This is a genomic window from Bacillus sp. AFS017336 (genome assembly GCF_002555445.1).
GTDB lineage: Bacteria > Bacillota > Bacilli > Bacillales > Bacillaceae_G > Gottfriedia.
In genome coordinates this window covers 115344-163798 of sequence record NZ_NUCO01000021.1, presented here as the reverse complement: position 1 = coordinate 163798, position 48455 = coordinate 115344, and the positions used below count along the sequence as shown (strand labels likewise).

General features: G+C 31.7%; 50 protein-coding genes and 2 pseudogenes (1 of these 52 only partly in view). 18 read left to right on the top strand and 34 right to left on the bottom strand.

Annotation, left to right across the window (positions count from 1 at the left end):
• Positions 1 to 548 precede the first annotated feature (548 nt).
• Together CN601_RS12565 and CN601_RS12560 are read right to left on the bottom strand one after the other, a co-directional pair.
• A complete protein-coding gene (locus CN601_RS12565; RefSeq protein WP_179865540.1) occupies positions 549 to 998 on the bottom strand; it encodes an RDD family protein in 450 nt (149 codons plus the stop codon).
• Between the two features lie 24 nt (positions 999 to 1022).
• Complete coding sequence (locus tag CN601_RS12560) at positions 1023 to 1913, bottom strand: NAD(P)-dependent oxidoreductase (RefSeq protein WP_098171343.1); 891 nt, start codon at positions 1911 to 1913, stop codon at positions 1023 to 1025.
• Positions 1914 to 2142: 229 nt separating this feature from the next.
• Here CN601_RS12560 and CN601_RS12555 point away from each other — a divergent pair, with 229 nt between their 5' ends.
• Positions 2143 to 2757 (top strand): nitroreductase family protein, encoded by a 615-nt coding sequence (locus CN601_RS12555; protein WP_098120515.1) that lies wholly within the window; start codon positions 2143 to 2145, stop codon positions 2755 to 2757.
• Between the two features lie 63 nt (positions 2758 to 2820).
• On the opposite strand, the gene CN601_RS12550 is transcribed toward CN601_RS12555, so the two are convergent.
• From CN601_RS12550 to glcT, 5 genes are all read right to left on the bottom strand, one after another.
• On the bottom strand, positions 2821 to 3120 hold the full coding sequence (locus CN601_RS12550) for an ArsR/SmtB family transcription factor (RefSeq protein ID WP_098120516.1): 300 nt from the start codon (positions 3118 to 3120) through the stop codon (positions 2821 to 2823).
• A gap of 151 nt (positions 3121 to 3271) precedes the next feature.
• Positions 3272 to 4981, bottom strand: coding sequence for a phosphoenolpyruvate--protein phosphotransferase (gene ptsP, locus CN601_RS12545; RefSeq protein WP_098120517.1), 1710 nt, complete (start codon positions 4979 to 4981; stop codon positions 3272 to 3274).
• The gene (locus CN601_RS12540; protein WP_025568635.1) at positions 4981 to 5244 is read right to left on the bottom strand and encodes a phosphocarrier protein HPr; all 264 of its coding nucleotides are present in this window, start codon (positions 5242 to 5244) and stop codon (positions 4981 to 4983) included. The genes ptsP and CN601_RS12540 overlap by 1 nt, the downstream gene beginning before the upstream one ends.
• Positions 5245 to 5386: 142 nt before the next feature.
• Positions 5387 to 7438: a glucose-specific PTS transporter subunit IIBC gene (gene ptsG / locus CN601_RS12535; RefSeq protein WP_098171246.1), complete on the bottom strand. Its 2052-nt coding sequence runs from the start codon at positions 7436 to 7438 to the stop codon at positions 5387 to 5389.
• A gap of 343 nt (positions 7439 to 7781) precedes the next feature.
• Positions 7782 to 8642 carry a glucose PTS transporter transcription antiterminator GlcT gene (glcT, locus tag CN601_RS12530; protein ID WP_306659824.1) on the bottom strand — a complete coding sequence of 287 codons (861 nt, stop codon included), beginning with the start codon at positions 8640 to 8642 and terminating at the stop codon, positions 7782 to 7784.
• Positions 8643 to 8811: 169 nt separating this feature from the next.
• Here glcT and CN601_RS12525 point away from each other — a divergent pair, with 169 nt between their 5' ends.
• The gene (locus CN601_RS12525) at positions 8812 to 9594 is read left to right on the top strand and encodes a Cof-type HAD-IIB family hydrolase (protein WP_098171245.1); all 783 of its coding nucleotides are present in this window, start codon (positions 8812 to 8814) and stop codon (positions 9592 to 9594) included.
• A gap of 67 nt (positions 9595 to 9661) precedes the next feature.
• Positions 9662 to 9853: a hypothetical protein gene (locus CN601_RS12520; RefSeq protein ID WP_098171244.1), complete on the top strand. Its 192-nt coding sequence runs from the start codon at positions 9662 to 9664 to the stop codon at positions 9851 to 9853.
• A gap of 354 nt (positions 9854 to 10207) precedes the next feature.
• On the opposite strand, the gene CN601_RS12515 is transcribed toward CN601_RS12520, so the two are convergent.
• From CN601_RS12515 to CN601_RS12490, 6 genes are all read right to left on the bottom strand, one after another.
• Entirely contained in the window at positions 10208 to 10945 is a 738-nt protein-coding gene (locus tag CN601_RS12515) for a GntR family transcriptional regulator (RefSeq protein ID WP_142317342.1), read from the bottom strand.
• Positions 10945 to 11655 (bottom strand): glucosamine-6-phosphate deaminase, encoded by a 711-nt coding sequence (gene nagB, locus CN601_RS12510; protein ID WP_142317341.1) that lies wholly within the window; start codon positions 11653 to 11655, stop codon positions 10945 to 10947. The genes CN601_RS12515 and nagB overlap by 1 nt, the downstream gene beginning before the upstream one ends.
• Positions 11652 to 12788, bottom strand: a complete 1137-nt coding sequence (nagA, locus tag CN601_RS12505) for an N-acetylglucosamine-6-phosphate deacetylase (protein ID WP_098171243.1) — start codon at positions 12786 to 12788, stop codon at positions 11652 to 11654. Before nagA ends, nagB begins: the two co-directional genes overlap by 4 nt.
• 412 nt (positions 12789 to 13200) lie before the next feature.
• Entirely contained in the window at positions 13201 to 14088 is an 888-nt protein-coding gene (locus CN601_RS12500) for a ComEC/Rec2 family competence protein (protein WP_098120521.1), read from the bottom strand.
• Between the two features lie 193 nt (positions 14089 to 14281).
• Positions 14282 to 15103: an HAD family hydrolase gene (locus CN601_RS12495; protein ID WP_098171242.1), complete on the bottom strand. Its 822-nt coding sequence runs from the start codon at positions 15101 to 15103 to the stop codon at positions 14282 to 14284.
• 10 nt (positions 15104 to 15113) lie between these two features.
• A complete protein-coding gene (locus CN601_RS12490) occupies positions 15114 to 15842 on the bottom strand; it encodes a hypothetical protein (protein WP_098171241.1) in 729 nt (242 codons plus the stop codon).
• Positions 15843 to 16141: 299 nt separating this feature from the next.
• Here CN601_RS12490 and deoD point away from each other — a divergent pair, with 299 nt between their 5' ends.
• Entirely contained in the window at positions 16142 to 16849 is a 708-nt protein-coding gene (deoD, locus tag CN601_RS12485) for a purine-nucleoside phosphorylase (RefSeq protein WP_098120524.1), read from the top strand.
• Between the two features lie 342 nt (positions 16850 to 17191).
• Positions 17192 to 17605: a disulfide oxidoreductase gene (locus tag CN601_RS12480; RefSeq protein ID WP_098171240.1), complete on the top strand. Its 414-nt coding sequence runs from the start codon at positions 17192 to 17194 to the stop codon at positions 17603 to 17605.
• Here the strand turns inward: CN601_RS12480 and CN601_RS12475 are convergent.
• On the bottom strand, positions 17602 to 18450 hold the full coding sequence (locus CN601_RS12475; RefSeq protein ID WP_098120526.1) for a DUF72 domain-containing protein: 849 nt from the start codon (positions 18448 to 18450) through the stop codon (positions 17602 to 17604). The two genes, CN601_RS12480 and CN601_RS12475, sit on opposite strands and share 4 nt — an antisense overlap.
• Positions 18451 to 18574: 124 nt before the next feature.
• On the opposite strand from CN601_RS12475, the gene CN601_RS12470 reads away from it, so the two are divergent.
• Both CN601_RS12470 and CN601_RS26950 read left to right on the top strand, forming a co-directional pair.
• Positions 18575 to 19807: a two-component system sensor histidine kinase NtrB gene (locus tag CN601_RS12470; protein WP_098171239.1), complete on the top strand. Its 1233-nt coding sequence runs from the start codon at positions 18575 to 18577 to the stop codon at positions 19805 to 19807.
• Positions 19808 to 20093: 286 nt separating this feature from the next.
• On the top strand, positions 20094 to 20270 hold the full coding sequence (locus CN601_RS26950; protein WP_179865538.1) for a hypothetical protein: 177 nt from the start codon (positions 20094 to 20096) through the stop codon (positions 20268 to 20270).
• A 177-nt stretch (positions 20271 to 20447) separates the two neighbouring features.
• Here CN601_RS26950 and CN601_RS12465 read toward each other — a convergent pair whose 3' ends face one another.
• From CN601_RS12465 to CN601_RS12435, 7 genes and pseudogenes are all read right to left on the bottom strand, one after another.
• On the bottom strand, positions 20448 to 21404 hold the full coding sequence (locus CN601_RS12465) for a quinone oxidoreductase family protein (RefSeq protein ID WP_098120529.1): 957 nt from the start codon (positions 21402 to 21404) through the stop codon (positions 20448 to 20450).
• Between the two features lie 19 nt (positions 21405 to 21423).
• Complete coding sequence (gene nrdF / locus CN601_RS12460; RefSeq protein ID WP_098171238.1) at positions 21424 to 22392, bottom strand: class 1b ribonucleoside-diphosphate reductase subunit beta; 969 nt, start codon at positions 22390 to 22392, stop codon at positions 21424 to 21426.
• A 134-nt stretch (positions 22393 to 22526) separates the two neighbouring features.
• Positions 22527 to 23483: pseudogene (locus CN601_RS12455) on the bottom strand (ribonucleotide reductase large subunit); the annotation flags it as partial.
• 462 nt (positions 23484 to 23945) lie between these two features.
• Positions 23946 to 25073: pseudogene (locus tag CN601_RS12450) on the bottom strand (ribonucleotide reductase N-terminal alpha domain-containing protein); the annotation flags it as partial.
• The gene (gene nrdI / locus CN601_RS12445) at positions 25060 to 25419 is read right to left on the bottom strand and encodes a class Ib ribonucleoside-diphosphate reductase assembly flavoprotein NrdI (RefSeq protein WP_098120532.1); all 360 of its coding nucleotides are present in this window, start codon (positions 25417 to 25419) and stop codon (positions 25060 to 25062) included. The gene nrdI and the pseudogene CN601_RS12450, both read right to left, overlap by 14 nt.
• A 368-nt stretch (positions 25420 to 25787) precedes the next feature.
• A complete protein-coding gene (locus CN601_RS12440) occupies positions 25788 to 25982 on the bottom strand; it encodes a hypothetical protein (RefSeq protein WP_098171340.1) in 195 nt (64 codons plus the stop codon).
• Positions 25983 to 26096: 114 nt separating this feature from the next.
• Complete coding sequence (locus CN601_RS12435; protein WP_098120533.1) at positions 26097 to 26405, bottom strand: spore germination protein GerW family protein; 309 nt, start codon at positions 26403 to 26405, stop codon at positions 26097 to 26099.
• 176 nt (positions 26406 to 26581) lie between these two features.
• Here CN601_RS12435 and CN601_RS12430 point away from each other — a divergent pair, with 176 nt between their 5' ends.
• Positions 26582 to 26767 (top strand): YkvS family protein, encoded by a 186-nt coding sequence (locus CN601_RS12430; RefSeq protein ID WP_088067916.1) that lies wholly within the window; start codon positions 26582 to 26584, stop codon positions 26765 to 26767.
• A 212-nt stretch (positions 26768 to 26979) separates the two neighbouring features.
• On the opposite strand, the gene CN601_RS27520 is transcribed toward CN601_RS12430, so the two are convergent.
• The gene (locus CN601_RS27520) at positions 26980 to 27090 is read right to left on the bottom strand and encodes a DUF6254 family protein (RefSeq protein ID WP_257131702.1); all 111 of its coding nucleotides are present in this window, start codon (positions 27088 to 27090) and stop codon (positions 26980 to 26982) included.
• 190 nt (positions 27091 to 27280) lie between these two features.
• Here CN601_RS27520 and CN601_RS12425 point away from each other — a divergent pair, with 190 nt between their 5' ends.
• Complete coding sequence (locus CN601_RS12425; protein ID WP_098171235.1) at positions 27281 to 30358, top strand: efflux RND transporter permease subunit; 3078 nt, start codon at positions 27281 to 27283, stop codon at positions 30356 to 30358.
• A 272-nt stretch (positions 30359 to 30630) separates the two neighbouring features.
• Here the strand turns inward: CN601_RS12425 and CN601_RS12420 are convergent, their stop codons facing one another.
• The 4 genes from CN601_RS12420 to mtnB all read right to left on the bottom strand — a co-directional run bounded on the left by CN601_RS12420 (position 30631) and on the right by mtnB (position 34508).
• Entirely contained in the window at positions 30631 to 32325 is a 1695-nt protein-coding gene (locus CN601_RS12420; protein ID WP_098120535.1) for a M3 family oligoendopeptidase, read from the bottom strand.
• A gap of 518 nt (positions 32326 to 32843) precedes the next feature.
• Positions 32844 to 33293 carry a MarR family winged helix-turn-helix transcriptional regulator gene (locus CN601_RS12415; RefSeq protein ID WP_373604977.1) on the bottom strand — a complete coding sequence of 150 codons (450 nt, stop codon included), beginning with the start codon at positions 33291 to 33293 and terminating at the stop codon, positions 32844 to 32846.
• 69 nt (positions 33294 to 33362) lie between these two features.
• Complete coding sequence (locus tag CN601_RS12410; RefSeq protein ID WP_142317340.1) at positions 33363 to 33551, bottom strand: aspartyl-phosphate phosphatase Spo0E family protein; 189 nt, start codon at positions 33549 to 33551, stop codon at positions 33363 to 33365.
• Positions 33552 to 33872: 321 nt separating this feature from the next.
• Positions 33873 to 34508, bottom strand: a complete 636-nt coding sequence (mtnB, locus tag CN601_RS12405; RefSeq protein WP_098120538.1) for a methylthioribulose 1-phosphate dehydratase — start codon at positions 34506 to 34508, stop codon at positions 33873 to 33875.
• A gap of 529 nt (positions 34509 to 35037) precedes the next feature.
• Here mtnB and CN601_RS12400 point away from each other — a divergent pair.
• Entirely contained in the window at positions 35038 to 36780 is a 1743-nt protein-coding gene (locus CN601_RS12400) for a B12-binding domain-containing radical SAM protein (RefSeq protein ID WP_098171234.1), read from the top strand.
• A gap of 232 nt (positions 36781 to 37012) precedes the next feature.
• Positions 37013 to 37357 carry a DUF3905 domain-containing protein gene (locus CN601_RS12395; RefSeq protein WP_098120540.1) on the top strand — a complete coding sequence of 115 codons (345 nt, stop codon included), beginning with the start codon at positions 37013 to 37015 and terminating at the stop codon, positions 37355 to 37357.
• Between the two features lie 68 nt (positions 37358 to 37425).
• Here the strand turns inward: CN601_RS12395 and CN601_RS12390 are convergent, their stop codons facing one another.
• Positions 37426 to 37884: a DinB family protein gene (locus tag CN601_RS12390; protein WP_098171233.1), complete on the bottom strand. Its 459-nt coding sequence runs from the start codon at positions 37882 to 37884 to the stop codon at positions 37426 to 37428.
• A 149-nt stretch (positions 37885 to 38033) separates the two neighbouring features.
• On the opposite strand from CN601_RS12390, the gene CN601_RS12385 reads away from it, so the two are divergent.
• Positions 38034 to 38516, top strand: a complete 483-nt coding sequence (locus CN601_RS12385; protein WP_098120542.1) for a spore coat protein — start codon at positions 38034 to 38036, stop codon at positions 38514 to 38516.
• Between the two features lie 37 nt (positions 38517 to 38553).
• Here CN601_RS12385 and CN601_RS12380 read toward each other — a convergent pair whose 3' ends face one another.
• From CN601_RS12380 to CN601_RS12355, 6 genes are all read right to left on the bottom strand, one after another.
• Positions 38554 to 39060, bottom strand: coding sequence for a DUF3189 family protein (locus tag CN601_RS12380; protein WP_098120543.1), 507 nt, complete (start codon positions 39058 to 39060; stop codon positions 38554 to 38556).
• A gap of 23 nt (positions 39061 to 39083) precedes the next feature.
• Positions 39084 to 39752: a DUF421 domain-containing protein gene (locus tag CN601_RS12375; protein ID WP_098171232.1), complete on the bottom strand. Its 669-nt coding sequence runs from the start codon at positions 39750 to 39752 to the stop codon at positions 39084 to 39086.
• 80 nt (positions 39753 to 39832) lie between these two features.
• Positions 39833 to 41050: an NAD(P)/FAD-dependent oxidoreductase gene (locus tag CN601_RS12370; protein WP_179865537.1), complete on the bottom strand. Its 1218-nt coding sequence runs from the start codon at positions 41048 to 41050 to the stop codon at positions 39833 to 39835.
• A gap of 107 nt (positions 41051 to 41157) precedes the next feature.
• On the bottom strand, positions 41158 to 42240 hold the full coding sequence (gene phaC, locus CN601_RS12365) for a class III poly(R)-hydroxyalkanoic acid synthase subunit PhaC (RefSeq protein ID WP_098171230.1): 1083 nt from the start codon (positions 42238 to 42240) through the stop codon (positions 41158 to 41160).
• A gap of 41 nt (positions 42241 to 42281) precedes the next feature.
• Positions 42282 to 43022 carry a 3-oxoacyl-ACP reductase gene (locus tag CN601_RS12360; RefSeq protein WP_098120547.1) on the bottom strand — a complete coding sequence of 247 codons (741 nt, stop codon included), beginning with the start codon at positions 43020 to 43022 and terminating at the stop codon, positions 42282 to 42284.
• Between the two features lie 25 nt (positions 43023 to 43047).
• Positions 43048 to 43533: a DUF4349 domain-containing protein gene (locus tag CN601_RS12355; RefSeq protein WP_098171229.1), complete on the bottom strand. Its 486-nt coding sequence runs from the start codon at positions 43531 to 43533 to the stop codon at positions 43048 to 43050.
• Positions 43534 to 43735: 202 nt separating this feature from the next.
• Here CN601_RS12355 and phaQ point away from each other — a divergent pair, with 202 nt between their 5' ends.
• The 5 genes from phaQ (at position 43736) to nagE (ending at position 47048) form a co-directional block, all read left to right on the top strand.
• Positions 43736 to 44155, top strand: coding sequence for a poly-beta-hydroxybutyrate-responsive repressor (phaQ, locus tag CN601_RS12350; RefSeq protein ID WP_098171228.1), 420 nt, complete (start codon positions 43736 to 43738; stop codon positions 44153 to 44155).
• A gap of 47 nt (positions 44156 to 44202) precedes the next feature.
• On the top strand, positions 44203 to 44712 hold the full coding sequence (locus tag CN601_RS12345; RefSeq protein ID WP_098171227.1) for a hypothetical protein: 510 nt from the start codon (positions 44203 to 44205) through the stop codon (positions 44710 to 44712).
• Between the two features lie 58 nt (positions 44713 to 44770).
• Positions 44771 to 45214, top strand: a complete 444-nt coding sequence (locus CN601_RS12340) for a MaoC family dehydratase (RefSeq protein ID WP_098120551.1) — start codon at positions 44771 to 44773, stop codon at positions 45212 to 45214.
• Between the two features lie 90 nt (positions 45215 to 45304).
• Positions 45305 to 45493, top strand: coding sequence for an alpha/beta-type small acid-soluble spore protein (locus tag CN601_RS12335; RefSeq protein WP_098120552.1), 189 nt, complete (start codon positions 45305 to 45307; stop codon positions 45491 to 45493).
• A gap of 187 nt (positions 45494 to 45680) precedes the next feature.
• Complete coding sequence (gene nagE / locus CN601_RS12330; protein ID WP_098171226.1) at positions 45681 to 47048, top strand: N-acetylglucosamine-specific PTS transporter subunit IIBC; 1368 nt, start codon at positions 45681 to 45683, stop codon at positions 47046 to 47048.
• 733 nt (positions 47049 to 47781) lie between these two features.
• Here nagE and CN601_RS12320 read toward each other — a convergent pair.
• The gene (locus CN601_RS12320) at positions 47782 to 48093 is read right to left on the bottom strand and encodes a cyclic-phosphate processing receiver domain-containing protein (protein ID WP_098171224.1); all 312 of its coding nucleotides are present in this window, start codon (positions 48091 to 48093) and stop codon (positions 47782 to 47784) included.
• A 346-nt stretch (positions 48094 to 48439) separates the two neighbouring features.
• Here CN601_RS12320 and CN601_RS27880 point away from each other — a divergent pair, with 346 nt between their 5' ends.
• Positions 48440 to 48455, top strand: the 5' end (the start) of a protein-coding gene (locus tag CN601_RS27880) for a CAP domain-containing protein (RefSeq protein WP_306659823.1). The gene runs 803 nt beyond the window's last position; 16 of the gene's 819 nt are visible here — the first part of the coding sequence; the start codon lies at positions 48440 to 48442; its stop codon lies off the right edge, out of view.

Genomic DNA, 48455 nt, shown 5'->3' with positions numbered 1-48455 from the left:
AAATGATTTCACGTCTTTTTAGAATGGATGAAATATAATACAGTCAATAATTAAAATGTTACTAAGCGATCTATTTGATGATTAATTCCTATTAATGTTGCTAATTATTTTAATAGTTATTATATTTGTGGAATACCAACAAATTTTGGTATTGGTTCTTTTTCAGTATATAAATTATTAAGATGTTAATTGTTTGAAGAATAAATTTAAATTTTAGTTTTAAAGTAGACGATTTATCTAAATTAACAAAGATAATGAATAATTATTTTCAATTATTCTCTAAGTTTTATCGCACTCTTTTTTATTTCAATGAAGTTGATTGGAACGGAAGGGTTCTCGACTCCTATGGGAGATGCGGGAAGGCTGAGACCCCGCAGGCATGCGCCGAGGAGGCTCAAGAATCTCGCCCCATGGAAAGCGAGAATCCTGGAGTGGAAATCACCGTCGTAAAACTTCCTTTATATTGAAAAATATCACTGATAATTGACAAGATATTTTTTCACTAGCGTAAAAAGACGTGATTCCGTAGTAGGAATCACGTCTTTAACTTATCTAGTTTGAATAACACTTGTTTTAAATAGCCAGTCCTGAATTGTTTTGTGATCTTTTCTAAATAACATTAAATAAACATTAATAATTAATGGGACACCTAAAAATAGAACTGACAGAGCGGCTATAATAATAAAACGGATTAAGAATGTGACCATAGTCGTTTCTTCATAATTATCTTTTATCATTTTAATAGCTAGAAATCTCTGACCGAATGTCATTCCTTTGTTAAATTTCGGAACGATTACAAATAAAATGAGCAATATTATTGAAATAACGATTAAATCGAGAGTCGAATTTCCTGATGTAGAATTAAATCGACTTAATAGCTTTTCAGGATTCATCGTAATGATCGCAATAATGATCCCATAAGCTACTGAAACAATAAACGTATCGAATATGAACGCACTTAATCGTTGATAAAACTTTGCAAATTGAAAATTCTGCACTTGTAAACCTCTATTCATTAAATATTATTGAATGTGGTGAGATGGATCATATAAAGTATAAAGTGCTTGTGTTCCTTTTTCATCTAATCCATTTTTAGACAGTTCATCGTAACATTTTTTAGCAAGTAAAAGTCCTGGAAGATTTAATTCCATCTTTTCCGCTTCTTCAATTGCGATTCCCATATCTTTGATAAAATGTTTAATATAGAATCCTGGTTCGAAATCACCTTTTAATACTCGTGGAGCTAAATTAGATAATGACCAACTTCCAGCTGCACCAGTAGAAATACTACTTAATACTTTTTCACCGTCTAAACCTGCTGACTTCGCATATGCAATTGCTTCACAAACGCCCAACATACCTGAAGCGATTGCAATTTGATTACACATTTTTACATGTTGTCCACTACCAGCATTTCCATGATAAACAATATTTTTTCCTAAAACATTAAATAATGTGGACATTTTATGAAATGTTTCTTCTTCCCCACCGACCATGATTGCTAATTTTGCTTCTCTTGCTCCTAAATCTCCACCTGATACTGGAGCATCTAAAGAAGACATACCTACTGATTTTGTTAGTTCATCTATTTTTTTAGCTAATGTTGGAGTTGAAGTTGTAAAATCGATAAATGTTGTTCCTTTAGAAGCGGATTGGATGATGCCATTTTCTCCAAAATAAACTTCTTCTAAGTCACTAGGATATCCGACCATTGTACAAATTACCTGACAATGTGATGCTAATTCTTTAGGTGTATCATACCAAGTAGCACCTAAATCAATTAATTCATTTGCTTTTTCCTTAGTACGGTTATAAACATGTAATTTTGCACCTGCATTGATTAAATGTTTTGCCATACTTTTACCCATAACACCTATTCCAATAAATCCAACTTGAAGATCTTTTAAATTAATTGCTTCCATAATACACACTCCTCTTTTATTATCCATACATAAAACTACCATAAAAAATATTATTAAAAAAGCTAGAGCTATTCTAAAACTAAAATAACCGCACTACACTTTTCTTCTATTTAAATTTAGGTTATTTCGACCCTAATTTGTTGACTCTAATAGTAGAACTATCTATATTAAAAAAGTACATAAAAATGTATCTAATGTAATGTTTTGGAGGTATTTTTAAATGAAAAATGAACAATTTTTTGAAATGATAAAGGAACGAAACTCTACAAGAGTATTTGATTCTTCATCTGAAATTAGCAGCAGTGAAATTACTGAACTTCTAGATGCAGCAATGTCTGCACCTTCTGCTTGGAACTTACAACATTGGAAATTTGTTGTATTCCACGGTGAACATGCGCAAGGTAGATTATTACCTGTTGCATATAACCAAGGACAAATTAAAGATGCTGCATGTGTAATTGCTGTATTAGCAGACACACAGTCAGCAAAGAATGTTGACTTAGTTTTCGGTCCAGCAGTGGAAGCTGGGTATATGACTCAAGAAGCAAAAGATAAATTAAAATCAAACGTTGAAAATGCTTATGCAACAGAACAACGTAATCGCGAACAAGGTATTTTAAATTCTTCTCTTGCCGGTATGCAATTAATCATGGCCGCTTCTGCAAAAGGTTGGAATACTTGTGCAATCGGTGGATTTAACGAACAAGCATTTAAAGAGACTTTCTTAACTGATGATCGCTATATCCCTACAATGCTTATTGCGATTGGTAAAGAAAAAGTACCTGGTCACCAAACATCTCGTTTCTCTGCAAAAGAAATGTCTATTTGGATTTAATAAATCAAAAGTAAAAGGGATTCTGACAAAAGTCGGAGTCCCTTTTATGCCATTTACGTTTAATTAACAATGTTCTTCAACAGTACCAATTAATTTCTTAAGTAATTCTAGTGAAGAATCAATTGCTAATGAATAGTATCGATGAGTACCTTTTTGCTCAATATGTACTAATTGATTATCACGTAATATCTTTAAATGATGTGAAATAGCGGGCCTTGATAATGAAGTTTTTTCAGTAATCTCATTAACAGTTAGCGCTTCACCTTCTGACAACATTAAAATGATATCCTGTCTAAATGGATCGCTTAATGCTTGAAACAAAGGGATACATTCTCTAAATACTTCAATTGCTTCTTTACTCAAATCTTCCACCTACTTTTATTATCCAAAAATAATCTTATTCGTTTAATAATTTAAACATACACTAAATTAAAGAAGCGAATTTGTCAACAGTAGGAACAGTTAGATTTGGTTTATTAATAAAAAAACAACAGGGAAACCTGTTGTTTTTTTATTAGATACTTTTAACTAAGTTAACAACCTCTTCAGCTGTAGACATTGATAATGCTTTTTCAGCTAATGTCTCCATCTCAGCTTTAGAAAGTTTAGCCATTTGGCTACGTGCAGGTAGGATTGAAGTAGCGCTCATTGAGAATTCATGTAAGCCTAATCCAACTAGTAAAGGAATAGCTAGTTCATCTCCAGCCATTTCTCCACACATACCAGCCCATTTACCTTCTTTGTTTGCAGCATCGATTACCATTTTAACTAATCTTAAAATAGATGGGTTATATGGTTGGTATAAATATGCAACTTGTTCATTCATTCGGTCCGCAGCCATTGTATATTGGATTAAATCGTTTGTCCCAATACTAAAGAAATCAACTTCCTTAGCGAATACATCTGCTAATACAGCAGACGCAGGGATTTCTACCATCATACCAATTTCAATATTATCTGAAACTTGAACATTTTCTTTTACTAACTGTTCTTTTTCTTCTAATAATACAGCTTTAGCAGCTCTGAACTCATCTAATGTTGCAATCATCGGGAACATAATTTTTAAATTCCCATAAACACTAGCACGAAGTAATGCACGTAACTGTGTACGGAAAATATCCTTTTGATCTAAACATAAACGAATTGCTCTGTATCCTAAGAATGGATTCATTTCTTTTGGTAAGTGTAAATAAGATAATTCTTTATCTCCACCGATATCTAGTGTTCTTACAACTACCGGTTTATTACCCATACTTTCAAGAACTGATTTATATGACTCAAACTGTTCCTCTTCTGATGGGAAGTTATCGCGTCCCATATATAAGAACTCAGTACGGTAAAGGCCTACACCTTCACCACCATTGTTGATAACACCTTCTACATCATTTGGAGTACCGATGTTTGCTACTAACTCAACATGGTGTCCATCTTTAGTTACAGTTGGTTCATTTTTCAGTTTAGCCCATTCAACTTTTTGAAGCTCAAATTTTTCTTTTTTAGCTTTATACTCAGCTAATTCTTCATTAGAAGGATCAACGATTACTTGACCGTCTAATCCATCTACAATGACCATTACGCCATTTTCGATTTTACTAGTTACTTCTTTTGTTCCAACTACTGCTGGAATTTCAAGAGAACGAGCCATGATCGCTGAGTGAGATGTACGACCTCCGATATCAGTTGTAAAACCTAAGGCAAACTTACGGTTTAATTGAGCTGTATCAGATGGTGTTAAATCTTCTGCGATAATAATTACTTCTTCAGTAATATTAGCAGGATTAGAAATCGTAACGCCTAATAAATGAGCCATTACGCGTTTTGTAACATCACGAATATCTGCAGCACGTTCCTTCATATATTCATTATCCATGCTTTCAAACATTTGAACGAACATTGAAGCAACTTCATTCATTGCAAAATCAGCGTTTACATTTTCAGACTTAATTTTATCTTTAACTGGGTTAACTAGCTCTGGGTCATTTAAAACTAAGATGTGCGCAGAAAAGATTGCAGCTTTATCTTCACCAAGTTCAGCATTCGCATGATCACGAATTTTTTCTAATTCAGTGTTAGAAATTTGAATTGCACTGTCAAGTTTAGCAATTTCAGCATCAACATCTGAAATTTGCTTCTTAACAATATTTAATTCAGGATTTTCTAAGCGAAATGCTTTTGCAATTGCAATTCCACTAGAAGCGGCAATACCTTTAATATGTAAAGACATTATTCGCCTAAACCTTCTTTTTTCATTGTATCATCGATTGCTGCAATCGCTTGCTCTGCATCTTCACCGTTAGCACTAATTTTGATCTCAGTTCCTTGTTGAATTCCTAAAGACATTACACCCATGATTGATTTTAAGTTAACTGTTTTACCATTGTACTCAAGATTGATATCAGAGTTGAATTTACCTGCTACATTTACTAATAATGTTGCTGGACGTGCGTGAATTCCAGAATCAGCTGTTACTTTAAAAGTTTTTTCCATAATCATTTATCTCCTTTGTGATTAAATCTACATTTTTGGTATAGACGTTTGGCCTACTCTAAATATTCTATTAAAAGGGGTGCATAGTGTCAACTATACAGCCCCTTTTAAAATTAAACATTTTACGTCGATTTAATTAGAATTATTTAATCTTTATAATGTTTACTTCACCTTTTGATTGTTTACCTGGCTTTTCAATTACAACTTGTTGTCCTTCAGCTAAGTTTGTAAAGACAACAGGTGTTATTGTAGATGGTGCATTTTCGCGAATGAAATGTAAATCAATTTTTACTAATTGTTGACCTTTTGTTACCTTCTCACCTTGTGATACAAGTACTTCAAAGCCTTCACCATTTAATTTAACAGTATCAATACCGATGTGGATTAAAATTTCTTTTCCACCATTTGATAAAATACCAATGGCATGTTTTGTTGGGAATACATTTACGATTTCGCCATCTACTGGAGATACAACTGTCCCTTCAGAAGGAATAATCGCAAATCCATCACCCATCATTTTTCCAGAAAATACCTGATCCGGCACTTCTGTAATTGGGATGATTTCACCTTCAATTGGATTAATAATAGCTTCCTCAACTGAAGTATCTACTGCTGAAGCCGTTTCTTTATGTGCTTCATTTTTAATAACTGGTGTTTTGCCGGTCATTATATCTTTAATTTGTGATTTTAATGTATCTGATTTTGGTCCGAAAATTGCTTGAATATTGTTTCCAACTTCAAGAACTCCAGCAGCCCCTAATGCTTTTAAACGATCTTTATTTACTTCATCTTTAGAATTTACTTGTACACGTAAACGAGTAATACATGCATCTAATGAAGAAATATTACTTTTTCCACCTAATGCTTGTAAAATTTCATATGGTAGCTCATTAGCTGGAGTATTGCTTATAGTATCTTTAGCGATTGCATCTTCACGACCAGGCGTTTTTAAATCCCATTTTCTAATCGCAAATCGGAACCCGAAGTAGTAAATAACAGCTAAGCCTAAACCGACGATGATTACCCACCACCAGCCAGTTCTATTTGGTAGTACACCGAATAATAAGTAGTCGATTAAACCACCAGAGAATGTCATACCGATTTTTACATTTAATAATTGCATAATCATAAATGATAAACCAGCAAAAATTGCGTGAATTCCGAATAATACTGGTGCAACGAATAAGAATGAGAACTCAATTGGTTCTGTAATACCTGTTAAGAAAGAAGTTAATGCTGCTGATGCTAAAATACCACCAGCGATTTTTTTATTTTCAGGTTTTGCTTCATGATACATAGCTAATGCTGCAGCTGGTAATCCAAACATCATGAATGGGAATTTACCTACCATGAACGTACCAGCAGTTAATTTTACTCCGTCTTTTAATTGAGCGAAGAAGATTTTTTGGTCCCCGTGAACAACCAAACCTGATTTATCAGTATATGAACCAAACTCAAACCAAAATGGTGCATAGAAAATATGATGTAAACCAAATGGTATTAATGAACGCTCAATAACACCAAATACGAATGCGGATAATGTTAAATTCGCATCAATCATATTATGTGAGAATGAGTTTAACCCGTGCTGAATTGGCGGCCAAATGAAGCACATTAAAATACCAAGTACTACTGAAAATGCTGCTGTAGCAATTGGAACAAATCGTTTACCTGCGAAGAAACCTAAGTAAGAAGGTAAATCAATTTCAAAGTATTTGTTATAAGCCCATGCAGCTACTAAACCAACGATAATCCCACCAAATACACCTGTTTGCAGTGTAGGAATACCTAGTACAAATGCGAATGATGGATCATCAAATTTTGCTATATTTAATGCTTTATCTAAAACAACGTATTGTCCAACATCCTTGAACACGCTCATTGTTTTATTCATAATCAGGAATCCAACGATTGCTGCTAATCCAGCAACACCTTCTCCTCCTGCTAAACCAACGGCAACACCTACTGCAAATAATAATGACAGATTTCCGAAAATGATGTCACCAGACTGTTCCATAACTTTAGCTACTAACTGGAACCAGTGAGCATCAAGAAATGGTAAGTACTTTAATGTTTGTGGATTTTGAAATGCATTACCGAATGCAAGTAATAATCCGGCAGCTGGTAAAATCGCAACTGGAAGCATAAGCGCTTTACCAACTTTTTGTAAAACTCCAAAGATTTTCTTAAACATTGTTATCCTCCTTTTATCCAAACAAAAAAGGCATGAGCAGAAAAAATGACAATTACGAATCCTGGATATAGTTTCCCCTACCCAAGAATTATAATTCACACTTTTTCAACTCATGCCTGATCGAATCAGTAACACGTTTAATGTGTAACACTATTCAAATATGATTTGTTATGATTTCGCTTTCATTATATCTATAGATTTTAAAAATATCAAGCCTAAATACCTATTTTTTTTATTATATTTAAAAAAATAATGATTTTTCAGCTTAAAAACCATATTTTATCCCTTTAAAGCCAAAATTTCATTAAGTAGGTCAGCAAATTTAAAGTGAGGTTCCCTCTTCCTACTCCTTAAATTTACTTTGAACAAGTCGTTCTAAATGTAACGTTAAGTATATTACTTCTGCTTCACTAGCTTTCTTATTTAATGAAGTTTCGATTGATTTCAAAATTTTCCACGCTAAATCATAGCATACAGGATATTCTTTTTTTAAGATAATCCCTAAAGCTGGTGATTCTTCAGATGAATTACCATGAAAAATCCGGTCTATTAAAAATCTCAAATGACGTACGAGCCTTGAATAATGAATACTTTCTTTATCAATTTCGATTTTTAAATATTCTTCTATATATAATACTAAATCTTTAATGATCTGAGAAAATTTATTTACATCTGATACAACTTCCATCGATAAATTACTAACGATATGAAGTGTAACAAAGCCTACTTCTTCTATTGGTAAAATTATATCTATTTCTTTATTTATCAAATCAATAACTTCTTGTGCTATTTTAAAATACTCTGGATACATTGCTTTTGTTTCTTGTAAGAACGGATTATCAACATTATAGCCTTCTCTAATTCGTTTGATCGCAAATATTAAGTGGTCAGTTAATCCAATATGAATTTGCTCATTTAAAGTACATCCCGTTCTTTCAGAAATTAAATAAATCGCTTGCTGTAGTGTACCCATTAATTTTTCATCCATAAAGTTAATTAATGATTTATATTGCTTTTGTTTTTGTTCATCTGTTAAAATAAACATTTTTTCTATTACACCTTCGGAAATTAAATCTCCTCTAGTTTTATTAAAACCGATACCTTTTCCTAAAAGTACTACTTCGGTATGATCGGGATTTTTAGCAATTAATACGTTATTATTAAGCACCTTTTTGATTGTATAGCAAACTGACATCTCTGACATTTTTTTTATCACCCCCAAGTAAAAAATCGCTTTTATATCATAACATAATTTTTTAAAAATAGTTTAAACACGAATTATGTTTCATAAATTAATCATATTTTTTTGATTATCTATTATATTAGGATAGAATATAAAAGTATAAATATAAATCAAGTGGGTGTTTAGTATTATGATTAAATTATTTGTAAGTGATCTAGATGGTACGATGTTTCACCGAGGTCAGCTATTTGAGCATGACGTTGAAGCATTAAAAAACCTTATAGATCAAGGAGTTATATTATGTTTTGCGTCAGGTCGTTTAGACTATGAAATTGTGAAAATTATGGAAAGTCTAGGAAATAACTTCCATCGTATTAGTATGAATGGAACTTATATTTATTCAAATGAAGGTGAAGCTTTATTAGATGCTACTTTTCATCCAAGTGTCATAGACAAAGTATATGAGATGATTACACATGATAAATTTTTAATCTATGTAGCCGATAACTCTACTTACTATATTGAAGAGAAAACTGACTTAGTGAAAGAAATCGAAAAAAACTCTAGCATGAATGCAGTTGAACTGAAAACATTAAAATCTGATCTTGGTAAGTCAATTACACCAAAAAAATATGTAGTTTTAGGCGAAGATGAAGATTTACTTGAACTTCAAAAAGAATTACAGGAAGAATTACCGGAATATGTTACTTCTTTTATATCAGCAAAAAATTGCTTAGATATTGTCCCAGTAAATGTAAGTAAAGGATCTGCAATTCAAATATTAATTGAAAAACTAGGCATTAAATCTAACGAAATCGCTTGTATAGGTGATGCTTACAACGATATTTCAATGTTTGAATTAACACCAAATAGCTTTGCTATGGAAAACGCTGATGATGAAGTTAAAAAATATGCTTCTTATACAGTTCCTTCTGTAGCTGAAGCTGTTAAAATTGTTTTACAAATGAAGTAAAAAGTAAGGGTGCTTTTAGAAGCACCCTTTTAGTTTGTAGATTTGTATTGGAATATACGAACACTAAGTGAACTTTGTTGATAAAGTTGTGAACTTCGTTGATATAATGGCTTTCTTCGTTGATATAATGGCTTTCTTCGTTGATATAATGGCTTTCTTCGTTGATATTGTAGCAATCCCCGCTGATATTGTCGCGTGCTTCGTTGTTGTTTCAGCTTTCTCCGATGATATCGTCGCGAAAATTCATACTTTTTTATGATTTAGCTCTATTTTGCTTACTATTGGGTTCTACACACTTAATTTTATTTAATTTCTTTTATTTTTTTGATTCATTTAATCTATTTTTTATTGAATCGTGATTTTAATTGCAGTTGTCATGATTTTAATTGCAGATTTGATTTTTTTATTTGCAGTTTCACTAGTTTTATTTGCACTTTCTGCTTTTTTATTTGCACTTCCCACTCAGTTTTATTTGCACTTTCTGCTTTTTTATTTGCACTACCTCAGTTTTATTTGCACTTTTAGCTTTTTTATTTGCACTTTCCACTCAGTTTTATTTGCACTTCCTATGACGCAGCTCAACAACAAAAAAGGGTGCAAACATGCACCCTTTTTAACGTTCAATATCAATTGTAAATCGATAACGATCAGCTCGATAAATACAGCTTACGTATTCAAGAGGTAAACCATCATTAATAAATGTTATTTGGTGTAATTCTAATGCTGGAGAATCCTCTGCCACTTCTAGAATTAAAGAATCTCTTTCCGACATTAGCGATGCTTTTATCCATTTAGTAGCTTTTTTAATTGTATAACCTAAGGATACTTCAAAGTATTCATATAAAGAATGATTCAATGCTTTTTCATCAATTCGATTTACTAAATTTTTAGGTAAATACGTTGTTTCAATTGCAATTGGATGCTCATTTGCTAAACGACATCTTTCAATTTTAAAAACTTCAGATCCGCTTTCAATTGATAAAACTTCTGCTAAATATTCATCCGCTTCAATTGTTGAAAATCCAAGTAATTTATTAGTAGGTGTTAATCCAATTGATGTAATATCTTCAGAAAAACTCCTTAATGATTTAAGTGATTCCTCAACTTCAATTCCATCTTTTACTGAAACAAACGTACCAATTCCACGCTTCCGACTTATTAAAGATTCTTTTACAAGATTGTTTAAAGCCTGTCTAATTGTCATCCTACTTACATTTAACATCTCACTCAATGTTTGCTCAGAAGGGATTCTGTCACCAGGTTTCCATTCTCCTGAGCTAATTTTCACCTTTAAAATCTCTTGTATTTGAAAATAAATCGGTAAAGGAGAATTCTTATCTAGCCTTAACATTATTTATTACAAAGTGAGTATGCTTCTTCATCAACCACAATTGTTACATTATTATGCTGTTGTAGAGCAGTAGCCGGGCAGTTAATATCTACTTTACCATTTAACATTTCTTTTACTGCTTCTGCTTTTTTGATTCCTGATGCTACTAGTATAATTTCTTTAGCTCTTAAAATTGAACCAATTCCCATAGTTACAGCGTGAGTTGGTACATCTTCTTCGTTCTCAAAATATATTTTATTCGCATTACGTGTTGATTCAGTTAGCTCTACGATATGAGTCGGTGTATCGAAAGGAGTTCCTGGCTCATTAAATGCGATATGTCCATTTTCGCCAATCCCTAGAAGTTGTAAATCTACAGGATGCTTCTGTAATAAGTCCTCATAGTTTTTACATGCTTCTTCTAAGTCTTTTGTATTTCCATTCGGTAAATGGTTTTCTTTAAAGTTCAAATGATTAAATAACTGTTCTGCCATATAAGTATGATAGCTTGTTTGATCATCCTCAGCTAATCCAACATACTCATCAAGATTAACTGTAATTACATTAGACATATCCGGTTTATTGATTCGGAATTGTTCATAAATACCTAGAGGTGAGCCACCAGTAGCTAAACCTAGAGTAAATTCAGCTTTCCCTTCAATTGCTTGTACCATTTTCTCATATGCTACTTTTGAAATTTCTTCTGCATTTTTTACTACGATTACGTTCATAAAGTCACCTCATTAAAATTTTTACCTTGTCTAGTAGTGTTAATTACGAAAAATTCAGGAGTCATTTGGACAAAATCAGCATCTTTTCCAGGTCTTAATGCTCCCTTATGTGTAAGCCCAAATTCTTCAGCTTGGTTTATTGATGTCATTTGTACTGCTTCTTCTGGAGTACAACCTGTAAATTTCATAATATTTCTAAATGCTTCATCCATTTTTAAAATACTACCTGCTAGCGTGCCGTCTTCTAATCGTGCACTTTTGTTTGCTACAAATACAGGTTGTCCACCTAATTCATATTTACCGTCATTAAGACCCTTTGCTCTCATTGCATCGGTAATGACGCTAATTTTTTTAGCTCCTTTTAAACGGTAAGCAAGCTTAACCATATCAGGATGTATGTGAATTCCATCCGGTATCAATTCAACCATTACTCGTTCATCTAAAAGTACATGTCCTACTGTACCTACTTCACGATGATGCATAGGTCTCATTTGGTTGTATAAATGTGTAGCATGAAAAATATTTCTACCTTCAAAATCTGCACTTACAGCATCAGAGTGACCAACAGTTCCAATAACATTTGTTCGTTGTAGCTCTGCTTCTAGCTCTTTTGCACCTTCAACCTCAGGTGCATAAGTAACTAATTTTATTAATCCTCCTGAAGCTTCTTGCCATTTTTTAAATAATTCTACGTCAGGATTTATAATGTATTCTAGAGGCTGCGCTCCAGCTTTATTTTTATTAACAAATGGTCCTTCTAAATGAATATATTCAAAATGCGCACCAAGCTCTTTAGCTTCCTTTAAAGATTTCAATGCATTTTCTATATTTTCTTTAGACTGAGTCATTGTAGTTGGAAAAAAGGTTGTAACCCCTTCTTTCATCATTTTGTTACTCATAGTAACCATCGTGTTAGGATCCGCATCCATTGCGTCAACATCATATGCACCATGTATATGAATATCAATCATTCCTGGGATAATAACTGTACCATTTCCATCAATTATTTCTTCGCCTTCATTTACATAACCGTCCATGTGGCCAATATTACAAATTTTTTCGTCATATCGAATGTAACCCTTTTCAATTACTTCTGTGCCCGTATAAATTTTTACATTAATAATTGATTTCATGTACTCTCCTCTTTCCTAATTCTAAGAAGTATATTAATAACCGCATATAGAAAGTAGTGTTTACTTAATCATCATTCACATTCATTTAGATCTATACTAGGATTTCTACATAACCATTGTATGATATATACTCCTAGTTGTCTATACTACCTATGTTAATTTCATAATATCGACATAAAAAATTATCGTATTTTCATTATAAAATAGGATGTAATTTACTCTTATACCCATCTTTTTATGGGGGCATGAGTTAAAATTTTAGCTTTATGTTCTAATTTCTTAACTCATAGAGGGTTCATGAGTTAAAAATATCGTTTATTCACCTAATTCCTTAACTCATAAAAGGGCTCATGAGTTAAAACCGTCAGTTTAATCCCTCTCCCCTCAAAAAATAAAAGTATTGGATCGATCCTTAAGGATTAACCAATACTTCTTGTTTTTCAATATATAAGTTATGACCATTTGTTGATAATTCGATATCTCCGTATTGATCGGTTGTGTATTGCTTGATTCCTAGATGATTTAGCCGCTTCATTACTGATCTATGTGGATGACCAAATAGATTAAATTTATCATACGAGAGAATTGCTACTGTTGGGTTTACAGCAAATAAAAAAGCTTCTGAAGTTGATGTAGATGAACCGTGATGTGGAATTTTTAATACTTGAGCGTCAATATTTTCACTTTTGATTAGTCTTTGTTCAGCTTTTCTTTCGATATCTCCAGTCAATAGAATCGATATGTCTGCATACTTTACTTTTAAAACGATTGAACTATTATTATTTGTATAGGATTTTTTCCCACTATTTAATACTGTGATATCTACATTTGGATCAAGTACGATTTTCTCATTTAACCTTGCAATGCTAATTGGGATATTCTTTTGAAACGCTTCTTTCTTATATAAGTAATAAGAGTGTGAATTATATTTTTTTCCACTATCTAAGATTTTCGATATTTTGACGCTATTCATGACCTTTAATAATCCGCCTATATGATCAATGTCTGGATGTGTACTTACAAGTAGATCAATTGCATTGACATGAAGTCGTTTAAGTTTTTTTATAACAGCTCCACCATGTTCTACATCTCCTCCATCAATCAACACTGTCTTTCCATTTGGTAAAATCATTACCATGCTATCTCCTTGACCTACGTCAAAAAAATAAACTAATAAAGGATGCGTAATATAGCCATAATTTGTTGTTCTTGCCTCTGTATTTAAGTTATTACTAAAAAAAGCAGTAAAAAAAATAATGATAGAAATTACGAGAGAATAGAGTTTTCGATTTTTGTCCATTCACACTTCCTCCTACTATTATTTTCTCATTGCAAATTCAAAAGTATGTATGAGTTCCGTAAAATAAGTTGGATATAGAGTATACATCATTTAGAATATATAGTTCAAATCGGATCTCAGCATAATATACAATTCAAAAAACTGTAAGCAATTTTGCTCACAGTTTTTTAACGAATCAATATTCATTTTTATGTTACTCAAAAACTTCCTCTAATCTTTTTACAACTAGTAATGATTCGCTAACTTGCATAGAAGTCTGATTTGTAATATATACACCGTGCATGCCTAATTTTAGAGCAGGTGATATTTCATTAATAAAATTGTCTCCAATTGAAACGGCTTCGTGTGGTAAAACATTGAATTTATTCATTATATTTTTAAAATGATTTTCCGTTTCTAGTGGCTTCTTTCCATCTGTAATTTCCAAATGGAACAATCCATTTAAATCAAGTAAATTTAGTAATCGAGTTACATCCTCGCGGTCCGAATTTGTTAACAAGACTATTTTTTTAGTATCTTTTACTTGCTCTAAGGCTTGTTTTAAACCTTTAATATACGGAATACTAAATTCCTTTGTGGCCATGAACTCTTTTGTTTTATCATAGCAATGAAATACGTCTTTTGCTCCATAATGATAGCTTGCCACTAAAGGAATCCACCAACCATCCCCTACCGGTATGTAAGGCAATTCATAATTGATTCGATCAAGATAGTTTTCTTGTAATTCATCTTTTGACAGAAGCTGACCTTCCCAAGTGAAAACCTGAATCGGCTTTAAAGTAATTGGATCTAATGAAATAATTAAATCATTTTCAGAATCGTAAATTTTTCCAATTGTTAAAGCATGGTCATAATCTTTAATTTTTTCATAGTCCTTCAAAAAGGTATCACGTTTGTCTGGACTAACTTCATTTGCTAGTAGTTTAGCATAGTAATCGTAATGTGTTGTTCCGTCATATAAAGTACCATCTAAATCAAAAACTAATACTTTTGAATTCATTAATAAATTATGCATTTGCGACTCCTTAGCTGTCTTTGTCTTTTACATCCAGAATAAAATTAAATGTCTGTTTTTCATCATTTAGATTAAATTCATAAAATATTTTATACATACCCGCTTTAGGTAAATCAAGTTCATAGTTTACTTTAGAATTTTTATCTGGATTATTTACTTGCTTAAAATACGTTCCATCTTCATTAATAATATAAAATTGGTGATTTGTAAAATTCGAACGTTTTTTAAACTTCTCAAAATCAAATGTTATTTGACTTTTTGTTTTTGGTAGGATCGATGTATATAACAACGAGACTGTATATTCATCATTCTTCTTTGTCAAAATTGCTGTAGGAAATAAATCATCGGTTTTATCCTTTTGTTTTTGAAAAACCTTCGTATCAAGTGTCTGATTATTTAAAAATACACTTACAAAATATGGAACATCTTTCTTAAAGGCATACTTAAATGTAAATTGATTATTTCCGTTATAATCTGGGGTAATAATTTTATAAGATTTTAAGTCGTCTGTAGTAATAAATATTTTAATTTTGTCGCGCTGTAGTACACTCATTGATCTAGAAGCCACACTTACTTCTTGCCTACTATTTTTCGTGGTAAGATTCCATTTAACCTTTTGGACTTTAAGTGAGTTAGTCTGACTTCCATTAGATAGTATACTATGGTTAACTAAGCGGTTACTAATTAATAAGATTATAAGTATAGCTATACATAGAGTTGCAATAAATCGAAATTTCATAGATCATTCTCCCTTAAATAGTTAAAATTAACAATTTTTTGTCATTTCGAGAAAGCTCAATTTCATATTGTAAACTCTTTCATTATTCAATTACCTATGCAATAATTAAAATTCGCCATAAATTATCTGTATTGGTTAATTTTGTCTATAATTTTTTCTATATATATTATCTACTCCGTTCGACTTACATTTTCCTTTAAGTAGCTATATAAATTAGAATGTTTTTTATTTAAATGTAGAGACTAAAATACTGATAAAGGATGGCCTATTCAATTAGAGTTTTTAAGGAGGATATTTAAATGAGTATACATATTGGCGCAGAACAAGGCGCGATTGCGGATAAAATTTTATTACCTGGTGACCCTTTAAGAGCAAAATATATCGCTGAAACATTTTTAGAAGATGTTGTCTGCTATAACGAAGTACGTGGCATGCTTGGTTTTACTGGTACATACAAAGGTCAAAGAATTTCCGTTCAAGGTACTGGAATGGGAATTCCATCAATTGGTATTTATGTAAATGAGTTGATTAATAGCTATGGTGTAAAAACATTAATTCGAGTAGGTACTTGTGGCGGGCTTCAAAAAGATGTAAAAATTCGTGATGTTATTATAGCGATGACTACATGTACAGATTCAAATATGAATCGTCAAACATTCCCTGGTTTTGATTATTCTCCATGTGCTAGCTTTGATTTACTTAAGAAAGCATATGATGGCGCAGTTAATAAAGGGTTAAATGTAAAAGTAGGAAATATTTTAACATCAGATATATTCTACCGAGATAGTATGGACATGTATGAAAAATTAGGTGAATACGGTGTTCTTGCAGTAGAAATGGAAACGACTGCTTTATATACAATAGCTGCTAAACATAGTGTAGATGCACTTACTGTTTTAACAGTAAGCGATCACATCTTCACTGGTGAAGAAACATCTGCGCAAGAAAGACAAACAACTTTCAATGATATGATTGTTATTGCTTTAGATGCTGCAATTGCTGAATAGTTGAGAATTATTTATATAAAAAAAGGATGTCTCATTAGTTAAATTACTTATGAGACATCCTTTTTTAATTAGTTAAGCGACAAAAACACGAACACTATGTGAACAATATTGTTAAAGCTGTGAACTCCGTTGATATAGATCTAATTCTCGTTGATAAAAAGCAAGTTCTCGTTGATATATTACTAAAACAGGTTGATATATCGCGTTTTCAGCTTAGACGACAAAGGCCTGTTTTTTTTGTGTAACCAATAAAGTTAAAACTTATATCTCGTTTTAATACCACTTTATGGCCAATCAAAGGTACAATAATATTATCGAATTTCAACATAAGGATGGTAAAGAATGAAGAAACATCAATCAATCTTATTTTTCACTTGGATTGTAAGCATTATTGCAACACTAGGTAGTTTATCTTTTTCCGTTATTAATCATTGGACACCTTGTTCATTATGCTGGTATCAGCGAATATTCATGTATCCAATTGTTTTTATTGTCGGTATTGCTGTTTATAAAAATAAAATAAAAGATGTTATTTATGTTTTACCATTATCATTAATTGGTATGTGCATTTCAATCTATCATATTTTAATTCAAAAAGTTCCTGCTATGAAGGAAACGGCAACTCAATGTGGACCTGTTCCTTGTACTGGTGACTATTTAAATTGGTTTGGTTTCATTACAATTCCGATGTTAGCGTTTGTTGCTTTTCTACTTATTAATATTTGTTGCATTTCTTTATTACGAAAATCAAACTAAAACAATTCGAGCTGCTCGGTAGATGAAGGTCCAAATTCAATACCTAGCAGCTTCATTAATTGTTTAGCATTATCCGCTGCATCTCCACCAGAGTTATTATTAAAAAGAACACATATTTCCTTTGTATTTTTTGCTAATTGTTCAATTCTTGCTACCCATTCAAAAAGCTCTTCTTCGTTATAACGATATAAATACCGTACTTCTCGCCAATTATCTTGTCCGTTATGATTCCATCCATATATGTTTCGTCCATGAAAACGGATTAAAGTTAAATTCGGATTTGTTGGCTGTAGTACAATTGGTATACTTCCATTTCCCGCTTGAGGCTCATCGCAAATTGAATGAATCCATCCTTCATCTTCCATAAATTTTAAAGTTTGATCATAAAATTGAGGATAAAACCATGATTGATTTCGAAATTCTAAAATTGCCGGAAGTCCTTTCAGTTTACTTTTCATAATTCGAAGCAATTCAACATTTTCTTTCTTGCAATTAAACCAAGGTGGAAATTGAAATAAGATTCCTTTTAATTTATTCGCTTCAATTAAAGGTTGAATTGATTCTAAAAATGGAGTTAAAAGTAATATTTGTTCCTCTTTCGAATAATTTTGTCTTGAATGACCGGTTATACCGCCATAAGCTTTAACAATAAATGAAAAATCTGAAGTAGTTTGATTCACCCATTTATGATAGTTTGATTGAGGCATGATACTATAATAAGAAGAATCTATTTCAACAATTGGGAAATGGGTGCAATATTGTCTTAATTTTTTGGATGAGTGGATCCGGTCAGGGTATAAACTGTCATGGTCCCCCCACCCTGTAACTCCTATTTTTATTTCCATAATTCTCTCCAATAGCTCATTAATTATTAATTAATTATTTCTATTTTTCATTAAAATAAACGATATAGTCTGATATAATGACTAAGTATATACTTATTTTAGTAGAAATCGGAGTAAAGTGTAAATGATTAACGAGACAATACAAGAACTAAAAGAGAAAATTGCTGAACTTGAAGAAAAAGTAATATCATATGAATCTATTTTAAATACAATTACTTCTGGGTCTATCTTTTCAAATGAAACTCGTGAATTATCTAGCTCAAATCAGTTAACTAGAAATACAGATATAAGTAATTCCATTAACGAACTTCCATTACATACTAAATACTCGATCTTTTTTGCGAATAGTAAAAGAGCTTTACAATCAATTTACGATGCCTTACCGCACCATATTTTATTTATAGATAAAAATGGTATTATTACGTTATACAATCAGCAAGTTGCGAATGATTTTAGAATCACTAAATATGAACTGATTGGTAGACATATTAGAAATCTGTTAAAAATAGAAGATAAAGAGATTTGTTTGCTTCAAACACTATATACCGGCGAAGAATTTTATAATAAAGAAATTTTAAATATTAACTACGGTATCATTAACACTCGTATTATCCGTGACATAAATGGAGAAATCTTAAGAGTAATCGGTATTTTTCATAATTTAAATGAAGCAAGAGAATCTGAAAAACTAGCTATGTCAGGGAGAATTGCTGCAGGGATTGCCCACGAAGTTCGCAATCCACTTACGACAGTGAGAGGGTATTTACAATTTTTACAAGAAGAAGCCCCACCTCAATATAAGCAGTTGTTTAATGATCTTCTGATTCCAGAATTAGACAGAGCAAATGGCATAATCACTGATTTTTTATCTATTACAAAGAATGCAAACTATAAACCTGAGGCAATAAATATTAATGATTTTATATCAAATCATATAAAACAGTTATTATTCAGTGAGACCTTTTTAAATAACGTAAAATTTGAATTTTTCTTATCTGAAGATTTAATAGCAACACATATATTTTTTGATAAGAATCAACTTGTTCAAGTATTTTTAAACTTATTTCATAATGCATTAGATGCGAAAAAAGAAGATTTACTGATCATTAATATTGCTACTTTTATCGATAATGATATCATTTATATTACCTTTAAAGATAACGGTACAGGAATTCCTTCTGCTGACTTACCATATATATTTGATCCTTTCTTTTCTACGAAAGATGACGGTACCGGACTTGGTTTACCATTAACAAAAAAACTGATTCAAAATCATAATGGCACAATTTCAGTACTAAGTGGAGATAATGGAACTACCTTTACAATTACATTACCTATTAAGTGCACTGCTACTTAATAAGGAATAGCATCTTAGAATACAAGCTGTCGAAACGTCGACGGCTTTTTATTATGGCTATTTTTTTAAGGGGGTATCTTTGCGGCGTTTTTCAATTAAATTTGAATTGAGGATCTATATTTATAGATTTTTAGTAGATTTCTTCATTATATAAGTCTAATTTGAAAGAATTAGAGAAAACTTTTTACTTTTCCATCGTTGTGCATCTACTTTTAAGGCTGGATACCCTAACCGGTATAGGTATTATCTTACCTATTTTAGGTACCTTGGGAATTTATTTGCAGTTTTGCTAATTTTAATTGCAGTTTCACTAATTTTATTTGCAGATTCTCGATTTTTATTTGCAGTTCCGCTTTTATTTGCAGTTCCGCTTTTATTTGCAGTTTACGAGTTCTTATTTGCACATTTCGCTGTATTATTTGCACTGTTCATTTTCTTATTTGCACTTTCCATTGTATTATAAGCATGCCGACCACTGATTTGTACATTTCACTGTTTTATTTGCGCTTTTCACAGTTCTAATTTACACAGTAAACGTTCTTATTTGTACGTAGCCCTTTATTTCAACTACTTTTCTTTTAAATATTCTATAAAACAAAAAAGAAGATGCCCCTTTACACATCTGGGACATCCTCTTTATTTATACAGATAGAATAATTTTACCTGTTGATTTTCTACTTTCTAATAAGTCATGTGCCAGTTTTCCATCTTTTAAAGGAAACACGGTAGGTTCTTGTACAATTAATTGTTTAGTTGAAATCCAATTAAATAGTTCATTACTTCTACGTAGTCTCTCTTCTTTTGAAATTAAAACATTCCACAAGTCTCCACCTGTTAGTGTTTTTGATGTATCCATTAACATTCTAGGATCGATATGTACTGGGTCTCCACCTGCCATTCCGTAAAACACAACCGTTCCGTGAATCTTAGTAGCTTCAAAGCTATCCATTATTGTCGAACCTACTGATTCATACACTACATCCACACCATTTTTTTCTTTAACCTTCGATACCCAGTCTTCATTATATAAAAATACTTCTTTTGCACCGATTGATAGAGCTTTGTCTCTTTTTTCTGTAGATGAGGTTAATCCGATTACCTCGCCGCCTTTTAAACGGATCATTTGAGTTAATAATTGACCAACGCCACCTGCTACAGCATGTACAAGAGCAACATCACCAGCTTTTATTTTATAACTATCATTAATTAAATAATGTGCAGTTAATCCTTGTAACATAATAGAAGCAGCAATTTCAAAACTAATTTCATCCGGAATTGGTACAATATGAGTTTCTTTTGCAGCAACATACTCTGCATTTGCAAACGGAACATCAGCAAAAGCTACTCGGTCACCCACTTTATAGTCTGTAATGTTCGAACCAACTTCGGTAATAACTCCAGAGCCCTCGTATCCTAAAATATAAGGCGGATCACCTGCTAAATGATAGTTCCCTTTGCGACGGTATATGTCTGCAAAATTAACACCCACTGCCTTCATTTCAATTAAAACTTCATCGGTTGAAATGTTAGGTGCCTGGATTTCTTCATATTTTAATACGTCTGATTGACCAAATTCTCTAAAAACTAGTGCTTTCATTTACATACTTCCTAACCTTTTAAAATTCAAATATAAAATCTTCGTCTGTTAATTTTTCCACAGTAACTGCTTTTACATACCCATTTCCTTTTACAGAGAAGAAATCATGGTTTTTTGTATCTGTTTTTAGTCCATTTAAAACAATTGGATTAATATCTTCTTCGTCAAAATAAGGATCAAATCCTAAGTTCATTAATGCCTTGTTTGCATTATATCGAATAAACTTATTAACTTCCTCTACTAGACCAATTGAAGAATAAATTTCATCTGCATATTGTAATTCAATCTCATACAATTGAACTAATAATGACATTGTTTCATTGAAAAGTCGAGTTTTTTGTTCATCAGTAAATTGGTCATAAATTTGTTGTGCTAACAATCCTACAAATACTCCGTGAATACTTTCATCTCGTAAAATAAGATTAATAATTTCTCCACTTGCAGTCATTTTCCCTTGACCTGCTAAATATAACGGGAAGAAGAATCCACTATAAAATAAATAGCTTTCTAAAAATACACTTGCAACCATTGCCATGTATAGCTCTTCATCTGAAACATCACGCTTTAATAAATTTAAATAATAAGAAGAAATTAACTCTGATTTTTTCGTTAAAATTGGATGCTCGTCCACCCATTTAAATAGCTCATCAATTTCATCTTCTGTAGCAAGAGTTGTAAAAATATGTGAATAGCTCTTAGCATGCACTTCTTCCATCGCACCCATAAAGGCTAGTACACTTTTAGCTTGTAAGTTTTTAAGATGAACTAAGATTAATGGCATACCTTCTCCGCCCTGCTTAGTATCTAATAATGTTAGTCCACCTAATACCTTTTTAAAAGCCGCTTGTTCTTCTTTCGATAATGTATTCCAAGTATTTTTATCTGATGAAACGACGATCTCTTCTTCTGTCCAAAACTGAGATAAATTTTGCTTCCAAAATACTAAACTAAAATCATCTTCTTTTTTATTCCAGTTAACAGCTTTCATCTATATTTTCCCCCTAATCATAAAGAAAGCCCGATGATATAGAACTATATGCTTAAAGCATTCTATATTCGAGCTTCTCACTTAGACCATCAAGTAATTTAATTTCGATTAATTTATTCTATTTAACTATTATTTTATACTGAACAACTAATACACTCTTCTACACTTAGTTTACGAGTACGAGTGTAATATAAACTTTTTAATCCTTTTTTATTAGCATAAATATAGTATCTAGCAAGCTCTCTTGTTGAGACATCACTGTTTACATATAGGATTGTACTAATCCCTTGGTCGACATGTTGCTGAATTTCAGCGATTAAGTCAATTAGCTTAAACTGATTCACATCATATGCTGATTTATAATACCAAAAACTATTTTTTGATAAATAAGGCATTGGATAATAAGTTGTTGAATTTGCATAAGTTCTAGATTCAATCACATTTACAATTGGCATAACCGATGAAGTAGCGTTTTGAATATAGCTAATTGATTGTGTAGGTGCGATTGCTAAACGATAGCTGTTATATAAGCCATATGCTTGTACTTGCTTACTCAATGTAACCCAGTCAAATTCATTAGGGATATAAATACCGCTAAATAATTCTTTCACCTTGTCAGTTTTAGGTTCAAATGATTTTGAAGTATACTTTTCAAAATAAGTACCTTTCGCATATTCACTCTTTTTGAAATCCTTAAATGTTTTACCTGTTTCCTTAGCAATTAACATACTTTTTTCGATTGAATAAAAGTTAACCATCATAAAGAATGTATTCGCAAAATCTTTTGCCTCAGCACCTTCATATGCAATGCCATTTTTCGCAAAAAATCCATGCAAATTCATTGCACCTAAACCAACTGAATGAAGCTCTTCATTTGCTTTTTTTACAGTAGGTGCATTTTCTATTTCTGTCATATCTGCTACGGCTGTTAAAGCTTCTATACCAACATGGACAGATTCTCTAATCGCTTTATTTTCCATTACATTTACGATGTTTAAAGATCCTAAGTTACAATTCACATCACGTTTGATTAAGTCTTCTTCACCATAGTTATTGATAACTGATGTTTCTTGAAGTTGAAAGATTTCTGTCTCTTATATTCGACTAGGTTCGCTACAACCTAACCCGTTCTCTTATGAACTGCTACATGTCACCATGCAGGATAGACTATATCATCACCTTCAGCTCAACCTGGTAAGGTGCTCTGCTTTTCCACTCGCTTTTTGAGTGTACTCTACTCGCTTCTTCACTGGAGTTTTTCATCCAGCTATGCTTTCGATAGTCGTTAGGCATTTACTTATTTTAATTTTTTTAGAAAGTCTCTTATAGGTAGGAAATTTATTGTAGTCATATCGGCTGATTAAGATAACTGCTGAAATTCCTATATATATTACTAGATTTTTATACTGAAATTAAAAACACTTCATTAAAAAACCTATAAGACACTACCCAATTAAAATAAGATTTAGCACGGTGGATTACCTCTATATTAAGGCTTCTCCCGTTTAACAGAGTTTTCGACTAGAATTTCTTCTAGAAGGTGCTAGCTATTAACACAAATTAGACATTTTTATGTCGCCAATATCTTTTAATGCATGCTGCTCATTCGCGTTACTTTTATACATTAAATATGGATAGCCAGATTCTAACTGAATCGCAGCAATTTTTACTAAAAGGTCTCGTGCATTTAAATCTAGTTTTTTCTTTTTAATGCGATCATTATTTACTAATTCTTCATATCTTTCATCGATATCAAAATCATCTAAATGAATTCCATACTCTTTGTACACTGTATATGGAGCAAATACGTAGAATGGTTCATTTTTCTCTGCTAGTTCAAAGAATTTATTTGGAACAATTAATCCGATTGAAAGTGACTGAATTCTACTTTTCTCATCGGCATTGATTTTTTTTGTATCAAGAAATTCAACTACGTCCCAGTGGAAAATATTTAAATAGGTTGCACCAGCACCTTTACGTTGTCCAAGCTGGTTAGCATACGAAAACGAATCTTCTAATAGCTTCATTACAGGAACAACACCACTTGCAGCGTTATCAATTTCCTTTATTTGTTCTCCACGTGCTCTAAGCTTCGATAAATTAAGTGCAACACCACCGCCGATTTTTGATAGCTGCATTGCTGTATTAATCTGAAATCCTATCGAATTTAAACTATCATCCATTTCTAATAAGAAACATGATACTAACTCGCCTCTTCTACTTCTTCCAGCATTTAAGAATGTTGGAGTAGCTGGTTGATAGTTTTGTTGAATCATCATGTTCGCTAACTTCAATGCTTTCTCAATATTGCCTCTTCCTAAATATAGTGCAACGATCGCAATTCGATCTTCGTAGCCCTCTAAATAGTACTTACCATCATTTGTTTTTAATGCGTAGTCTTTAAAGTATTTTGAAGCTGCCATATATGATTGAAAAGTGAATCCTGCATTGTAAACTAACTCATATAATTTTTCTATTTCATCAAAGGAGTATTCTAACTCAACATTATAATAATAGTTTTCTTGAATCATATAATTTAAGCGTTCTTTCAAAGAAGAAAACTGAATTTTTTTATCTTCAACTTCTTTTAAAAAACAAAGAAGTGCTTCTTTATCTTTTGCGAGATCAAAAAAACCATCTTTTTTAATCGTCAATTCATTATTAAGCTCAATATGTCTCAAGCTTTTCCACTCCCTCAATAAAATATTGTACATCTCGACTTGTCCCTGACAGTTCAAACTTTGATAACACTGGCACTTGATAGTCTGATGCTATTTTATCTGCACTTGCTGCAAAAGAATCTCCCCAGTTTTTATTACCACTTGCACTGACTGCTTTTAAATATTCCGAATTACTACTTAAAAAAGTATTTACGGTTTCAGGTACATTACCAAATCCTGTTGTATAGGTTACGAGAATATACGGTTCTTCAATTTTTAATCCATCCTTTATTTGGATTGACGGCATTCTAATTTTATTGACAAAACGTTTAACATTACCCGTCATTGAACTGTAAACTATCACCATATTATCACCCTCGTTCATATGTAAGAATATTGAAAATACTTATATTATATACCTACATATTGTATTACCTTTTTAGAACAAACACAATATATAGGTGCTGAAATTAGAAAATAAACATTTCGACAATATATCTCGAAATGAAACAATATATGAAATTTAACAAATTATGGGGGATAGTGCAATAATGTGTAAAACGATTTTTTTGTCAAATGGAGTCATTAACATTTCACAAAAAAAGTACTCATTAACGCCTTGCGAAATAAGAAAAAAAGCTTAAAAAACTTTTTTTTTTCGCAAACTTTTAATGAGTACTTGAATAAAATAATATAATTTTTAATATTTTTTGCCTAATAATTTAGCACATTGTTTTAACTTCTGGCTTCTTCCAAATATGTATAAGTCACATCGCCTCCGTGTTTAGCAATACCACGAAAGTGCTTAAAATCGTCTCGACTAACGATTATTTGTCTAAAAGCTAAAAAATCATCTTTCTTAATATGAATTTCTGAGATCTCACCATTAACTAGTTGATCTATTACTTGTAAAAATTCGTTTTGTTCCATCTTCTCACCCTTTATTATTAGATCAGGGTTCAAGAAAAAATCATTTTTTAATTTCTTCCTGCCCTTCACCGCTTTCATAAAGTTAACATTAACAAAGAATGTACTTATTGGAAACTAAAAAGTTACGTCCAGAATTTTTTCTGAAACAGCTAAATTCATATTTTTATTATTTACTAAAATTACATCTGTTTTTCCATCCATTATAACTAAGAATGCCTTAGGAATAACTTCAACACCAGTTCCTACACTAGCAAATTCAAAGGATGAATGCGCTTCACCAAGAACGACAATCATTTCAAAAAATGGTATTAAAATAACTTTATCAAAATATAAAATCGGATCTCCAATAAGTGTATTACTGCTAACTAAATCCTTTATTTCATTTGAAATTTCAACTTCAAACTCTTCAAACCAATCTTTCAACGAACTAACCTCCTGAAAGTGCTAACAACCATTTTTACCTATCAAAAGGTTTTTAAACATAATTTCTTATGAAAATAGACATAATTGTAAAAAAATTTCAATTTTCTCTTTACCTTTAAACCGTTTTCATGCATTATAGAAGGTGTCAAGTCAAAACTTTGTTAGGAGATATGCTCATGAAAATTGCAGAAGCAGGAAATATCATTGAGTTTAAACAGGGGTTAAAAGGTAGAGTTCAAAAAGTTAATAAAAATTCTGTCATTGTTGACATATCCATAATGGAAAACTTCAGAGATTTAGAAATGGAACCGCTAACAGTTGTAAACCATAAAAATTATAAAATAGTAATAGCAGCAGAATAGATTAAATTAGTAGAATCTACTTATATTCACAAATTAAAAGGTACAATCTACATAGTTTATCATTCTATTAAAATTTAATTAAAACTCTTTTTTAAATCAGTCTCAGGTCCCGTGTATATCACGGGACTTTTTTTTATGATTACAAGTGAAAATATAATTAGTGGCAATTCAGGTAAATACTGGAACCATTTACTCTTTAGAAAAGGAGATGGCTATTTTGTTTCTTTGTCCAATTCTTTAAAAGATTTTACTTTATCGTGTGGATTATGGTTCGACTTTCTTTCATTCCAAAATCGTTCCTTTTCTTTTTTTGATTTTGTCATTATTATCACTCCTTAGGATAAGATCTTTCTCGCTATCTTATCATTTCACAAAAATGATCAATCTATGTAATGAGATCGAAACAATTCAAGGAAGATGTAGCAACCTGTTGATGGTATGCATTTAAAAGATTGAAAATTCAGATTAAGTCACACTAGCACTAAATTACTATTTATAGGAAGGATGTTATGAATGAACTTTTTAACAAAGTTTAGTTTAAAAAACTCTGTAGCAATTTTTATCATCTCTTTTTTACTAATCTTTGGAGGATTGTACTCTTATTCAAAATTAAAAGTAGAAGAACTTCCAAATATTGAATTTCCTGCAATTTCAGTACAAGTTGTCTATCCTGGCACAGCACCAGATGATATAAATGACCAAATTACAACAAAACTTGAAAACTCATTTAAATCAATTGAAGGGATAAAGACTCTCTCAAGCTCGTCTTTCGAAAGTGTTTCTGTTATTAACCTAGAATTTCCGTTTAATACAGATATGAACAAAGTCGAACAACAAATCAACAATACACTAAAAGATGCTGGATTACCTGAAAATGTAACAACAAAGGTCGATCGATTCTCATTTGGCTCCTTTCCTATTTATTACATCTCTATGTTTTCAAAAAACGGATCCAATATTGAAACAACTTTAAATGATGAAATTGTACCAGCATTAAATAAAATCGAGGGTGTAAATAGCGTTTCAATTGGTGGTGGAAAATCTACAGCTCTTTCAATTGAAGTAGATAAGCAAAAAATTGCAAATTTAGGGCTATCACTATCAAGCATCAAAGATCAAATCAGTTCAAAATTCCTATCATTCCCTGCTGGAAAAATTACTGAAGGGAATATTAAGATTCCAATTCGGGTCGAAGAAAAGTTAGATACAATTCAAAAACTAAAGGATTTAGAACTACAACCTGCGTCCGTGGTTTCTACGACACCTAATCAAACCGCTCAAACACCAAAAGTGTTATTAAGTGATGTGGCAAAAATTGAATCTGTTGACTCTAAAGACGAATTAATTCGATATAACGAAAACGATGCTATTTCAATGGCAATTACAAAGAAACAAGATGCAAATACAGTTGAAGTAGCTGACAAAGTCATTAACGTATTAAATAAATACAAAAAAGAACTTTCTTATAAAGTAGGTTACAGTTCTGCAGAAGGCGTTAAACAATCCGTTGAATCCCTTATTAAAGAAGGATTACTTGGAGCACTATTCGCTTCATTAGCAGTATTGATTTTCTTGCGTAACTTCCGAGCTACATTTATTGCTATTATCTCTATTCCGTTATCAATATTAATTACATCAATTTTCTTACTTAAATTAGATATAACGTTAAATATTATGACACTAGGTGGTATGGCTGTAGCTGTAGGTCGTGTAGTTGACGATAGTATAGTAGTGATTGAAAATATTTTCCGTAGAATACGTAAATCTAAAGAAGGAATTTCAAATGATTTAATTCTATCTTCAACTAAAGAAATATTAAAAGCAGTAACATCTTCCACGATTACGACAATTGTAGTTTTCTTACCTTTAGGTGTAGTTGGTGGATTTACGAGTAAAATATTCCTACCTTTTGCATTAACAATTGTATTTTCTTTATTAGCTTCATTATTAGTTTCTATTACAATTGTCCCGATTTTAGGTAGGTATGCATTTAAGAGAGTATCTACTGAAGAAAAAGAAGAAAAAATACAATTATGGTATGGAAAGGTAATTGAGAAATCATTAAATCGTAAATGGATTGTAATCGTGATTGCTGTAGTCATGCTTGCGGGATCTTTCTCGTTAGTTGGAAGACTTGGTTTTACATTTATTCCAAATGAATCATCACGAGCAATTACGGCTTCACTTGAATTACCATCATCAACTTCTATAGCAAAAACAAATGATGTTTCATTGAAAATTGAGAAAATGTTCTTAAATATGAATGCAGTTAAAGAAGTATCTACTGGCGTTGGTAGCCGTGACTTTATGACTGGTCTTAAAACAGAAAATAAAGCTAGCTATTTTATTAATTTAAAACAAAGTGCAGATGTCGATCAGTTTATTAAAAACACAAAAACAAAAATGGAAAAATTGGCAAAATCAGAAGTTCAAGGTGCAAAAGTAACCTTACAAGAAAACTCTTCAGGAGGTCCGCCAACAAATAATAACGTCGACATCAATTTATATTCTAATAACTTAGTTGCACTTGAGGAAAGTGCTAAAAAAGTTGAAAACTATATGAAAAATAACGATCACTTAAAATATGTTACAAATAATTTCTCTGAAAAACAAAAGCAAGTAGTTGTTTCAATTGATGAGAAAAAAGTTTCAGAAAATGGTCTTTCTGCTGGAATGATACTAGGATTAGTTGCCGATCAAACAAATCCAATAAATATGGGTACATTAAAAATCGACGGTAAAGATCAAAATGTACAATTAACTTATAATAAGGACCTACAATCGGTAGAAGATATTAAAAATATAAATTTATTTGGGAAATTAGGACCGATTAAATTATCAGATGTAGCCCAAGTTAAAACGATTGAGACGTATTCTGCCATTCAAAAATTAGATGGTAAAATATTCGCGAAAGTATCCGCTCAAATTCAGGGAAAAGATATTGCAAAAGTAACTAATGAAGTAATCAATGATGTAAAAAAAGATGTATCTTTACCATCAGATGTAACATTAAAAGGTGGCGGTGGAAGTGATGATACGACTCAAACCTTTAAAGATTTAGGCGTTGCAATGGGAGTTGCAATCGGATTAGTCTATTTAACAATGTTAATTACTTTTGGAAAAGCTCGAATACCATTTATCATTTTATCAGCATTAGTTTTTGTACCAATTGGTTCTTTCGTAGCTCTCTTCATAGCAAACGAACCACTATCTATTAGTGTAATGATTGGCTTATTAATGTTAATTGGGATCGTAACGACAAATGCAATCGTATTAGTCGATCGAATTGGACAAAATATCGAACAAAAAGGGCTACCTCTTCGCCAAGCAATAATTGAAGGCGGAAAAACCCGACTACGTCCAATTTTAATGACGGCTTTTGCTACAATAGCTGCATTACTACCATTAGCTCTAACAAAATCTAGTGGTACGCTAATCTCCAAAGGTTTAGCAATTACAGTAATTGGTGGCTTAACTTCATCTACTTTATTAACACTAGTGTTTATTCCAGTTGTATATGAGTTATTCTTTTCTAAAAAGACAAAGAAGCTTACTAATACTGATGAAATAGCCAAAGTAGTTAATAATTAAAGAAAAACATACACTCTTGCTCTATAGGGCTGTCGATCTAGTCGACAGCCTTTTATTTTGGACCGGAAATAGTCGAACAGCTTAAAAGACGATCTGTTCTATTTAAACTACAACCTTTAGCTTTAGTTCTTGATTTCTAATTCGCTCTTTTCATTCTTTGCATCCTCATCAGTTTTATCTGCACTGCAACCTATATTTGTCTACTTCTCTTTAAAATACCATCAAATAAAAAAAGAGGTGCCCCACGTTTACTTTGGGACACCTCTAATTAATTATAAGTTTTTATCATTTACTCCTGCTAGCCACTTTCTAACAGGCTCTAATGTTGTCTCAATACAGCCGTCATTAAATGGTGATTCAAGTTTAGCTTCTTTAACTAATCCTAAGAATGACTGACTTCCGCCTAACTGACATAACCCAACATAATCGGACCATGCTGTATCTCTGTCTTCATGCATTTTATTCCAGAATTGTAATGCACAAATTTGAGCTAATGTATAATCGATGTAATAGAATGGAGATTGATAAATATGACCTTGTCTTTGCCATAATCCACCTTTTTCTAAATAACTATTTCCATCGTTTGCTCGGTGAGGTAAATATTTTGCTTCTATTCTCTTCCAAAGCCCGTGTCGTTCTTCAGGTGTTAATTCAGGATTCGCGTAGATTTCATGTTGAAACTCATCTACAGCAACGCCATAACCAATAAATGTAACTGCACTGCTTAAATGCGTAAAATAGTATTTTTGTGTATCTTCCTTAAAGAACTCTTCTTGCCAAGGCCATGTAAAGAATTCCATGCTCATAGAATGAATCTCACAAGCCTCATATGTTGGCCAGTTGTACTCAGGTGTTTCAAATTTACGACTCTCGTAAACTTGAAATGCATGGCCTGCTTCATGCGTTAAAACGTCAATATCACCAGATGTTCCGTTGAAATTCGAGAAAATAAATGGAGCTTTATAGTTTGGAATATATGTACAATATCCCCCACCTTGTTTTCCTTCCTTAGCAACTAAATCTAGTAAATTTTCCTTTAACATAAAGTTGAAAAATTCACTTGTTTCTTTCGATAACTCATCGTACATTTTTTTACCGTTTTCAATAATCCACTCAGGACTACCTTTAGGCGTTGCATTGCCTGTTACAAATTCAAATTTATCATCATAATAATAAAGTTGATCCACGCCAATTCGATTAGCTTGACGCTCTCTTAATTCTGTTGCAATTGGAACAATTGTTTCAAGAACTTGCTCTCTAAACTTTTTAACATCATTTGCATCGTAATCTGTTCTCATCATACGTGCATAGCCTAGCTCAATGAAGTTTGAAAAACCAAGTTTAGTAGCAATACGAGTTCGAATTTTTACTAATTTATCATAGATTTCATCAAATTTATCTTGATTCTCAGAGAAGTATCCAAAGTATGTATCATAAGCTGTTTTCCTAACTTCTCGGTCCTTATCTTCAAAATGCGCTGAAATTTGTGCTAACGTTTTCACTTCACCGTAAAATGGAAGTTTAGCAGCCGCTACTAACTTAGCATATTCAGTTGTTAGTTTATTTTCTTCTTGTAAATCTGGAATGACTTCCTCACTTAAGATCTTAACTTCACATTCAGCTAAAGCAAATAATTGTTTTCCATATTTAGCTTCAAGTTGCTCTCTAAATGGTGAACCAATTAATGCTTTATAATATTGTTGTCCATACGATTGAACAATTGGAGTGTTTTCATCAAAGAACGCCTGCTCATCCTCATAAAACTTATCGTTCGTATCAACTGAATGGCGAACTGCACATAAATTTTCCATTGTAGAAAATTCATTTCTTAAGTCATTAATTTCATTCATTGCTAATTCTTGTTCATAGACCGTTGAAGCATCGTAGAAATTTTGTAAAGAGCGTTTAAACTGTTCACCTAAGTTCTTAATACTTGGTCTAGAATACTGGTAATCTTGAAAACCCATGTTAATCCCTCCATTTTTTGTGATATTGCTATTATATATAAAATCTTCTAGTAAAAAAACCTAATTTTCAATAAATTTCTGACAATTTAAATAACATTTTATTTAAACTATAAAATAATTGGTGAATTTTTCGGTTTATCGTCTAAAAAAGGTAAAAAAAGTTAGAAGATATAGTTAAAGGAAAAGTAGTTTAAATAAAATTTGAAGAGTTAAAAACAGCTGACTGCACTAATAAGAAAGCAAAAGCTGGGAATAAAGATCAAAGTGCAATTGAAAATAGAGAATCTGCTATTAAGATAAGTAAAACTACAATTTCACTAGAGACTATAAAAACACCCCTTAAAATCAACGTTGCCCAGGCTATGGGTATTTCAACATCTACTTTAAGGGGTGCAATCTTCAATTAAGTGCTATTTAAGTTAAAACATATAGTAACATCAATACTAGACCTGTGCTATCTTAGAAAATTATATAATACAAAATGATCTTTTAAACTTGATCTTCTTAACTCCGTTTTATCAGTTAGACTCATGATATCCAATTTTTTTTAATAAGTGGATTAAGAAATTCTTTTCTTCATTTGAAAGATCACTCATTTGTTCATGTAAGAATTTTTCATGTATAGGAAAAATTTCTTCCATTAATTTATTTCCACTTTCAGTTATTTCCGCATAGATTACTCTGCGATCTGCGCTACAAGGATTTCTATAAACTAGTCCTTTTTTCTCAAGTTTATCTACAACGTATGTAATACTTCCACTTGCTATTAATATTTTTTCACCAATATGTTGAAGCGGTTGATTTCCTTTGTGATACAGTAGCTCTAATACTGCAAATTCAGTTGGATTCAAATTAAAGCTAGCAATTGATTTGTTAGCTGAATCATTGATTTTTCTATGCGCACGCGATAATACAATAAATAGTTTTAAAGAAAGCTCTATATCTTCTCTATTTGTTTCTTCCATAATAATACCCCTTCAATTTCGTTTACGTTTCGGATTCTATTTTTATTTTATACTGATTAACCTTTTTTAAGTTTATTTCATTGAAAATGATTTATTTAGGCTTAGTAGTTTTTTTTGGTATGAAATAATTAACTCGTCCAATTCTTGACTGGCTTTTAAGGTCAAATGCTCATTCAAACCTTTAGTTTCCGCAAAAAATACCATTTCTTCTCTTTTTATTGAAATAGATAATAATAAATGGCTGATTTGATATTCATTCATTAGACTAATTTCCCTTCTACAGGATGTTTTAATTACACGTATTATGTCTTTCATTTTTTAACTATTATTCATTCTATCTAAAATAGTTAAAATAGATACAATATGAAACCTACTAAGCAAAATTACCTAGTAGGTCTATTTTTGATTATGTATTACCACTTATATTATTTAATTTGACGATTTTTTATTAAATCCTGCTTAAGTTAATTATTTTTGAATTAATATCAAAAAAGACTTTACTTTATCTACTATTATAAAATAAAAAAGCCGAAATGTAATGGAAATTATTTACCATTATCAATTCAGCTTTTTCATTTCTAATTAATTGCCTGCTTTTATTTTATGGCCTTGGATCATCATTAATTTAACTTTATAGCTAATTAGAAATTCGATTCCTTCTAACCATTTCTTCGTTTCTAGTGGATTTCTTCCCCAAACGGTTATCCCATGATTTCTAACTAGAACTGCCCCGAAGTCATTTGTTAAAAATGGTGTATAAGCGCGGTTAAAAGATTCCATATCTTGAGCATTTTCAATGATCGGAACGGTTATTTTATTTTCAAAATATGAGCTCGTTAATATATGAATCATTTCGTTATTTTCAAGCTCTACCTGTCCTTCATCACCAAATAATTCAGAAATAACATTATTATCTACAGTATGTACATGCAGCACACAAGTAGCAGCTGTTTTTTCATAAATATTTGCATGAATCAATGTTTCAAGTGATGGTTTTAATACCGTATCAAATACAGGCTCACCTAAATTATTAACAACGATAAATTCTTCATCACAACGTGCTCTTTTATCCTTCTCATCTGCTGTTACAAGAAATAATAATGGGTCGTCTGAAATTTTCATTGATAGGTTCCCGCTCGTTCCATAAAACCAATCTCTTTTTGCCAAATCACATTTAATATTTGCAAGCTTTTTCCATTGTTCTAAAAATAAACTCATATCTACACCTCCACTTATTTAGACTATCTATTTGGACAACGTTAAAAATTCAAACTATTCTTACTATTTATTAAAATTATGTCATGTGTCGGTCTTCATTGTCAATAGTTCTAAGTAAATGAACAAACATCAATTTTCTACATCTTTTATGGTTTTTTGATAGATCTTATTGATTTAATACTTTTTTTACATCTTGATTTGACAGTACTCCAATTTTATTACACAAATACGTGAAAAATACTATTTTTCTACTCATTTGCTTATCCTTTCTTTCCCTAAGGAAACTTTTTTGTATTTAGTAAATTATATGTCTTATTAGTAATAAATGTGAAGAATATCTTCTCTAGAACCGATTAGTATTTAGAGAACAAAACGTACCTTCGTTCATTCAATTCATACTGTTAAAATGCGTTTTTGAGCTGTTTAGCATTTATTTCATTTTTTAGGTCATTCCCACTCTTTCAAAATTTAGTAATCTTACTATTTTATGATAAAATAAATCGAAAATATTTTAGAATGAGGTATTTTAATGAACATTGTTTTGGCAACATTAAATGCAAAATATATTCATACTAATTTAGGTATTCGTTACATTAAGGCTTATGCACAACCTGAATACGATATCGAACTAGCAGAATATACGATTAAAGATCCAAGTCTTAATATCATTACAGACTTATATAAGCGTAAACCAACTATTCTTGGTTTTAGTTGTTATATTTGGAATATTGAACAAACAATTGAAGTCATCCGAATGTATAAAAAAATTGATCCTACTGTTACGATCTTTGTTGGTGGACCTGAAGTAAGCTATGATGTGAACTATTGGCTAGACAGAGTCAAAGAAATTGATGTCATAACAATTGGTGAAGGTGAAATTACTGTAAAGAAATTAATTCAGGCCATTGATAATGGGGATGATTTCACTTCAATAAATGGCATTGGTTATCGAGATGAAGGTAAAAATATTATCAAACCACAAACTGAAAAGATTGAATTAACAACAATTCCTTCGCCATATCGATTTAAAGAAGATTTACCATTTTTAAGTAAAAGAATTCAATATATCGAAACAAGCCGAGGCTGTCCTTTTAATTGTCAATTTTGTTTATCTTCTATTGAAGTAGGAGTTCGATACTTTAATCGAGAGGTCATTAAAGATGACATACGTTATCTAATGGCAAACGGAGCAAAAGTTTTTAAGTTCGTAGATCGAACTTTTAATATTAGTCGTAGTTATGCTATGGATATGTTTCAATTTTTAATTGATGAACATTTGGAAGGAACCGTATTTCAATTTGAGATTACTGGGGATATTATGCGTCCAGAGGTCATCGAATTTTTAAATGATAATGCACCTAAAGGACTATTCCGATTTGAAATTGGAGTTCAATCAACAAATGATGCTACAAATGAACTAGTCATGAGAAGACAGAATTTCGAGAAACTTTGTCGAACGGTCACACTAGTTCGAGATGGAGAAAAAATAGATCAACATTTGGATTTAATTGCTGGTTTACCTGAAGAGGATTACAATTCATTTCGTCAAACTTTCAATGATGTATTTGAATTAAGACCAGAAGAACTGCAACTAGGTTTCTTAAAAATGCTAAGAGGAACTGGCGTACGCTTAAGAGCTCATGAGCATGATTATGTCTATATGGATTATGCTCCGTATGAAGTTTTAGGTAATAACGTCCTTTCATTCGATGATATTGTAAAAATAAAACAAGTTGAAGACGTACTTGAAAAATATTGGAATGATCATCGAACAAATAATACAATAGAATATTTAATTAAAAATGAATTCGAAAGTCCGTTTGATTTCTTCCAATTATTCGGTTCATTCTGGGAGGAACGCGGTTGGTCTAGAATCGGGCATCAGCTTGAAGATTTGTTTAAACGATTAAATGAATTTTTAACTCATTATCAAATTAAAAATGATTCAATCGTGAAAGATATTATGAAGGTTGATTATTACTTAAACCATAAATACAAACCTCGTAAACCTTGGTGGGACGAAGTAACGACTCAAGACTTTTCGAAAGATATTTATAAGCGAATTATCGAAGATCCTGAACAACTTGGTTCAAACTTTATTAACCTTAGCTTAAACGAAAAAGAAATTTATAAACACACAATAATTGAACCTTTATCATTTGATATAGAACATTTCTTATTGACTGGAGAATATCGAACTGGTAAATATGCAATGTTAATTTATTTCTCACCAAAAACGTTATCACCTTCATTTTATAAAATTGAAGCATAATTAAGCTGAAATGTTTTTTTAAAATAGAAATACACAGGCGAGATAATGATGAACTGCTCTCTATGAAAGGAAACCACCATTCCGAAAGTGGTAATTAAAGAAGTACTTCTATAGTTTGAACATACTTTACGTTTTTAGCCAATAGAAAAGGCTGTTGATTTTTCGACAGCCTTCTTTTGTATTGATTTCACTAATTAGCAAATAATAATTTGTAAATAGAGGTGATATTAATATGAAAAGAAAAAAAGACAATACTGAAATCGACTCACCAGTAATGCAAGACACAATACCACATATATCAAATTTCCCATCATTTAAGGGAACAAGCATTAAAATGGAGGAACCGTTTGTTAATTCAAAGGGTGTAGTTATCGGCGATAGTAAATATAGTTCTCCTAACTCTCCATTAAATAATTGGTCAGATGATGTAGATCCTTCAGTTATGGCAGGTGACGAATGGGTTCATCCTACAAATGATATTGGATGGGCAACTGCAGAAAACGCTGCGCTTCTAGAATCGAAAAAGCGTGAACCAACAAAACAATTTATGCATCCGCAACATGAAACTAGGGACTGATTAATTGGATAAACTCAAGTATAAGAAAGAAAAGGGTAAAGGGAAAACCTTTACCCTTACTTTGCGTTTTAAAATAAAGCTATATTGATCTTGCCCTTTTTTTGGACCAGTAGTGTATGTAACTGGGCTCTATGATGTGTGAAGTGCACTAGAATTTCTAATAGCCATTCAAATTTAGAGTATTTTAATTCCCAATATGAAGTAACTTCTTCAAATAAATCCTGTCCATTCATTTTCAAATAGTTTTCCTTTAAATCATGAAAATTTTTTTGTAATAATTTTTTCATTTCAATTAAAGATGTACATTGGACTTCGCTATAGTATACGACCATCGCCTCTTGGCTTACTCCACTCATAATTTTCAAATCAGCACCTATTAACTCACACAAATGCTGTGCTAACTCTCCAATCGATTTCTTATCATCAATTGGTCTGAAATTTAAATCTTCTTCAGTTATTAACTCAAGCATTTCAAAAACAGTCTTAACACTTAAACATAATTGATTAATTACATTTTCTACATACATTTTTAAGGCTTGGTAAAGTTTAGATATTTTTACCTCTTCACCAGTCCATTTCCCTCCTTTACATAAGCTCTACTCTCCCATACCCTCTGTCCTCAATTTGTCATAGAATCATGTCCTTCTGAATAAATTTGTACAGTAGAGGAGGGATTATGATGAGAACACTAGCTTGGCATGAGACTTTAGAGTTGCACGAAATCGTAGCAACTACAACTTACTTTTTATTTAAACTTAAAACAAATATAAAAAATGTTTCAGATGCAGGATTAAAAGAATTATATAAAACATCCATTACTACTTTTGAAAATAACTTACGTGACTTACTTAAATTTATGACCAACATTACAATCGGAGAAAGAGATGCAGCAAGTGATAAATTAGCGAGTGAAATGAATGCAGAAGATTTATTATCTGCTACAAAAGTGTTAACTAAAATGTATGCAAATGCACTTACTGAAACAGCAACCCCTGATTTAAATAACACATTTGTTAAACAACTAGTAGCCGTAAATAATTTGCACACTCAAATTTTTACTTATTTATCAAAACAAGGTCAATATTCAGTATACAATATTAATAAATTAATCGAAAACGACGCTAAAAAGGCAATGGACGTATTAAAAATGCCATATTAAAAAATGGACGTTTTTTACGTCCATTTTTGTTTGATCTTTAATCTTTATTGAAATTCTTATTATCTAAACAAGTGACCTTTTCAGCTGCTAGATAATTATATCTTTTTGTATTTTCAACTAATTTTATTAAATTTAGATAAGTTTGCTTTGCTCCTAATACAAGCAATGGAACTCCAATAAAATCTAAATGCAAAAATCTTGAAGTAAAGCCACCTAATGTCATTGCTAATGGGACTGTTGGCGATGAACTTGATAAAATAATTTTATCATCCTCATTTAATAAGATTTTCCCTAGCGTCTCTATAGCTGTCGGCACATTTTTAGTATATCTTTTTGCTACTGTATATACTTGGTCTCCATTCTCGTCTTCACCATGAAAAAATAGTTTCCCACCATCTTTTGGTTTTAGTTTATTAAATAAATAAGTATTCTTTACTTCTTCCGTTGTCGGCTGGCGATCGAGAGGTAATTGCTTCAAATGATATGCAGCAGCTAATGGTGAAGAATGTGTACCTCCAAAACAGTAATATATATAATATTTCATTCATCTCATCCTCAAATTTTGTTTTAATACGTATGTAAATGTAATTGCTTTGAATCCCATTCCGCAAAACATACTTGTTTCAGTGATAAATTTGACTCAGAAAGTTTTTTGTGTACCCACTTTTCGTCTTTTTTCAATGAATTAAGTGCTCTTTCTATAATTTGCCCATCACTAATGACGACGACAGGTAAAAATTCTTTTTCCATCTGAATTTTCAAATCTTGTTTAGTAGGAGTATCGAAATTGGATTTCTTTAAGACACTGATTGTTCCGTCATTTTCTAAAATAGCATACGCAACTTCACTGACTGAGAAAGTATCTTTCGCTCTTAATAATTGCATCAATTGATCAGTATCTAAACGATTTCTTTTCAATTCTTTCCATTGAATTGCTCCGTGCTTAATTACGACCGCAGCATCACCTTCTAAGAACTTTCTAGCTCTTCGTGACTTTTGAGTTATGATTTCGGTAACTAAGATGAGAGCACCCCACGTAAAAATACTAAATAGAATTCTAGGAAGATTTGCTTCCTTGTCGTATATTCCATCTCCTAGTATATTTCCTAGCACTAAAGATGATATCAAATCAAATGGTGTTATTTGTGTTATTTGCGTTTTCCCATTAATTTTGACCACGATAAAAAGTGCTATATATCCGAAAAATAATTCAGTAAACATTTCATGATAGCTCATGTAATACACTCCTAAATTTTTCTTACTATTTTTGACTATTTATAGTTTTAATAGATAACTTGAAAAAAATTCCAAATAAATCAATTTTCCATATAAAGATGTGCGTCTGGATGAGAGCCAACCGTAACTAGATCCTTTAATATTTTTGCCAATACATAGCTATATACAGTTCCATTACCTCCATACGCCATTAAAAACAAACAGTTTGGATATTCATTGTATTCTCTAATCATTGGTAAGCCGGAATGCGTTCCTCCAAATGCGCCTGTCCAATAAAATTCCGCTTTTGCATCTTTATGTTGCGGAAATAACTCTACTAGATTTTTTATAAGCTGCTCTTTTTTATGAAATAACATTGATTCACGCTTTTCTGGTATGATTGTAGGTTCATCAAGACCTCCAACAATAATTCTTCCATCAACAGTTGTGCGCAAGTAAAGATACGGCCTTGCAGTCTCCCAAATTAAGCAGTCTTCATACCATGCATTACTATTTTCAAGTAACGGCTGAGTTGCAATTGCAAATGTCGAAGTCAAAACTGCATTTTTTTCACTTTTTACTTCTAGAGATTCATAGCCTCCAGCAAAAATAACTTTTTTAGCACGAATTGTATGTTTAGTGTTCGTAAAAAGTTGGACACCTTCCTTTGAACCAATGATCCTCGTTACCTCGGTATCAGCGTAGGCCTTTAACCCTCGCTTCATAGCATATAAAAGTAAGCCATGGGCACATTTATACGGATTTACTTCAGCGTCATCACCAGTGAAAAGTGCAAGTTCCTTTGTAAAATTAAACTTCTCTTTTATTTGGGCTTTTGTAAATAACTCAACATTGAATCCATTTTCCGTTAACATCTTATACTCTAATTCAATATTTTCTTTTCCATCTAAGTCACTTGCATAATACAAACTTTTTCTTTTTATAAAATCTGGATCAATTTCAATTTCTTTTGACATTTTTTCAATTCCTTTTATTGCTTCAACACATAATTGATAATGACGAACGGCTTTTTCTCTTCCATAAGAGTTAATAAATGAATTTAATGATTTATCGTTTGTATATTGTAGTAGTCCGGTATTAGCACTTGTACTTCCATGAGCAATTTTTCGTTTATCTAGTAATACTACTTTTGCTCCTGTTTGACTTAGGAAATACGCGGATAAGCCACCTGACTCACCACTACCTACTATTACAAAATCACATTCTAGATCTTCATCTAGTGATTTAATATTATCTAATTCTGGGTGCGAATTAATATAAGTTGTTGGCCAATATAAAACACCGCTAATACTTTTCACATGTCTACTCCTTTCATTAATCATTATTTAAGGTAGTTTTTGTCAGTTGAATGAAAAAAATCCCACTTTTTTCAAAGTGAGATTTTTTTTAAGCTAAATTTAATTTTTTATGATCTTTCAGCTAACCATTTTCCAATTGTCGGATATGTTGTTTTTAGAGAAACAGGTCCAAACATAATTGAAACATGACCAGATGGAATCGATACATATTTCTTATCTACGCTAGAAATATGCTCATTTAGAGCTTCCACTTGGCATGGCATTGCAATATGATCTTTAGTTGCAGATATATTTAATACATTAGCTTGTATGTTTGATACATCTACTTTTCTACCTCTAATTTCAAGTTCACCATTTAATAATTTGTTTTGTTGATAAAATTCACGAATCCATTGACGATATGATTCGCCTGGGAAAGGAATACCGTCTGCAACCCATTTTTGCATTAACTGCCACGACTTAATAAATCTTGTATTATCAGATCGATCTAATAAAGTTACATAAGGCCCAACGAAATTAGTAATTGGTTTTAACATTTTATTACCAAAGTCAATCATTTCAGGTGGTATATTTCCTAATGTGTCGACAGCTTTATCTAATGCAAAGTATTTTTCATTTAAAAACGATCCATATAATCCAGTTTCTGAAAAATCAAATGGACTAGTTACGAATATTAAGTTTTTAATTGGTGCATTTTCATAAAGAGATGCGTAAATACTAGTTAAAGTGCCACCCATACAATAGCCTAATAATGATATTTCCTCTGCACCTGAAAAACGAAGAACGCGATTTACAGCTTTCGCAATATAATCATGAATGAAATCGTCAAATTTCAAATGGCGATCTTCATAACCAAAAGTACCCCAGTCTAATAGATAAACATCAAATCCTTCATTAACAAGATATTCTACAAAAGAATTACCTTTCGTTAAATCAAGGATATAAGGCTTATTAATTAGCGCATAAATAAGTAAGATCGGAGTCTTTTTTACTTTTTTTGTTGTAGTTGGAATATAATGATACAATTTACTCTTATTTTTAGTCCAAATGACTTCTTTAGGAGATTGACCTACTAGTGGCTCCCCTTCTTTTATAAGAATATCTGCAGTTTTCTTCAATCTTTTATATGATTCTTTTAATCCGCTTGGAAGTGATTCCGTAGCTTCTTCTAACTTTTGTGAACTAATCACACGATTCCCCCCTTTTGATAAAGTTCATCTATATATAAGACTTAAACGTAAAGTCCGCCATTTACATTTATTTGTTGACCAGTGATGTACTCGCCGCCTTCGCATAAGTAAACTACTGCTTTAGCAATTTCCTCAACTTTACCAAATCTTCTTTTTGGTATTTTAGATATAATTTGTTCTTTTACATTTTCTGGTATTTCGTTTACCATATCCGTTTCAATAAATCCTGGACATACAGAATTTACTGTAACATTTGATTTTGCTAATTCAAGAGCTAATGATTTAGTAAATCCGATCATTCCGGCTTTTGCAGCAGAATAGTTTGTTTGACCAAAACCGCCCGATTGACCAATAACTGATGAGATATTAATGATACGAGCATTATCAGATTCTAATAAGTGTGGTAAAGCAGAATTACATGTGTTATAAACACTGCTTAAGTTTACATCAATTACCTCATGCCAATCTTCAGCACTTAGCTTTTTGAAACTACGATCTCTAGTGATTCCGGCATTGTTTACAATAATGTCCAAACGGCCAAAATGCTCAACTGTACGATCAATTAATGCTTTCGCTTGATCTAATTCAGCAACATTAGCTTGAACTGCTAATGCCTCATAACCATTTTCAAAAAGTTCGTCTACAACTGCTTTTGCGTGTGCTTCACTATTATTATAATTGATTACAACTTTTGCACCTTTCTCTGCTAAAGCAAATGCTATACCTTTTCCTATTCCTTTTGCTCCACCTGTTACGATCGCTACACGATTTACTAAATCCATTAATCATTTCTCCTTTTTTAACTAATTATTGTTTTGTTGTTGTTGTTGTAGTTGTTAATTGCTTTAAAAGTTGTTCAATGTTTGACATTGAAGACTTTAATTCACTAACTTGTTGATGGATTGATTTGGTTTCAGCTTTCACTTTTGTAAGATCTCGTTTTAATGCAACAATGTCTAACTCTTTTTTCAATGCTGTTACATCTAACTCTGGTTGCGTATTTAAGTATAATTGGTCCTCTAATGTATCAACTTTTGATTCTAAATTAATCACTAAGCTAGCTACATTTGCGATATCTTCTTTTGAAGCGATATTCGAAGCATCTAAGAAAGTTTTCGACTGATCATTCATCATTTTTTTACAAAATAGATTAAAATCTAGTACAGAACCCATCCACTCAGAAAATTCTTCTTTATGAACATGATCGTTCATCATTTTTCCCCAGTATTTTTCATTAACATCATACATTTGCTTCCACATTTTCAATGGATCTGAATAATTTTGCTCTGACATCTTAATCCCCCTCACTCATTTAAGTATAGAAAACATATTAACAACAAAACAATCCAATATTTTCGTGATATTTCTACATTTTTGTCGAAATTTGTTTTTTAATATTCATTATATTTAAAATACATTGACAATAAATTTAACTAAGTGTAAATTACACCTAAGGGATGATTCCTTACTACGATATAGGAGGGAACGATACTTTATGACAACAAATGAAAATGATACAAGTAAAAAAACAAAACAGGAAGCTTCCAACAATCTTACATTGCCAAAAAACTTCTTAGTTCCCTTTCTACTTCTAAGCCTTAAGCAATGGAACATGCATGGCTATAAATTAATGCAAGTATTATTTGATTTAGGTTTTACTACGCTTGATTCGAGTAATGTGTATCGAATTCTAAGACAACTCGAAAAAGAAAGTTATATTGAATCTAGTTGGGAAAATGGACTCGATGGTCCAGCAAAACGTATTTATTCAATTACTGATGCTGGTGAGGAATATTTAAAAACATGCCATAGTTCATTTACTCAATATAATCAAATGCTCCAAACATTTTTTTCAATTTACACAAATTCCTTCTTTCCATTTAGCAGCTCTGATGAAAGTTTTAAAGATGATTGAAATTGCAGCAATGCATTCAATAATAAATTTTTTTGGAGGAAATACTAATGACTGAAAAAACAATCGAATTACAAACAGAACTTGCAACTGAGAATTTTCAAAAGATGCTTCAATACTTACTAGATAACCAATTACAAATTCAACAATGGACAGAGTCATTATTTCAAGAACAAGCAAAACAATGGAAAACATTAAATGAGCAAGTACAACTTCAACAACAAGAATCTTATGAACAATTTCAAGAAATGATCAAATTACTAAATGAAATTAAACCAACAATGACTCAAGAGTCATTTGAAAAAAATTGGAAAAAATTATTTGAACAATTTACTCCATTCCAATCATTATGGTCAAACTTTAATCAAAATCCATATCAACCATTTTTTCAAGCTATGAGTACTTTTTCAAATCAACAACAACAACTTTTTCAACAATTTTTCAAACAACCATTAAATAGCACACCTTTCACTGCTTGGACGAATATGTATCAACAGTTCCAAAAAACTCAAGAAGATTGGTTAAAAAACATTCAAGAATTTTCTTTCTCAAAACTATAAAATTTTTAACGATTTTCTTGAATAGCTAGTTATTTCATCAAGGAGAGGATGAAACAAAATGAATATTTTCGAAAGTGCAAGACATGTACAGGAAGTTCATTTTGACTCCATATCAGTTGGTGATGAAGCTACTCTTGAAGTAAAAATTACGGCAGAGTTAATTGAACAATTTGCTGCAATTTCAACAGATGTTAATCCAATTCACTTATTAGATGATTTTGCTGAAGAAAGCATCTTTAAAGAAAGAATTGCACATGGCATGTTGATTTGCAGCTTTATTTCCTCAGTACTAGGTACTAAACTACCCGGCAAAAACACCATCTACCTATCTCAAGAAGTATTTTTCAAAGCACCAGTTAAAATTAATGACACAATTAAAGTAATCGTCAGTGTAAAAAGCAAACGAGATGATAAAAAATTACTTACCCTTCAAACGAATGTATATAATCAGGATAATATAATCGTTGTGGAAGGATCAGCTGTTGTTAAAAAGTTAACTTAAACCTAATATGACTGTATTTACCAAGCATGATAAAATCCTAAATGTAAAAAATAGTATTGTAAGCTACTACTTACAGAAAGGGAGATTATCATGACAAGATCAAATAAATTATTAGTTCCAGGTGTAGAGCAAGCACTAGATCAATTTAAATATGAAATAGCTAATGAATTCGGAGTAACTTTGGGTTCAGATACAACTGCACGCTCTAACGGTTCAGTTGGTGGCGAAATTACAAAACGTTTAATTGCTCAAGCGCAAAGTCATTTAAAGGGTCAATGATTTAAAGAAATAACAAACTATATAAAATGGCTTAATATAGGGGAAGAATTAATTCTTCCCTTTTTATTTTTAAATTTATTGGAAGAAAATAGCAATATTTATCTTAACTAGTTGTATAGACAAGTTGGACCTTTTAAGTTAATATTGAAAGCGTAATCATTATAATAATTTTCGGAGGGAAAATAATATGCTTAGTTTTTTACAACGTATTGGTAAAGCATTAATGCTTCCAATCGCTGTCCTTCCAGCTGCGGGTCTTTTACTGCGCTTTGGACAACCAGATCTACTAGACATTCCGTTTATGGCGGCTGCTGGTAATGCAATTTTCTCAAATCTTCCATTAATCTTTGCTATCGGTGTTGCAATCGGTATTTCAAGAGATGGAAATGGGGCCGCCGGTCTTGCAGGTGCAATCGGTTACTTCGTATTAACTGCAGGAACAACTACTATTAATAAAGATATAAACATGGCTGCCCTTGGTGGTATTATTACAGGGGTTGTAGCTGGTCTGCTTTACAACCGATTTAGTGGTATTAAATTACCTGAATGGTTAGGATTCTTTAGTGGACGACGATTCGTTCCAATCATAACGTCGGCTACTATGCTGATATTAGCAGGAATATTTGGTTATGTATGGCCAACAATTCAAGATGCAATTAACTCTGTTGGTAACTGGATTATTGATATCGGTCCAATCGGAGCTGCAGTATTTGGTTTCTTAAACCGTATTTTAATTCCATTAGGTTTACATCACGTATTAAATACAATTTTCTGGTTCAACTTAGGTGACTTTACTGATGCTGCTGGTAAATTAGTTCACGGTGACTTAAACAGATTCTTCGCTGGTGACAAATCTGCTGGTGCATTCATGACTGGTTTCTTCCCAATTATGATGTTTGGTCTTCCTGCTGCTGCGTTTGCAATGATCGCTGCTGCAAAACCTGAAAAACGTAAAACTGTTGCAGGTATGTTTATCGGACTTGCTTTAACATCATTCTTAACTGGTATTACTGAACCAATTGAATTTGCATTCATGTTCATTGCTCCAGTACTATATACATTCCATGCAATCTTAACTGGTTTATCAATGGGTCTCGTAAATGCTTTAGGAATTAAAGATGGCTTTACATTCTCTGCTGGTTTCATGGACTACATTTTGAACTACAATATCGCAACTAAACCTATACTATTACTCCTAATCGGTTTAATCTTTGGTGTAATTTACTTTGTCGTGTTCTACTTTGCAATTAAGAGATTTAACATTAAAACACCAGGTCGTGAAGACGATGATGAAGTTGAAACTGATGAAGTAACAACTGAAATTGGTGATTCTTTATACCTACAAGCTTTAGGTGGAAAAGAAAACTTAACAAATATTGATAACTGTACAACTCGTTTACGCTTACAAGTAAAAGATGCTTCTAAAGTAAATGAAGCACTTCTTAAAAAAGCTGGTGCTCGTGGAGTTATTAAATTAGACGATAAAAACGTTCAAGTAGTTGTAGGTACAAACGTAGAGTTTGTTGCTGAAGACTTAAAGAAGGAAGTTAAATAATTGATTTAAAAGCTTGTCCAATTGGGCAAGCTTTTTTACGCTGTTGAAAAAAACTGTCAATTAATCAGGAATATGCTCCATGTAAAGGAAGCGTTATGTGGTTGATTTCCACTACAGGATTCTCGCTTTCCATGGGGCGAGACCTGAGCCTCCTCGGCGATGCCTGTGGGGTCTCAGCCTTCCCGCTTATCCCATAGGAGTCGAGCCTCCTTCCGTTCCAATCAACTACTTCAAAATACAAAAGCATGCAATAAAGCACCTTTTTAATCCCATTTTTTTTGAGAAAAATAGAAATTAAATACTCGGTTATTTTGCTAATATCGATTAATTGTCTATTTAAAAACTAATAATTGAATTGCCTTTCAAATAATAGCATCTCAATATTTTATATTCCCATAAAGAACAATTACTAATGTTTGTTAGTATTCCACATACAAATTATCAATAAAAACAAATCAATAACATCATCAAAAGATTTCAAATTTACCATCAAAATAGATCGCTTAGTAACATTTTAGCTATTGACTACTTTATATTTCAACACTCTGAAAAGAATTTGTGAGACAAAACCGGCTGGTTGAACTGATTTAATAACTCATGGAGGGTTCATGAGTTATTAATCAAGCATGATGTTGCCATTTCCTTACTCATAAAGGTTTCATGAGTTAATAAGTAGCAAGTTCTTTTATATATAAATGAAAAGTAAAAGGACACTAGCATCACTAGTGTCCTTTCATGAATAACTGATCTTTGTAATTTTAATCTTTTGTTTCGTTTCTTCTATTATATGTGCATTAATTGTATTCTCCATTTTATGTACACCAAATACATCATCACTATGTAGATTTATGTGTTGGACATAGTAACCTTCTTTAAAAAACCTTTTTATAAAGTCTAATCCAGTTTCTTTTCTAAATCCTAGGTTATAATCTAAAGAAATTTGTTCAAATTGTTGATATTTGCATTGCTTTAATGCTTCTTCAACGGATATTGCCAATAAAAAGCCGTGTGGAACAGGTCTAGTATCATCTACAAATAATTTCAAATCCTTCACCTACAATACGTATTTTACAGAATGATTACAATCGTAACCGGATTAAAACAAAACTGGGTTTTCCTTCCTGTATTATAACGAGAAAATACGGTGTTTTCTTAACTTCATATTTTTTTTATGGAAATTTTAAGCAAAAAATCAAGTAAGCCTATGAATATTATTCTAGTAAAATAGTAGTCATAACAACGTTTTATTTTATTTCTGTACTAAGACAGTGCTACCAAAAAAATCCTCATTTTTAGCTCCCCATTATTTCCCATAATTATGTCATGCGTTTTCATGCTAAAGTATTACTTGTACAGCGAGACGATAACCAAACAAATGGAGGAGAAAGAACATGAAAAAAATCGTAA

Bases quoted from the DNA above. Each gene is read 5' to 3' on its own strand.
- CN601_RS12555 (WP_098120515.1), top strand. From the start codon at position 2,143: ATGAAAAATGAACAATTTTTTGAAATGATAAAGGAACGAAACTCTACA.
- ptsP (WP_098120517.1), bottom strand. From the start codon at position 4,981: ATGTCTTTACATATTAAAGGTATTGCCGCTTCTAGTGGAATTGCAATT.
- CN601_RS12540 (WP_025568635.1), bottom strand. From the start codon at position 5,244: ATGGAAAAAACTTTTAAAGTAACAGCTGATTCTGGAATTCACGCACGT.
- ptsG (WP_098171246.1), bottom strand. From the start codon at position 7,438: ATGTTTAAGAAAATCTTTGGAGTTTTACAAAAAGTTGGTAAAGCGCTT.
- glcT (WP_306659824.1), bottom strand. From the start codon at position 8,642: ATGTCAGAGATGTCAGTTTGCTATACAATCAAAAAGGTGCTTAATAAT.
- CN601_RS12525 (WP_098171245.1), top strand. From the start codon at position 8,812: ATGATTAAATTATTTGTAAGTGATCTAGATGGTACGATGTTTCACCGA.
- CN601_RS12515 (WP_142317342.1), bottom strand. From the start codon at position 10,945: ATGTTAAGGCTAGATAAGAATTCTCCTTTACCGATTTATTTTCAAATA.
- nagB (WP_142317341.1), bottom strand. From the start codon at position 11,655: ATGAACGTAATCGTAGTAAAAAATGCAGAAGAAATTTCAAAAGTAGCA.
- nagA (WP_098171243.1), bottom strand. From the start codon at position 12,788: ATGAAATCAATTATTAATGTAAAAATTTATACGGGCACAGAAGTAATT.
- CN601_RS12500 (WP_098120521.1), bottom strand. From the start codon at position 14,088: ATGGACAAAAATCGAAAACTCTATTCTCTCGTAATTTCTATCATTATT.
- CN601_RS12495 (WP_098171242.1), bottom strand. From the start codon at position 15,103: ATGCATAATTTATTAATGAATTCAAAAGTATTAGTTTTTGATTTAGAT.
- CN601_RS12490 (WP_098171241.1), bottom strand. From the start codon at position 15,842: ATGAAATTTCGATTTATTGCAACTCTATGTATAGCTATACTTATAATC.
- deoD (WP_098120524.1), top strand. From the start codon at position 16,142: ATGAGTATACATATTGGCGCAGAACAAGGCGCGATTGCGGATAAAATT.
- CN601_RS12480 (WP_098171240.1), top strand. From the start codon at position 17,192: ATGAAGAAACATCAATCAATCTTATTTTTCACTTGGATTGTAAGCATT.
- CN601_RS12475 (WP_098120526.1), bottom strand. From the start codon at position 18,450: ATGGAAATAAAAATAGGAGTTACAGGGTGGGGGGACCATGACAGTTTA.
- CN601_RS12470 (WP_098171239.1), top strand. From the start codon at position 18,575: ATGATTAACGAGACAATACAAGAACTAAAAGAGAAAATTGCTGAACTT.
- CN601_RS12465 (WP_098120529.1), bottom strand. From the start codon at position 21,404: ATGAAAGCACTAGTTTTTAGAGAATTTGGTCAATCAGACGTATTAAAA.
- nrdF (WP_098171238.1), bottom strand. From the start codon at position 22,392: ATGAAAGCTGTTAACTGGAATAAAAAAGAAGATGATTTTAGTTTAGTA.
- nrdI (WP_098120532.1), bottom strand. From the start codon at position 25,419: ATGGTGATAGTTTACAGTTCAATGACGGGTAATGTTAAACGTTTTGTC.
- CN601_RS12440 (WP_098171340.1), bottom strand. From the start codon at position 25,982: ATGGAACAAAACGAATTTTTACAAGTAATAGATCAACTAGTTAATGGT.
- CN601_RS12430 (WP_088067916.1), top strand. From the start codon at position 26,582: ATGAAAATTGCAGAAGCAGGAAATATCATTGAGTTTAAACAGGGGTTA.
- CN601_RS27520 (WP_257131702.1), bottom strand. From the start codon at position 27,090: ATGACAAAATCAAAAAAAGAAAAGGAACGATTTTGGAATGAAAGAAAG.
- CN601_RS12425 (WP_098171235.1), top strand. From the start codon at position 27,281: ATGAACTTTTTAACAAAGTTTAGTTTAAAAAACTCTGTAGCAATTTTT.
- CN601_RS12420 (WP_098120535.1), bottom strand. From the start codon at position 32,325: ATGGGTTTTCAAGATTACCAGTATTCTAGACCAAGTATTAAGAACTTA.
- CN601_RS12410 (WP_142317340.1), bottom strand. From the start codon at position 33,551: ATGAATGAATATCAAATCAGCCATTTATTATTATCTATTTCAATAAAA.
- mtnB (WP_098120538.1), bottom strand. From the start codon at position 34,508: ATGAGTTTATTTTTAGAACAATGGAAAAAGCTTGCAAATATTAAATGT.
- CN601_RS12400 (WP_098171234.1), top strand. From the start codon at position 35,038: ATGAACATTGTTTTGGCAACATTAAATGCAAAATATATTCATACTAAT.
- CN601_RS12395 (WP_098120540.1), top strand. From the start codon at position 37,013: ATGAAAAGAAAAAAAGACAATACTGAAATCGACTCACCAGTAATGCAA.
- CN601_RS12390 (WP_098171233.1), bottom strand. From the start codon at position 37,884: ATGTATGTAGAAAATGTAATTAATCAATTATGTTTAAGTGTTAAGACT.
- CN601_RS12385 (WP_098120542.1), top strand. From the start codon at position 38,034: ATGATGAGAACACTAGCTTGGCATGAGACTTTAGAGTTGCACGAAATC.
- CN601_RS12380 (WP_098120543.1), bottom strand. From the start codon at position 39,060: ATGAAATATTATATATATTACTGTTTTGGAGGTACACATTCTTCACCA.
- CN601_RS12375 (WP_098171232.1), bottom strand. From the start codon at position 39,752: ATGAGCTATCATGAAATGTTTACTGAATTATTTTTCGGATATATAGCA.
- CN601_RS12360 (WP_098120547.1), bottom strand. From the start codon at position 43,022: ATGGATTTAGTAAATCGTGTAGCGATCGTAACAGGTGGAGCAAAAGGA.
- CN601_RS12355 (WP_098171229.1), bottom strand. From the start codon at position 43,533: ATGTCAGAGCAAAATTATTCAGATCCATTGAAAATGTGGAAGCAAATG.
- phaQ (WP_098171228.1), top strand. From the start codon at position 43,736: ATGACAACAAATGAAAATGATACAAGTAAAAAAACAAAACAGGAAGCT.
- CN601_RS12345 (WP_098171227.1), top strand. From the start codon at position 44,203: ATGACTGAAAAAACAATCGAATTACAAACAGAACTTGCAACTGAGAAT.
- CN601_RS12340 (WP_098120551.1), top strand. From the start codon at position 44,771: ATGAATATTTTCGAAAGTGCAAGACATGTACAGGAAGTTCATTTTGAC.
- CN601_RS12335 (WP_098120552.1), top strand. From the start codon at position 45,305: ATGACAAGATCAAATAAATTATTAGTTCCAGGTGTAGAGCAAGCACTA.
- nagE (WP_098171226.1), top strand. From the start codon at position 45,681: ATGCTTAGTTTTTTACAACGTATTGGTAAAGCATTAATGCTTCCAATC.